Here is a 57,671-nt window from a genome sequence, read left to right on the forward strand (position 1 = left end):
ATCGCTTCACTGCCCTCACCCCAGGCGCTTGCGTCATCCACGGGGTGGGGGAATTACCCTATTTTATCTTCGTTGCCCGCAACAGTTTCTCCAGCGGATAGACCGCCGCAATCACCAGTTCATCCTGGGTTTTCGCCGCACTATCCAGTTGCGCCTGAATGGAGGCGTACTCTTTATCGTCCAGCGTTCCCTGCCGTACCACCAGATCGGTCAAGCGCAGCCCCAGACTCGCCAGCTTATCAACCTGCTGCACAATGGGTTTCATCGCTGCCAGCTGATAGTTGCCGTCGGTCAGCGCCAACGCATCGCCACTGTTGTTCTGCCAGCGGGTAAAGACGTGGCGCAGCGCATCAGCGCTCTCAGTGTCTTCGGCATCGCTGATCAGCCGCTCCGCCCACTGATTCAGGCTGCGTACAGTATCGCTCTCCGCCGGTAGCGCATCGGCCAGCCGGTTAAGCGGTTCGAATTGATGATAATTGTTCGCCTGGAACTTCAGGTGCTGGCGGGTGTAGTAGTGCGCTGGCTCCAGCGCCTCGGCGAGGATCTGCAGCGCCAGCGTATGGCCGCTGTTCGCCAGCCGGGTGAACTGCTCCAGTTGCTGGGCATGTTGCTGCAAGCCGACGGAGACCGTTGACCAGCTATCCATCGCCTGCAGGCGCTGATACATATTGTCGCTGTCTTTGACGTCCTCGGCCGACCAGAGCCGCTCCGCCACCGCAAAAGCCCGCGGCCACAGCTTGATGTCGATCACCGGCGCGGCGACGTTCTCCGCCCACAGCGCCGCCTCACCGCCGAGCAGATTCTTCTGTTGCTGCGCGTCGGGCAGCGTCGGCTGAATGCCCTCCGGCACAGCGTCCAGCCGCTTGCCGTCAACCGGATAGCGCGTGTTGCCGAGGAGGAAGTAGCCGCCGAGCGTGTCGTCGTTAATGGTCAGCACCGGGCGGGTTTCCCCCATCCAGGTATCGACGCGGAATGTCACCTGATTGTCGCCCAGCCATTCGATATCCTGCACCGCGCGGCGTGATTTACCTTTAAAATCAATAAATCCGCGCCAGCCGCTATCGCCTTTTACCAGCGTAAAGCTGCCCTCTACCGCGCTGCCCTTCAGGCGCGACATCGAAAACTGCCAGCTCTGAGCGCTGTCGCTATCAGTTATCGTATCCACACCGTTGAGCCCCTGCGGAATAATTTCATTACGATAGTGATAAGCGGTGTACTGCGGCTGATCGAGATAAAAACCGGTGGAGAGAATGCCGCGATAGCCGTGTTTAGCGACGTCGCCCAATGCGTCCTGCCCCTGCCACGACTGGATCAGAATGCTCTTCGGCAAATCAGGATGGTAAATCTCATCCCAGCCGACCATCTGCCGGTGATGTTTTTCGAGTAGCGTCTCCAGCCGCCGGTTGAAGTACGCCTGCAGCGCGTGGCTGTCCGCCAGCCCCTTCTCTTTGAGGAATTTCTGGATGGCCGGATTGGCGCGCCACTGGCTGTCATCCACTTCATCGCCGCCAATATGCAGATACGGATCGGGGAAGATAGCCGTCAGTTCGCTGACCATCGCCTCGGCAAAGGCGTAGGTCGCTTCTTTCGTCGGATCGAGTACCGGTTTCAGCACGCCCCAGTGGCGCTCCATCGCGTAAGGCCCCGGCGCGCTCATCAGTTCCGGATAAGCCACGGCGATCGCCGAGGCGTGTCCCGGCATATCGATTTCCGGCACCACGCGAATGCCGCGTTCGGCGGCGTAGCGCACGATATCTTTCATCTGCGCCTGGGTATAAAACAGGCCGTCGCTGGCCTGCTGCTGCAGCTTCGGATAGCGGCTGGAGGCGAAACGCCAGCCCTGATCGTCGGTCAGATGCCAGTGCAGCACGTTAAGCTTTGCTGCCGCCATGCCATCAATCTGCCTTTTGAGCGCCGACAGCGGCATAAAGTGGCGGGCGGAATCCAGCAGCAGTCCGCGCCACGGAAAGCGCGGCGCATCATCAATAGTGACGTAAGGAATAGTGGTGCCGTCAGGGCCGTTTTGCACCAGCTGCAGCAACGTTTCCATGCCGCGCAGCGCGCCAAAACGCGTATTCGCTTTCAGGGTAGCGCCCTCAGCGTTAACCTCGAGCTGATAGCTTTCGTCGCTATCCGGCTGCGGCAGGAAAGGCACTTTCTTACTGACGATAACGTTAATGGTTGGGCTTTTCGCCGGCGCCGTCTGCGGCTGTAGCGTCCAGCCCGTTTGCCGCGCAAGGCGTTCTCGCCAGCGGTTAGCCGCCTCGCCCAGATCGTCGCCGCTGACGTTGAGCGTTAGCTGATTATTTAGCGCCAGCGCCCCCTGCGCCTGCGGGCGCTCCACATGGGCGGGCCACGGCATCAGCGGCAGATCGCCGGCCGGGGCGGCAAGCGCCATGCTGCTCAGTACTATTCCGCTGGTTAGCAGACTGTAACGCACGGTGTTAAGCATCAATGTTCCTTTTTATGACGGGCCAAAAAAAAGCAAAACATTGGGTTAACATGCGCACAAAATTGCGTCAACACATGGCGATGACGGACTTCACAACTTGATGAGATTTAAGAGAAATACCGGTAAGCCCCTCTGCCGAACGGCAAAGGGGCGAAACCATTACTGCCAGCCGTAGCGACGGCTGTAGAACCCTTTGACGGTTTGGGTCAACACCATGTAGCCCGCCAGGATCACCACCAGCCACGGGAAGTAGCTCAGCGGCAGCGCCTGCAGCTGCAGGTAGCCCGCCAGCGGCGAGAACGGCAGCGCAATGCCCACGGCCATCACCACCAGCGTCATGGCGAACAGTGGCCACGCGGCGCGGCTCTGAACGAACGGAATACGCCGGGTGCGGATCATGTGCACAATCAGCGTCTGCGACAGCAGCCCTTCAATAAACCAGCCGGACTGGAACAGAGTCTGCATCTCCACGGTATTGGCGTGGAACACCCACCACATCAGGCCGAAGGTGAGGATATCGAAAATCGAGCTGATCGGTCCGAAGAAGACCATAAAGCGCCCGAGATCGGCCGGGTTCCAGCGCTGCGGTTTACGGATCTGCTCATCATCGACGTTATCGAACGGGATCGCCACCTGGGAGACATCGTACAGCAGGTTCTGAATCAACAGGTGCAGCGGCAGCATCGGCAGAAACGGCAGGAAGGCGCTGGCCACCAGCACGCTAAAGACGTTGCCGAAGTTGGAGCTGGCGGTCATTTTGATGTACTTGAGCATGTTGGCGAAAGTGCGGCGGCCTTCGATCACCCCCTCCTCCAGCACCATCAGGCTTTTTTCCAGCAGAATGATATCCGCCGCCTCGCGGGCGATATCCACCGCGCCATCAACCGAGATGCCAATATCCGCCGCGCGTAACGCTGGGGCGTCGTTGATGCCGTCGCCCATAAAGCCCACCACGTGACCTTCGCGTTTCAGCAGCGTCACGATGCGCTCTTTATGCAGCGGCGCCAGGCGCGCGAACAGCGTAGTGCGTTTCGCCAGCGCTGCCAGGTCGTCGTCGCTCATGGCTTCAATCTGGCTGCCAATCACCACTTCGCCCGCATCCAGCCCCACTTCATGGCACACCTTCGCCGCCACCAGTTCGCTATCGCCGGTGAGGATTTTCACCGTGATGCCGCTGGCCTTCAGCGCCTTCAGCGCCGGGGCGGTGGTCTCTTTCGGCGGATCGAGGAAGGCGATATAGCCTTCGAGGATCAGGTCGGATTCATCGGCGCGCTGGTAGTCGCCTTCGCGCGCCGGCAGGTATTTGGTCGCCACCGCCACCACCCGCAGTCCCTGACGGTTCAGGGTATCGGTCACCCGGCGGATGCGGCGCAGCATGGTGTCGTCCAGCGGTACGATTTCGCCGTTATAGCGCACCTGAGTAGAGACGTTGAGGATCTCCTGCAGCGCCCCTTTACAGATCAGCTGATGCGCGTCGTCCTGCTCTTTCACCACCACCGACATGCGGCGGCGTTCGAAGTCGAACGGGATCTCATCCACCTTTTGCCAGCGCTCTGCAAGGCCGCGGGCGGCCTCTAGCTCCACCCCTTCCAGCACCGCGGTATCGAGCAGGTTTTTCAGCCCGGTCTGGTAATGGCTGTTGAGCCAGGCGGTATGCAGCACTCTCTCGCTGGACTTCCCGGAGACATCGGTGTGGTTCTCCAGCACGATCTTGTCCTGAGTCAGGGTGCCGGTTTTATCGGTGCAGAGAATATCCATCGCACCAAAGTTCTGAATGGCGTCGAGGTGTTTGACGATCACTTTTTGTTTCGACAGCTTCACCGCCCCGCGCGCCAGCGTCGAGGTGACGATCATCGGCAGCATCTCCGGCGTCAGGCCGACCGCCACCGACAGCGCGAACAGCGCCGCTTCCCACCAGTCGCCTTTGGTGTAGCCATTAATCAACAGCACCACCGGGGCCATCACCAGCATAAAGCGGATCAGCAGCATGCTGACCCGGCTGATGCCCTTCTGGAAGGCGTTCGGTTCGCTCTCCTGCTCGCTGACGCGCCCGGCCAGCTGGCCGAACCAGGTGTTGCCGCCGGTGGCGTAGACGATGGCCTGCGCCGAGCCGCTCACCACGTTGGTCCCCATAAAGCACAGGGTGTCGCATTCCAGCGGGTTCTGCTGCAGCGGGTCGCGACTGCGCGCGACTTTCTCCACCGGCAGCGATTCGCCGGTCAGCGAGGCCTGAGCGACAAACAGATCGCGTGCCTGAATAATGCGCAGGTCCGCCGGGATCATATCTCCCGCCGACAGCTTGACGATATCTCCTGGCACCAGTTGGTCGATGGGCAGTTCAAGCCAGCGGCTCTCTCCCTGCTCGTTCACCACCCGCAGCACCGTGGCGGTATTGCTGACCATCGCCTTTAGCGCATCCGCCGCTTTGGTCGAGCGCGCTTCCTGGATGAAGTTAAGCAGCGTCGAGATGCCGACCATCAGCGCGATAACGCCCGCGGCGAACAGATCTTCGGTGGAATAGGAGACGATGCCGAGCACCGTCAGCAGCAGGTTGAACGGGTTGCGATAGCAGGTCCACAGATGCACCCACCACGGCGAGGGCTTCTGCGCCGGGATCTGGTTGTCACCATGTTTGAGGATCTTTGCCGCCACTTCGCCTTCATTGAGCCCTTCAGGGTGGCTGTCAAAGGCGCGCCAGATCTCCTGGTCATCCATCGCCGCAACGTCCAGGCAGCGCTTGCCGAGCGAGTCCGGGATCGGCACGCTGGTCAGGTTACGGGCATCAGGCAGCGGATCGCGCTGGACCAAACGGCGTGGCAGATGGCGGCTAAGCTGCGCGAACAGCTGCCGGGTATAATTCTTCAACATAAACAGTCCCTCCGCGCTCGCGCGAGCGAACGCAGCGTTGCCAACAGGCGTAGCAAAGCCTACCTGTCAGGCATGTAATTTTTATGGCAGGGACATCAAGGACGTCACTGCTTTACGCTTTCCGGTAAAGCAGTGTTAAACAGGCTTACCGGAAAGAAAGGTTGCTCCATCGAGGATGAGGAGTGGGATCGGGGTCCATAAATTCTCCGGTAAGTGAATATAAACGGCGCGGATTATAGCGCGCTCGTTGAGACATGTGTGGCATTTATGGCGATGATAAGCCCGCGCAACTAAACCGAACGTAAACCAGACTTTGCTCATTGCGGTTTGGTTGAGTAGCATTAGGCTCACTTCTACCAACCCTGACGAGAATTCCGCATGCAGAACCGGCTGACCATCAAAGATATCGCGCGTTTAAGCGGCGTAGGAAAATCGACGGTATCCCGCGTCCTCAACAACGAGAGCGGGGTCAGCGAACGGACCCGCGAGCGCGTCGAAGCGGTGATGCAGCAGCACGGTTTCTCCCCCTCCCGCTCCGCCCGCGCCATGCGTGGCCAGAGCGATAAAGTGGTGGCGATTATCGTCACCCGTCTGGATTCTCTGTCGGAAAACCTTGCCGTGCAGACCATGCTGCCCGCCTTTTATGAGCAGGGTTACGATCCGATTATGATGGAGAGCCAGTTCTCTCCTGGACTGGTGGAAGAGCATCTCGGCATGCTCGCCCGGCGTAATATTGACGGCGTGGTGCTGTTCGGATTTACCGGCATTGATGAGGCGATGCTCGCCCCCTGGCGCGATACGCTGGTGCTGATGGCCCGCGACGCCCCCGGTTTCGCCTCGGTGTGCTATGACGACGAAGGCGCCATCACGCTGCTGATGCAGCGGCTCTACGATCGCGGACATCGCCACATCAGTTTTCTTGGCGTACCGCACAGCGACGTCACCACCGGCGAACGCCGCCATCTCGCCTACCTCGCTTTCTGTAAAAAGCATCGCCTGACGCCCACCGCCGCTCTGCCGGGCTTGGGCATGAAGCAGGGGTATGACACCGTCGCCAGCGTGCTGACGGCCGAAACCAGCGCCCTGGTCTGCGCGACGGATACCCTCGCCCTCGGCGCCAGCAAGTACCTCCAGCAGCAGGGCCGCGCTGCGCTGCAGCTCGCCAGCGTCGGCAGCACGCCGCTGATGAAGTTTCTCCACCCGGAAATCTTGACCGTCGATCCCGGCTATGCCGAGTCCGGACGCCGGGCCGCCCGGCAGTTGATCGAGCAGATCGCCGGTAGCGTCGATCCCCGCCAGATCGTGATTCCCGCCGCCCTGAATTAATCTCGTTCGGACGATTTATGTGATCGTCGCCGGGTTTCGGGAACGTTCCCATTTTGCAAATCAAACGAAACGGTTAGGATGCCCTCAAGGTAAAAAACGGCATCTCTCCCCTCTGTTTTTGAGGCTTCATCATGAGCAAAGTAAACCAGCAGGACATCGATAAACTGATCGAACTGGTGGGCGGGCGCGGCAACATCGCCACCGTCAGCCACTGTATTACCCGTTTGCGCTTTGTGCTGAACGACCCGGCCATCGCCAAACCAAAAGAGATTGAACAGCTGCGCATGGTGAAGGGATGCTTCACTAACGCCGGGCAGTTCCAGGTGGTCATCGGCACCGAGGTGGGCGATTACTACAAGGCCCTGCTGGCTACCACCGGCCAGACCTCCGCCGATAAAGAGCAGGTCAAGCAGGCCGCGCGGCAAAATATGAAGTGGCATGAGCAGTTGATCTCGCACTTTGCCGAGATCTTCTTCCCGCTGCTGCCGGCGCTAATCAGCGGCGGTCTGATCCTCGGTTTCCGTAACGTCATCGGCGACTTACCCATGAGCAACGGCCAGACGCTGGCTCAGATGCACCCGTCGCTGAAAACCATCTATGACTTCCTGTGGCTGATTGGCGAAGCGATCTTCTTCTATCTGCCGGTGGGGATCTGCTGGTCAGCAGTGAAGAAGATGGGCGGCACGCCGATCCTCGGGATCGTCCTTGGAGTCACCCTGGTTTCCCCGCAGCTGATGAACGCCTATCTCCTCGGCCAGCAGGTGCCGGAGGTGTGGAATTTCGGCCTGTTTACGATTGCCAAAGTCGGCTACCAGGCGCAGGTGATCCCGGCCCTGCTGGCGGGCCTGACGCTCGGCTTTATCGAGACGCGCCTCAAGCGCATCGTGCCTGACTACCTCTACCTGGTCATTGTCCCGGTCTGCTCGCTGATCCTCGCGGTGTTCCTGGCGCACGCCATCATTGGTCCGTTCGGCCGCCTGATCGGCGACGGCGTGGCCTTCGCGGTACGCCACCTGTTAACCGGCAGCTTTGCGCCGATCGGCGCCGCGTTGTTCGGCTTCCTCTACGCGCCGCTGGTGATTACCGGTGTCCACCAGACCACCCTCGCTATCGATATGCAGATGATCCAGAGCATGGGCGGCACCCCGGTGTGGCCGCTGATTGCGCTGTCCAACATTGCCCAGGCATCGGCGGTGGTCGGCATTATTATTGCCAGCCGTAAACAGAATGAACGCGAAATCTCGGTGCCGGCGGCAATCTCTGCTTACCTCGGGGTTACCGAACCAGCGATGTACGGTATCAACCTGAAGTACCGCTTCCCGATGCTGTGCGCGATGATCGGCTCCGGCCTCGCCGGCCTGCTGTGCGGCCTGAACGGCGTGCTGGCGAACGGCATCGGCGTCGGCGGCCTGCCGGGCATCCTCTCCATCCAGCCAACCTACTGGCAGGTGTACGCCATGGCGATGGCTATTGCGGTGGTGGTGCCGATTATCCTGACCACCGTGGTGTATCAGCGCAAGTACCGTCAGGGCACCTTGCAGATTGTCTAACTTCTTCTTTCGGGGCGCCTTTGGCGCCCCTCGTTGCAGCAGGAAAGCACTATGAATCATCTTCCCCACTGGTGGCAAAACGGCGTTATTTATCAAATCTATCCGAAGAGTTTTCAGGATACCACCGGCAGCGGTACTGGCGATCTGCGCGGCGTCACTTCCCGCCTCGACTATCTGCAGAAGCTTGGGGTCGACGCCATCTGGCTGACGCCGTTCTATGTCTCACCGCAGGTGGATAACGGCTACGATGTGGCGAACTACACCGCTATCGATCCCTCCTACGGCACGATGGCCGACTTTGACGCCCTGGTGGCGGAGGCGAAGGCCCGTGGTATCCGCATCGTGCTGGATATGGTACTGAACCATACCTCGACCGAGCATGAATGGTTCCGTCAGTCGCTGAATAAGGAGAGTCCCTACCGGCAGTTCTATATCTGGCGCGACGGCGAACCGGACGCGCTGCCGAACAACTGGCGCTCCAAATTTGGCGGCAACGCCTGGCAGTGGCACGCCGACAGCGGGCAGTATTATCTGCACCTGTTCGCCATTGAACAGGCGGATCTCAACTGGGAGAACCCGGCGGTACGCGCTGAGCTGAAAAAGGTCTGCGAATTCTGGGCCGACCGCGGCGTCGACGGTCTGCGCCTCGACGTCGTCAACCTGATCTCGAAAGACCAGACCTTCCCCTGCGATGCGGAGGGTGATGGCCGCCGCTTCTACACTGACGGCCCGCGGGTGCATGAATTCCTGCAGGAGATGAGCCGCGATGTCTTTACTCCCCGTAACCTGATGACCGTCGGCGAGATGTCCTCCACCTCGCTGGAGCACTGCCAGCAGTACGCCGCGCTGGACGGCCGCGAGCTGTCGATGACCTTTAACTTCCACCATTTAAAGGTCGATTATCCCGGCGGTGAAAAATGGACCCTCGCCCGCCCGGACTATGTGGCGCTGAAAGCGCTGTTCCGCCACTGGCAGCAGGGGATGCACAATCGGGCGTGGAACGCGCTGTTCTGGTGTAACCACGATCAGCCGCGCATCGTGTCGCGCTTTGGCGACGAAGGCGAGTACCGGGTGCCGGCGGCGAAGATGCTGGCGATGGTGCTGCACGGCATGCAGGGCACGCCCTATATCTATCAGGGCGAAGAGATCGGCATGACCAACCCGCACTTCAGCAACATCAGCGACTATCGCGACGTCGAAAGCCACAATATGTTTATCGAACGCGCAGCGCAGGGGCAAAGCCCGGACGAACTGCTGGCAATCCTCGCCAGTAAGTCGCGCGACAACAGCCGCACGCCGATGCCCTGGCACGCCGGCGAGAACGGCGGCTTTAGCGACGGTGAGCCGTGGATCGGCCTTGGCGATAATTACCAAGAGATCAACGTTGAGGCGGCGCTGGCGGACCCCGATTCGGTGTTTTATGCCTATCAGCAGCTGATTACGCTGCGTAAAACCCTGCCGCTGCTGACCTGGGGCGATTACCAGGATCTCCTGCCGGAACATCCATCGCTGTGGTGCTATCGCCGTCAGTGGCAGGGGCAGACTCTGGTGGTCGCCGCCAACCTGAGCCGTGAGTTCCAGCCATGGCAGCCGCCAGAAATGTCCGGCGACTGGCGGGTACTGATTGGTAACTATGCGGAAACGTCCAACCGCCCGGCGGCAATGACGCTGCGGCCATTCGAAGCGGTATGGTGGTTGCAGGAGTAAAGCTTTTCCCCGGTGGCGCTACGCTCACCGGGGCTACCGGTTCGTGGGGCTGGAGATTACGCGCGGTCAGCGTCAGGAAGGATAACGCTCGCTTGCGGCTGCGTCGAAGCGTGCTCTTCTTTTGCCTTCAGCCGATCCCAGGCGCGGAAAAACGGATAATAGACCACCAGCGAAATGGCTAAATTCACTACCTGCAGCACCGTGCCGGAGATATGACCACCAGTCGCCAGATAGCCGCTGATGAAAATTGGCGTGGTGAACGGCAGTGCAATCCCCGCAGGCGGTGCCACCAGCCCGATGGCCATCGCGGTATAGGAAACGATCACCAGCAGCACCGGGGTTAAAATAAACGGCAGGAAAAAGTAGGGGTTCATCACCAGAGGGATACCGAATACCATCGGTTCGCTGATATTAAATAGCGCTCCCGGCGCGGCGATTTTCCCCAGCTGTTTCATCTGCTGACTTCGGCTACGCAGCAGCATAAAAATCACCAGCCCCAGCAGCGCGCCGGTACCACCGGGGGCAATCCACAGGTCGTAAAATTGCTGGGTAATGATATGCGGGATCGGCTGGCCGTTCTGAAAGGCCGTCAGGTTCTCTGACATATTCGACAGCCACACCGGCTGGATAAACACCAGCACAATCGCGTCGCCGTGCAGGCCCAGCGTCCACAAAATACCAATCACAATCACCGAAATAATCATCCCCGGCAGCGTACCGCCGACGTGATGCATCGGAATACCGATCAGGGTGGCGATCATGCTGTTGATGTCGCCGAACGGCGAGGCCTCAACCGCCAGGCGCAGCGCCAGCACCACCGCCAGCACGCAGAAGCCGGGGATCAGCGCCAGGAACGATTTCGCCACCGCTGGCGGCACACCGTCCGGCATGCGGATAACGAGATTGCGGCTGGCGACCAAACGGTAAATCTCCGTCGACAGCAGCGAAATGACGATGGCGACGAACAGCCCCTGACTGCCGACCATACTCACCGGGATCACCCCTTTAATCACCTCCGCCGCACCGTGTACCGGGGTAAACAGCGTATTCTGCGGAATCGTCATCATGAAGGCCACCAGCGACATGGCCCCGGCGCTCAGCGGATCGAGGGTACGGTACTTCTCCGCCAGCCGGTAGGCGATGCCGAAGCTGGAAATGAGCGCCATGATGTCGTAGGTCGCTTTCACCGGGTACAGCATTTTATCGCGCCAGACGTCGCCAAACAGGCCGCTCATCATGTCGGCATAGCCGGGGATCGGCAGGTAGGCGAAAATCAGGAAAAACGAGCCAATCAGCATAAACGGCATATTCAGAATGATGCCATCGCGTACCGACAGGACGTGCTTTTGCCCGGCGATTTTCAGCGCCGCCGGCATGACGTAACGTTCAATCCAGCTTGTATTCGACATGGTGTGCTCCCGAGGGAAATAGCGGTCAGTTAAATTGCGTCAGCCATTGACGGTTTATTGTTAACACTTCATCCAGCAGCGCCTGGGCATCGGTGACGTTCCCGACCAGCGGGTTGGTCACCAGCGCCAGCAGCGCGCTTTCGCGGCAGCCATGTACCGCGGCTTCAATCGTCAGCCGCTCAAAGGCTTTCACCTGCTGGGTCAGGCCGTTCATCGCCGGCGGCAGCGGACCGAACGCCAGCGGCCGCGCCCCTTGTGCATCAATAATGCTGTTGGTTTCCACTACCGCATCATCATCCAGGCCGTGAATCGCGCCGTTGTTGCGGGTGTTTACCACCATCTCCGTGCCCAGGTTATTGTGTATCGCGTTGATAAGCTCAACGGCCACTTCCGAGTAGTAAGCGCCGCCGCGAAAGCTCAGTTGCTCTGGTTTTTCTTCCAGCTGCGGGTCGGCATATAACTCAAACAGCGCCTGCTCGACCTTCATCACCTGCTCGGCGCGGGTGCCTTTGGTTTTCGCTGCGGCGATCTCTTCCGCCAGCATCGCCGGCGTCAGCCAGAAATAGCGATGATAAGGGCACGGAATCGCCTTCAGCGCGCGTAAGAATTCCGCTGGCCACGGCAGTTCTTTAATGTTGTTCATCGACAGCGCCTTGCCGTCGCACAGCATGTCGATTACCTTGCCGGTCACATCCTCACGCCCCTGCATCACCTTATGCACCCAGACCATATGGTTGAGCCCGGCAAAGCGCAGTTTCACTTCGGACGCCTGCGCGCCCAACATGCCGACGATCATGTGCTGCATGTTGATCGGCACGTTGCACAGGCCGATGATCTTCGCCTTGCTATAGCGACTAACTGCCTCAGTGACGATCCCCGCCGGGTTAGTAAAGTTGAGGATGAAAGCTTCCGGCGACAGCTGTTCCACTTTGCGCGCCACCTCAAGGATCACCGGGATCGTCCGCAGTGCCTTCGCGAATCCGCCAACGCCGGTAGTCTCCTGGCCCAACAGGTGATATTTGAGCCCCAACCGCTCATCGGCGGCGCGCGCCGCTAGCTGTCCGACACGCAGCTGAGTCAGTACAAAGCTGGCACCGCGAATCGCCTCATCAAGCGTAAAGTGGACGCTGACCGCCACCTGCTCCAGCCCTTTATGTTTCAACATCCGCCGGGTCAGCGCGGCAATGATCTCAACCTTTTCCCGGCCGGATTCGACATCCACCAGCGCCAGTTCTGTCACTGGAAGCTGCTCATAACGAACGATAATCCCTTCAATAAGCTCCGGCGTGTAGCTGCTACCGCCACCGATAACGGCGATTTTCAGTGCTTGCATAGTGACCTCTATTGGCATTTTTCGGCATGCAGAGCGCCGCGCGCGATCGCCAGGACCGCACGTGATGATGATAAAAAATAGGGTGAGAAAATTAGTGTTCGAGTAGCGCCAGCGCTTTATCCAGCACCGCGGCGCCGCGCATCATGCCGTAGTCGGCCATATCGATCACCGCAACGGCTTTGCCCTGCGGCGCTGCCAGCGCGGTCAGACGTCCGGCTTCGTATTTGACCTGCGGCCCAAGCAGGATAACGTCGGCGTTCGGCAATTCGCGTTCAAATTCCGCCACTGCCACCGCGTAGATTTCCAGCGCCAGCGCGCGTTGCTGGGCCTCCGCTTTCATTTTATTCACCAGCATGCTGGTCGACATGCCTGCGGCACAACAGAGTACGATTCGTGGCATTGCGCTTCCCCTTGGCGTGTTTATCGCTTCAGCCCTCACGGCTAGTGCGACTATATTGTTAATATTGTGTGATAGTGAAGGCTATATGAAAATAATTTTCACCGATGTGATCGAGGCTCAATTTTTGCGCATCTTTTCCGCATCGGCATAACCATTCACAGTCACGACCATAGGAAATGCCGAGCGCGGGTGCTATAAAGAGAGGCAGTCGATAATTGAAAAATATTTTCATTGCCGGGTTCTGCCAAAGGGAACATCAGGATGGATATCGTAGGTCAGTTGCAGGAAGGATTAGTCCGCTTTAGCGCTCAGGAGTCGCGCGTTGCCGCCTTTATTCTGGAAAATCTTAGTTTTACCGCCAGCGCCTCCATTGACGAGCTGGCCGCCAGCGCCGGAGTCAGTCCGGCGACCATCACCCGCTTCGCCCGCTCGGTAGGCTGCGATGATATTCGCGATTTACGTAAACAGCTGGCCCAGGCCAGCGAACGGCGCGCCAGCTGGCTAACGCCGGATAGCGCCGCCCTGCCCGTCGCCTGGCGCGATAAACTGAGCAGCCTCGGCGATACGCTAACCCGCCAGCTCGGCCATACCACGGAAGCGGCGGTGGAAAAGTGTAAATCGCGCCTGCTTAGCGCCCGCGCGGTGCACTGCTTCGCCCTTGGCACGCAGGATGTGACACTGGCCGCCCTGCTCCAGCATCAGCTGCTGCCCTCCGGCATCGCGATTAACCTCTGCCAGGATACGGCGCTGATGCGGATGACCGCCAGCACCCTCAATGACGATCACCTGCTGCTGGTGCTGGCCACGGCTGAGGCCAGCACCGTGTTGCAGAGCGCAACCCTGCAGGCGCGTACGCAAGGAGTGACCATTGTTGCCCTGACGCCGGAACAACACGCGCTTACCGATATGGCCAGCATCATCCTTCCTCTCCCCGCCAACCCGTTGCAGGCCCGCTACGCCCTGCTGCTGCTGGTCGATCTGCTTAACGATACGTTGATTGCCTGAAAATTCTGCCCGCTCCATGCGTGAGCGGGCCCCATTTTTGCTTGTATTTTAAGCACCTAAATTTACATTTCGTGCCAGCGCCCATCATCCGTACTCTCACCTTTTTACCTTGTTCTGGGTCAATAAAATCGCAAACATCTTTGATGCAAATCACTACATATAGAACTTAAAATGCGTCCCGGCCCTACATGTTGTATTAATCGTCTATTATGTCACCATATCTTGTCGATGTCTGGCGGTGATGAGATGTGGATAAAACGGGCCGGATCTGAAGGCAAACGGCACTAGCCGTAGTGTGGCGCGTCTTTGGAATAACCTCCGCCTCTGTGGATAACCTGTTCTATATATGGAGTGATCATGACACCGCATGTGATGAAACGTGATGGCTGTAAAGTGCCGTTCAAGTCAGAGCGCATTCAGGAAGCAATTCTACGTGCAGCTAAAGCAGCGGGAGTCGATGACGCAGACTATTGCGCCACCGTCGCAGAAGTCGTTAGCCAGCAAATGCAGGGCCGCGCCCAGGTCGACATCAACGAGATCCAGACTGCGGTAGAAAACCAGCTGATGTCCGGCCCCTATAAGCAGCTGGCGCGCGCCTACATTGAGTATCGCCATGACCGCGATAGCCAGCGCGAGAAGCGCGGCCGCCTCAATCAGGAGATCCGCGGCCTCGTCGAGCAGACCAACTCCGCGCTGCTCAATGAAAATGCCAACAAGGACAGTAAAGTCATCCCGACCCAGCGCGACCTGCTGGCCGGTATCGTCGCCAAGCACTATGCGCGGCAACACCTGCTGCCCCACGATGTGGTGATGGCCCACGAGCGCGGCGTGATCCACTATCACGACCTCGATTATTCGCCCTTCTTCCCGATGTTCAACTGCATGCTGATCGATCTGAAAGGGATGCTGACCCAGGGCTTTAAGATGGGCAACGCGGAGATCGAGCCGCCGAAGTCTATCTCTACCGCCACCGCGGTGACGGCGCAGATCATCGCCCAGGTCGCCAGCCATATTTATGGCGGCACTACCATCAACCGTATCGATGAAGTGCTGGCGCCGTTCGTCACCGAAAGCTTCAAAAAGCATCGTAAAATCGCCGAAGAGTGGCAGATCCCGGACGCCGAAGGCTATGCCCGCGCCCGTACCGAAAAAGAGTGCTACGACGCCTTCCAGTCGCTGGAATATGAGGTCAACACGCTGCATACCGCCAACGGTCAGACGCCGTTTGTCACCTTTGGTTTCGGCCTCGGCACCAGTTGGGAATCGCGGTTGATCCAGCAGTCGATTCTGCGTAACCGCATTGCCGGCCTCGGTAAAAATCGCAAAACCGCGGTGTTCCCGAAACTGGTCTTCGCCATTCGCGACGGTCTTAACCACAAGTTCGGTGACCCGAACTACGACATCAAACAGCTGGCACTGGAATGCGCCAGCAAGCGCATGTACCCGGATATCCTCAACTACGATCAGGTGGTGAAAGTCACCGGGTCATTTAAAACGCCGATGGGCTGCCGCAGCTTCCTCGGGGTGTGGGAAAACGAGAACGGCGAGCAGGTGCATGACGGCCGCAACAATCTCGGCGTGATTAGCCTCAACCTGCCGCGTATCGCCCTGGAAGCGAAAGGCGACGAAGCCGCCTTCTGGGCGCTGCTGGACGAGCGCCTGCAGCTGGCGCGCAAAGCGCTGATGACCCGTATTGCCCGTCTGGAAGGAGTGAAGGCCCGCGTGGCACCGATCCTGTATATGGAAGGGGCCTGCGGCGTGCGGCTGAAAGCCGACGATGATGTCTCCGAGATCTTCAAAAACGGCCGCGCGTCCATCTCACTGGGCTATATCGGTATCCATGAGACCATCAATGCGCTGTACGGCAATCAACATATGTACGACAGCAAGGCGCTGCGTGAGAAAGGTGTAGCCATCGTCCAGCGCCTGCGCGACGCCGTCGATTTGTGGAAGGAAGAGACCGGCTACGGCTTTAGCCTGTACAGCACGCCGAGCGAAAACCTGTGCGACCGCTTCTGCCGTCTCGACACCGCCGAGTTTGGCGTGGTGGAGGGCGTGACCGATAAAGGTTACTACACCAACAGCTTCCACCTTGACGTCGAGAAGAAGGTCAACCCGTACGACAAGATCGATTTCGAAGCGCCGTACCCGCCGCTGGCCAACGGCGGCTTCATTTGCTACGGCGAGTACCCGAACATCCAGCACAACCTGAAGGCGCTGGAAGACGTGTGGGATTACAGCTATGAACACGTGCCGTACTACGGCACCAATACGCCGATCGATGAATGCTACGAGTGCGGTTTCACCGGCGAGTTCGAGTGCACCAGCAAGGGCTTTACCTGCCCGAAATGCGGTAACCACGACGCTGCCCGCGTGTCGGTTACTCGTCGGGTATGCGGTTATCTCGGCAGCCCGGACGCGCGTCCGTTCAACGCCGGCAAGCAGGAAGAAGTGAAGCGCCGCGTTAAGCACCTGGGCAATGGGCAGATCGGTTAAAGACCAATGCGCTTTTCCCGGATAGCGGCGCGCAGCGCCTTATCCGGGCTACTGTTTTGCACCGTCCGGTAGCCCGGGTAAGGCGGAACGCCGCGACCCGGGAAATGGCCGCATTCCTTCGTTTTCGCAAAGCAATTAGCGTCAGAGCAAGGCGGCAAACGAGGGAATTCCCGGGAGCGTACATTCAGTACGTGACTGGGGTGAGCGAGCGCAGCCAACGCGGCTATGGCGTTAATTGAGAAGCGAAAAATGAATTACCATCAGTACTACCCGGTAGATATTGTCAACGGCCCCGGCACCCGTTGCACCCTGTTTGTTTCCGGCTGCGTCCACGAGTGCCCCGGCTGCTACAACAAAAGCACCTGGCGGGTGAACTCCGGTATGCCGTTTACCACCGAGATGGCCGACCGCATCATTGCCGACCTCAACGATACGCGTATCAAGCGCCAGGGGATTTCACTCTCCGGCGGCGATCCGCTGCATCCGCAAAACATCGCGGAGATCCTCAAACTGGTTCAGCGCGTGCGCGCCGAATGCCCCGGCAAAGATATCTGGGTCTGGACCGGCTATAAACTGGATGAGCTGAATGAGGCGCAGATGCAGGTGGTGAACCTGATCAACGTGCTGGTCGACGGTAAGTTTGTGCAGGATTTAAAAGACCCGGCGCTGATCTGGCGCGGTAGCAGCAACCAGGTGGTACATCATTTGCGTTAATCCCCTCCGTCAGCCTCTCAAAACCGGCTGACGCACTCCATCGCCACCGTTTTAAACTCATCGAAGCTGCGGGTCGCGGCGAGGCGGCTCATGGCGCGCTCGCGCAGGAAGGTGACGAAGATATCGTAGATGGCCATCGCCTCTTCATACTCGCGCTTACTGATGGCGAGCAGAAAAATGATATGGGCGGTTTCGTCGCCCCAGGCGATGCCCTGCGGGGCGATAACGGTATAGACCACCGTCTTTTTGGCCAGCAGTCCCAGGGAGTGCGGCAGCGCAATGCCATCTCCGAGCATGGTGCTGACAATCGCCTCACGCTCGACCACCGAAGCATGAAACTCGGCGTCAACAAAGCCTTCCTGCTGCAGCTGCTGGCACAGCTCAGCGAACAGCGTTTGCTGATCCATCGGCTTATCGACCACCCGGAAGTGGGCGGCATCGAAGTACTTATTCAGCATCCATGGACGGGTACGGTCCACCAGCACCAGCTTGCCGATCTGATCCAGCTGATAGTCGGTGGGAAACGGCGCGATGGTCACCACCGGTTTGTCTTTTTCGCTGATGCGCACCGTGGAGATAACAAAATCCGCCTCAATCGCTTCCCGCTGTTCGTATTCGCGCTGGGAAATCGTAGCGGCGATCTCCAGCTGCGGATATTTGCGCTGCAGGATCGCTTCGATCATCCGCACCATCGCATTGCTGGTATCGCACACCAGCAACACCTGCGGTTGACGCTGGTAGCCGATGTTGTAATGGCGCTCCAGCCCGACGCCGATATGCAGCACCAGGAAGCCAATTTCGTTTTCGCTGATGGTATAAGGCGTGTACTTCCCCCAGCTGGAAACCGCGGCGAGGGTCATATCCCAGGCCATCGGGTAGTGCTGTTTGATGTTATCCAGCAGCGGATTGGGGATCATTATCTGATAGCGCACGCGGGTGATCATGGTCTTAATGTGGGTCAGCAGATCGGCGTGCAGCTGGGCGTCGTCCAGCAGGTTGTAGTTATACTGGCTGTTGATGTAGCGCAGAATGTAATTCACCAGCGCTTCGTCGTCGTCGGCGCTGATGGTTTCCGGGTCGACGTCCTGCACCTGACGGGCGGCGAGATGCACGCACAGCCACTCTTCTTCGGCGGGCGAGAAGGGCTTTCCGGCCAGCCGCTGTAGCTCTCCCGCCAAATCGCGCGCGGCGTCGCGGACGTTTTGCGCCACATCTTCGGCGCTGAAATCGGCCAGCGGATAGCCTTCGCTGACGCGGCGCACCACCACTGCGCCGTACAGGCAGATAAAGCGCTCACCGACATCAGTGAGGCGAATATGGTGCCGGGTGAGCGTCTCCTGCAGCATCGGCTCCAGCAGCGCAGGCACTTCCGCCTCCAGCGCCTCGGCGCCGATCAGCGGATTGATACCGCCCTGTTGGGCCAGCTCCCACAGCAGATCGGTCAGGCAGGCGCGAATCGACACTTCGCTGCCGAACAGCTTCATGCCGTGGCGCGGGCGGGTTTCAAGGGTGAGCTGATAGCGCTGAAAGCGCTCGCGCACCTCGACCATATCATTTTGCAGCGTCGCGCGACTGACGAACCACTCATCCGCCAGGTCTTCCAGTTTGATAGAGAACGCCGACGTCAGGAAGCGCACCAGCAGAAACGTAATGCGATCCTGGGCGGTTCGCGGCACGTGCTGCGTCTTAGGCGCGGTCGCCTCCAGCGCCTGAAAGCTCGCCGGGTTATCAATTTTCAGTTGATAACCGCTGCCGCGGTTGAGGATAAACTGCGCGCCATACTGCGCCAGTAGCGCATTCAGGGCGGTAATATCGGCGCGCACGGTACGGGTGGAAACCGACAGCCGCTGCGCCAGCTCATCCTGCGGCAGCGTTTCATTCCGCAGCAGGGTGAAGAGTTGCGCTAAGCGTTGGTTGGGAAATCGCATGTCAGTTCCTTGTGGTTACGGCTCAGGGTTGGGCGGATATCACCATCTGCGATGGGCTACCGACCGGCGTGTAGTCGGAGGCAAAGGTTAATTTGCCATCCTTCGGCGCCACGCTAAAACGGGTAATATTATCGCTACGCTGGTTCATGACGTACAGCCACTGCCCCTGATTATCCAGGGTCAGCGTACGGGGGTAATCCCCACGCGTCCAGATATCTTCCTGGTGGCTCAGGCGGCCATCCGCCAGCACGCTAAAGTGGGCGATGCTGTTGTGCAGGCGGTTGGCGACGTACAGCTGCTTGCCGTCGTTGCTCAGCGCCAGGCCGGCGGCAAAGCTGGTACCCTTATACTCTTTCGGCAGCGCGGAGACGGTTTTGCCTTCGCGCAGCAGGCCGCTTTGCTTATCCAGATGGTAGAAAGTCAGCGTCGACGCTTCTTCGTTGATCAGCCACAGGCCGTCGCCCTTTGGCGTAAAGACGAAGTGGCGTGGGCCGGCGCCCGGCGACGAAGCAGCGATGAACGGCGGATCGTTCGGCGTCAGCTTACCGCTGGCGCTATCCAGCCGGTACTGATAGATCCGATCCAGCCCCAGATCGGTGGAGTAAACAAATTTCCCGCTGGGATCGGCGGCGATCATATGGGCGTGCGGGCCATTGTGATCGCTGATGGCGAAGCTGCCCTCGACGGCCGCCGCCGGGCGTTCGGCGCCTGCCGGGCCTTCATCCTGATGCTTGTCCACTGCCTCGCCCAGGCTACCATCTTCTTTCACCGGTAGCACCGCGATACTCCCGCTGACGTAGTTGGCCACCAGCAGATGTTTACCATCCGGTGTCAGGGAGAGATACACCGGCCCGGCGCCGCCGGAGGCAACCTGGCTGAGTGCGGTCAACTCACCATTCTTCTCAATGCGCCACGCCTGCACGACGCCTTTTTCGACTTCACTGGCGGCATACAGCGTTTTGCCATCGCGCGACACGGTCAGCTGCGCGACGTTTGGCAACGCGCTCACCAGCGCCTTGTCATGCAGCGCACCGGTGTTGGCATCGACGGTAAAGCGGTATAGACCTTCGCCATTGGGATTATAGGTACCTACCCAGGCATAGTGGGTTTGCGCGGCGCCCGCGGCGGCGGCAAACAGGGACAGTGAAGCGACAAGCAGATGACGAGCGACAGGCATAGCAACTCCTTGATGGTTCAGTGGGGGATGTTTCCCCTCACCCCTTTTGGGGAGAGGGTGAGGCACTACTTCACTAACTGTTTGGTCATCTCCAGCAGCTGGCGCACATCGGCCGGACGGGTGTTGCCGCTGGCTTTATCGATAATCGAGCTGTAAATATGCGGGATGATTTTGCTCACCCCGGCATCGAGGGCGATTTTCAGGATCTCGCTGTAGTTGTCCAGATCGATACCGCCGGTCGGCTCCAGCCAGAAATCGTGTTCAGCGCAAGCTTTGGCGACGGCTTCGAACTCGGCGCGGTGCTTCAGGCCGCCCATCGGGAAGTATTTGATGGAGCTGCCGCCCATGTCTTTCAGCAGCGCGATGGCGGTTTCCAGCGGCACAATGCCATCCGCCGCGCCGCTGCTCAGCGGGCCAGTTGAGATCTTCACCATTCCCGGCGTGCCGGTGGGCGAGACCAGACCATTCACCACGGTCTCGTTCTGCCCGAGCTGCGCGCGGCTGGTGGCCACGCCGGTGAACACCTGGTTGACGTGCTGCGGCTGCACCTGGCGCGAAATCTCGCTCACCATCGCCGACTGGTTTGGATCGCCTGCGCCCAGCCCGACGGAGAGCGCGTTATCGATCAGCGTCGCGTAGTCACGCATATCGGCCACCGCGCTGGCGACATCCGGATAGTTTTTGGAGAGCACACCGACCAGGACGTGGCCTTCCGCCGCGTCGTAGATTTCGCGGGCGTTGTCTTTGCTGCCCGCCAGGACGTTCAGACACACGCGATCACGGTAAAAGTTTGGGGTCAGTTTCATGCTTGTTTCTCCTTGTTCAGCACTTCCGCGATGCGGCGGGCGACCACCGCCAGCTGCTCCGCGTTCACGCTGCGGACATCGGCTTCGATAATGCCTTCGTTAGCTTTGTAGCCGCGGAAGTAGATGGCGTATTCGCCCTGCTTCAGCGCGTTAACCAGATCGCCGGTCTTCACGCCGGTCACCGCTTCGTTGAATTTGATTTCGGCGCGGGCGATATCGCGACCCGCGCTATCCCACACCACCCGGGCGGTCACGCCGTTAAGCGTGTTGAGCTGTTCGATAAACGGCGTCATCTTCGCCACCATCTGCTCGCCGCTCTCTTTGCTCGCCGTCAGGTAGTGTTCAATGGCGCAGGTCAGGCCGAGAATGCCCTCTTTACCCACTTTCATCGCCCGGCCAATCCCCATCGACTGGCGCTTAACCCACTCGACGTACTGGGTTTTGCCGATCACCAGCCCGCTGGTCGGCCCTTCAATCGCTTTCGCGCCGCTGTAGATCACCAGGTCGGCGCCCATGCGGTAGTAGCATTGCAGATCTTCTTCCGCCGCCGCATCGACGATCAGCGGCAAGCCATGCTGGCGCGCCACTTCCGCAGCCTGCGCGACGTTGAGCATGCTTTTCTGTACGCAGTGGTGGGATTTGATGTACAGGATCGCCGCGGTGCGCGGGGTGATTGCCGCCGCCAGCTGTTGGGCAGAACATTCGTTGGCGTAGCCCGCTTCCACCAGCTTACCGCCGCCCAGCGCCACCATGGTGCCGACCGGCGCGCCGAAGTTGACGTTGTGGCCCTTCGGCATGACGATTTCGTTATTCTCTATCGGCGTGACGTGCAGGTTCTCCAGCAGCCAGTCGCTGTCTTTCACCAGCACCGCCGCCACCGACTGGGCAATACCCGCGGAGGCGCAGGAAACAACGGTCGCCCCTTCCACGTCCAGCAGCCTGGCAATGTACTCGCCGGTTTTATTCACCAGGTCTTTCATTTCAAAGTACTGGTTCATACCGGCCATCGCGGCTTCCACCACTTCCGGGCGCGGCGTGGAAACGCCCAACGCCGTCATGCGGCCCGAAGTATTAATCACCTGTTTTAAATGGTATTTCTCAAAAATCGAAGGCATGTTCCGCGCTCCCTTGTTCGGTCAGATAGCCTTTGCCCGCGCGGATCGCGGCCAGCGGCACCAGAATGTTGTCAGCCTGGAGGCTCTCTTTTTCGGCATCCACCAGCAGCGTGGGCCGGTGCTCCAGGCGAAATAGCGTTAAATCGGCGTCGAAGCCCACTTCCAGCCGCCCTTTACGCGACAGGCGCAGCCCCTCGGCGGCGCTGACGGTCACGCAGGCAATCACCTGCGGCAGGGTCATGCCGATGGCGAGGAATTTCGACATCACCAGCGCCAGCGAACGCACCGGGCCGTCGATCCGGTTGCGGCAGTAAATGTCGGAGCTGATGGTGTGCGGCAGAATGCCCAGCGCAATCGCCCGCCGCGCCACTTCAAAGCTGAAGCTGGCGGTGCCGTGCCCAACGTCGAGGTGCACGCCGCGCTGCAGAGCGCGAGTAATCGAGCTACGCAGTTCGCCGGCGGGATTCAGAATGCGGTTCGGCTTGCCGTTATAGCAGTGGGTAATGATGTCGCCGCTGCTCAGCAGGTCGGCGATTTCATCAAGGTTCGGCGGGTTATTGCCGATGTGCACCATCAGCGGAAGATCGCCGTTTTGCTGCTGAATGGTCTTGGCGCGCGCCAGCGGCGTAATGCCGTTTTCGCCCACCACGCTGCTACTCATCCGCGCTTTCAGGCCGACGATAAAATCAGGATGACGCTGCACCGCCTGCTTCACCGCCTCGGCGTCGATATTGGCCATATTGGCCAGTTCGTTCTGCGCAATCAGCCCGACGCGGGAGATATTGAGCAGCGCATAAACTTCCGTCGCCGCTTTGCGGGTCAGCTGATAGAAATCGTCAACGTCGTCGGCACCGGTGCTGCCGGCATCAATCACGGTGGTGACGCCGGTGGCGATACCCACGCTATCCGGCTCATCGTGATAAATCGGCGAATTCGGGTAGCAGTGAACGTGGGAGTCAATCCAGCCGGCGCTAACGTAGCTGTTGCCGTACAGATCGATGGCTTTGCGGGAGGGCGCGCTAATCTCGCCCAGCGCCGCGATTTTCCCGTCCTGGATGGCGATATCAGTCAGGGTATCGTCGACGAGGCGCGCACGGCGCAGGAGTAAATCAAACATAGCTATCTCCTGATGAAAAGAGTGTACGGATGGCGAGGTCATCGGCCTACCAATCACGCTGACGTGTAGGCCTGATAAGCGCAGCGCCATCAGGCGGCTAGCTAATCGCCACCGGGAAGATGGAGCCGAGGATCATCGCGCCGAGGATGGCGCCGCCGGTGATCGGTTTCTGCCAGATGTAGAACAGCAGCGCGCCAACCAGCGAGCCAATCCCGATAGGAATCGAGGCGGTCATCGCGCTGAGGATGATCAAGGGGCCAAGGAAGCGGCCAGAGGCGTTACCGGCCCCCATCATTACGTCGGCACCGTAGGTGGAATCGCTCTGGTTGATGGTGAACTTACGCGCCAGAATGATGATGTAACCCACTGCCAGACCAAGGACCAGGCCGGTGACCAGCGACGCGGCGAAGTTCGCCACCGGGAAGACAAAGCCCGCGCCGAGCAGCAGCGCCGGAACGCCGAGGCCAATACCGGTTTGAATGGCGCCACCGATATCGAGGATCCCCACCAGCGACCCTTCGATAATGCGGGCGAACAGGAAGCTGGCACCAAATGCCGCCACCGCGCCGTACGCGCCAGTATCAATCCCTGCCTTCAGCATGGCCACGAAGGCCACTTCGTTGAAGGCACCGATGCCGTACAGGTAATACATGTGCGTCCCGGCGAAGACACCGGAGGAGAGCAGGCCAACAAAGATCGGGAACGACCAGTCGGCATACCAAAAACCTTTATTCTGTTCCATTATCAGGCTCCCGTTACTTGCCGCTGAGTGAGTTGTGGATCATGTCCAGCCAGTTCGGCACGGTCAGATGGAAGGATTCAATCATCTTCATGTCGAAACCGCGGAAGAAGCCGCTGAGGACAAACAGCGCGACAATGGCGATCATCATCACTTTGGTTACCCGGTTCCAGCCGCTCTCCTCTACCCCTTTACCGATCAGAATACCCAGTACCAGACCCGGTACGGCGTTCCCCATAATCAGCTGCGCCGCGCCGCCGAAAATCGTCGCCCAGAAGCCTGATTTCTTACCGGCATCGATAGCCGCCAGCCAGAAGATCACCGGCATCACGGTATTCACCAGCAGATTTGCCGCCGGCACCAGCACCTTAACCGCGGTGACCTGCAGCGCTTCCGGCACGGAAGAGGCGGTCAGGTTAAGGAAGGCGACGACGATCATGCCGATGATGCCGCAGGCAATCGCCATTCTTTTCGGATCGTGCAGGGTTTCGCCAACGTTACGATTTTTTAGCATCAGCGCCGCCGCGCCCCAGTTAGGGATAATGCGGTGGTCGACGTCCTGGGTGAAGGAGCCTGCTGCAACGGAAGAGGCCCAGGCGTTAAAGAAGAAGCCAAGGCCAAAGGAGAAGTGAGAGGCCGGATCGCCTTCACAGGAGTTAAGCTCGCCCAGGGTACGAAACGCCCCCATCCCCTGCGTGGTGGGGGCGTGAAACATGCGTGCCGCTCCGGCGCCCACGCCGACGCCGACCAGGCCGCCGATAATGAGCGATTTTATTAAAATTATCAGGAACATAGTTAGACCCTTTGCTAACAATCAGGTTTGCGTGACGAAAGCCACTTTATCGAGATCGATGGCGGTCACGTTGACGGTGACGTCCAGCTCCACGCTGTAAGTCCGTCGTTCACGGCGCAAAAAGAAGAACAGAAAGGCCTCTTTTCGTACCGCTTCGCGCGCATGAACAACCGTCACGTCCTGTGGCTCAATACGCAGCAGAATGTGCGATGACGTTTTCATCACCGCAGCCTGCACATGGTTCAGGGCATCGGCGAAGGCCCGTGATTTGCTTTCGCCTTTGCCGGCAACCCTCACCGTGGTGGTGAATTGCTCTTTCATACTTATGCGCCGTATTTCTTTTTCCAGGCTTCAACCAGGCGCTCGCCCAGCTCTTCTTTATCCATAAAGCCGAAGCCCAGCACGTTGCAGCCTTCGTTGATGGCGGTGACGCCCTCTTCAACGGAACGCATGCCATATTTCGCCTTGTAGCCGTATTTGGTCTGCGCGGTGATGGCCCCCGCACCGCCGCTGCCGCAGAAGGAGATGCCGAAGGTGGCGTTTTCCGCTTTCATCATGTCGCCCAGTTTCATATCGGCAGCAACGCCAGGGACGACCACAGCACGTGCGCCCGCTTTCTCAGCGCCTGCAGCGACTTTTTGGCCTTTGCCGAGGCGGTCGCCAATAACAACGGTGATTTGTTCCATGTTTTGCTCCTTACAGGTTTTCTTTTGCGACTTCGAAATGGACGGACAGCAGCCAGGCCTCTTCATCAGGCAAGTTGCCGAACTGCGCGACCACTTCGCGGGCCAGCGTCATTGAATCTGGTGAAATCTCTTCGAACAGGCTGGCATCCACTTCCGGTAGCGGTTCACCGCTGATTGACCGGTGGGCCATCGCCCGCACGTGGGAAGTCAGCATTTGCTCCTGAACGTCGTTAGGGACGATGCCGTGACGGCTTAACAGGGCAAAAACCTGCTGCAGCATCTTGTCAGCCAGGCGTTCGGTCTGCGCTGCCTGCTCCCCTACGTCGTGTATTACCGCTCCGTTATTCACTTCTGATACCCCGCTGATGTCTCTGGGAATCAAAGTAGCGCCGGGGGGAAGGAGTTTGTAGCGAGTTGTTTTCCACTTCGAAGTGGAAAGGGAGACGGCAGGCGTGATCGACCCCACATATTCACAGGGAAAAGGCAAAAACGACGGCTATGGCGTGAGACGTATCACAATAATGAGCGTGGATAAGGCGCCTGCGGCAGCGGAAAGGCCGGAAAAAGAGAGTGGGAAAATGTGATATCGGTAGGCTTTCAGGCGGGAGGCATCGGCTGATACCTCCCGAAAACGACGATTAGCGATACTTCTGATGGTAGGTGTTGCGGGTGGTTTTAAACTCCTCCGCGGCGGCCTGCGCCTCTTTCACCTTGCCTTCGTTCGCCAGCTTCAGCGCACCGTCGATCTGGCCGATCAGAATATCCAGACCATGACGGTAATCTTTCATCTCAGCGCTGTCGGCCGCTTTGCCTTCCAGCTTCGGCGGGGTCTCTTTCTGGGCATCGACCGCGGCGGTACGCATTTTATTCAGCGCCGCTTTCAGCTCGCCGGCGTCGGAGGTCTTCTGTACCACTTGCAGGTTTTCTGCCAGAGTGTCCATGTCTTCGCCCAGGTCGGCGAAGGCCGACGCTGAACCGAGCGCAAAAGCAGAGACAGCCAGCATCGCTAACAGTTTTTTACGCATTGCTCACTTCCTTTTTATTATTTAAGCAAACAGGTGTTATTGCCCGGCGATTTTCATCTCCGGCAGCAGCACAGAACCGCACTGAATGTTGCTGCGCGTTTCAATATCATCGCCAATGGTCACGATATTACGCCACATTTCTTTCAGATTTCCTGCAATGGTGATCTCACTGACAGGATATTGAATTTCGCCGTTTTCTACCCAGAAGCCAGATGCGCCGCGTGAGTAGTCGCCAGTGACGCCACTGACACCCTGCCCCATCAGTTCGGTAACCACAAGACCGGTGCCCATCTCTTTAAGCATCTTTGCAAAACTCAGGCCGCGGCCATTGATGCGCCAGTTGTGGATGCCCCCGGCGTGGCCGGTGCTTTTCATCCCCAGCTTGCGCGCTGAGTAGTTGGTCAGCAGCCACTGGGTCAGCACCCCGTCTTTGATGATGTCACGACGCTCGGTGCGCACGCCTTCGCTGTCGAACGGCGTGGAGGCCAGCCCTTTCAGCAGGTGCGGATGTTCTTCGATGGTCAGCCACTCAGGCAAAATTTGTGTGCCCAGCGAATCGAGCAGGAAGGTGGATTTGCGGTATACCGAACCACCGGCAATCGCGCCCACCAGGTGACCAAACAGCCCGGTAGCCACTTCGTTGGCGAAAATCACTGGCGCCTTCATGGTCGACAGCTTACGCGGCGCCAGACGCGACAGGGTGCGGCGAGCGCACTCTTCCCCAACCCATTCCGGTGACTGCAGATCCTCTATCGCCCGGCCAATGGTGTAGGCGTAGTCGCGCTCCATATCGCCGTCATCTTCCGCGATGACGCAGCTGGAGAGCGAATGGCGAGTCGAGCAGTAACTTTGCAGCATGCCGTGACTGTTACCGAACACTTTGATGCCGTAGTGGCTGTTAAAGCTGCCGCCTTCGGTGTTAGTGATGCGCTTATCTGCCTTCAGGGCCACTTGCTCCGCGCGAGCGGCCAGTTCGATGGCTTCGTCCGGGGAGACTTCCGCCGGGTGGAACAGGTCCAGGTCCGGGGCGTCAAAGGCCAGCAGCTCTTTATCGGCCACACCGGCAAACGGATCCGGGGAGGTGTAGCGCGCAATATCCAGCGCCGCCTGTACGGTGCGGGCGATGGCGTCCGGACTCAGATCGGTCGAGGAGGCGCTGCCTTTACGGTTTTGATGATAGACGGTGATGCCAAGCGCGCCGTCGCTATTGAATTCTACGTTCTCCACTTCGCCATAGCGGGTGCTGACGCCGATGCCCGTCGTTTTGCTGACGGAGACTTCCGCACCGTCAGATTTACCTGCCGCCAGTTCCAGTGCCGTGGTAACGGCTTCTTCCAGCGTCTTACGCTGCTGTGCAACTTGAGAGATGACTTTCATTGCTAATGCCATAATGTAAGAAGGAGTTAACTGAAGTCTAACAGAGAACCGTTTTTCAGTGCGCGCCTTAACTGGTAACATTAGCCTCTTTTTTTAAGGAGCCTGAAGATGACAAAGCAGCCCGATGACTGGCTCGACGACGTGCCCGGTGATGACGTTGAAGATGAAGATGATGAAATCATCTGGGTCAGTAAGAGTGAAATTAAGCGCGACGCGGAAGAACTGAAGCGTCTTGGCGCTGAACTCGTTGACCTGGGGAAAAACGCGCTGGATAAAATTCCGCTGGATACTGACCTGCGTGACGCCATCGAACTCGCCCAGCGTATCAAAAAAGAGGGTCGCCGCCGCCAGCTGCAGCTTATCGGTAAGATGCTGCGCAACCGCGATGTCGATCCGATTCGTCAGGCGCTGGACAAGCTGAAAAACCGCCACAACCAGCAGGTTGCGCTGTTCCACAAGCTGGAGCAGATCCGCGATCGACTGATTGACGATGGGGATGACGCCGTCGCTGAAGTGCTGAACCTGTGGCCAGATGCTGACCGTCAGCAGTTGCGTTCGCTGATCCGCAATGCGAAGAAAGAGAAAGAAGGCAACAAGCCGCCGAAATCGGCGCGCCTGATCTTCCAGTATCTGCGCGAACTGGCGGAAAACGAAGGCTAAGTCCCGCTGTTTTTGCCCGCAATAGTCTCCCGGATGGCGGCGCGCTGCGCCTTATCCGGGCTACAAATCCCTATATATCAAACGGTTACTCTGTTTTGTAGGTCCGCGAAAACGCAGCGCCGCCGGGCAATCTGTACCAGACTCCGTACCCGTCGTTGTGCCGGATGGCGGCTAACGCCTTATCCGGCCTACGGAACCCTATATATCAAACGGTTACTCTGTTTTGTAGGTCCGCGAAAACGCAGCGCCGCCGGGCAACCTGTACCAGACTCCGTTCCCGTCATTGTGCCGGATGGCGGCTAACACCTTATCCGGCCTACGGAATCCTATATATCAAACGGTTACTCAACACCGTAGGCCCGCGCAAGCGCAGCGCCGCCGGGCAAGCTGTACCATGCTCCGTTCCCGTCGTTGTGCCGGATGGCGGCTACGCCTTATCTGGCCTACGGAGCTCTATATATCAACCGGTTACTCTGTTTCGTAGGCCCGCGCAAGCGCAGCGCCGCCGGGCAATCTGTACCAGACTCCGTTCCCGTCATTGTGCCGGATGGCGGCTAACGCCTTATCCGGCCTACCTTCACCCCAGTTCTAAGGCTTGCGCCAGCAGGGGGATTCCCTTCGCATAGCCTGGCTCCCTCATCCGCACGACGATACGTTTGTTTTTTGCCTTGTTGCCAAGCTGAATCGTTAAAGCTAAAAACAATGTAGATCACATATCCTGGTGATAAATACGCATTACTTAGCAAAATAATACGACATCCATCTCATTTAACATCATAAAAACGGCCACTTTCTCACCAGGTGAGGCGCTTCACATTTTAATCACCCCCATGCCGGTAGATTCACACGTCAATGACACAATCGATTCAGCAAAAAGGGAATAAAAATGAAAAAGACATTGGTTCTGACGACGATCGCCCTGCTGGTTTCTGGCTCAGCCGCGGCAAAAACATGGGTGCTGACGAACGCTGAAGAGGGCATGGATAAAGGAAACTGGCAGATCAGCAGCGATCAGCTGAAGGTAAAAGACCATGCGTTCAGCATTGAGCAAAAAGTCCTGCACGGCGGTAAGCAGGAAGGCAGCAAAATCCTCACCATTCACAGTAAAGACGGCCTGACCATCACCCTGAGCCCGACACGCGGCATGAACTTACTGCGTATTGAGGGTTTCGGCAGCCGGATGGGCTGGGATTCGCCGGTTAAAGAGGTCGTCAACCCGGCGTTTATCAACCTGGAAAGCCGCAATGGACTCGGCTGGCTGGAAGGATTCAACGAGATGATGGTCCGCTGCGGCTATGAATGGACCGGCCATCCGGTGACCGCGGACGGGCAGATTTATACCCTGCACGGCAAGGCGGGCAACACTCCGGCCTCGCGGGTAGAAGTCGAGGTGGCTGACAGCGCGCCGTATGAAATCCGCATCCGCGGCCTGGTGAAAGAGAGCACCTTCAAAAAAGCCGATCTGCAGACCCTGACCGAACTGCGCTACGTGCCGGGCAGCAACAGCTTCAGCCTGCATGATGTCTTAACCAACCATGCTGACTATCCGCATGATTATCAGATTATCTACCACAGCAACTTCGGCACCCCGATTCTGGAAGAAGGCGCGCGCTTCCTCGCCCCGATGTCCAGCATCAGCCCGTTCAATGATTACGCGAAGAGCGGGTTAAAAACCTGGCAGACCTATCAGGGACCGACCAAAGATTTTGACGAGATGGTATTTAATATTCAGCCGCTGGCCGATGAAAATCACCAGACCCTGGCCGCGGTGGTCAACAAAGCGGGCGATAAAGGGGCCTCCATTCAGTTTGATACCCGTCAGCTGCCGGTCCTGACGCTATGGAAAAACACCGACACCATCAAACAGGGCTACGTCACCGGTATCGAACCGGGCACCAGCTACGCCTATCCGGTCACCATTGAACGCGAACAAAAACGCGTGAAGCAGCTGCAGCCGGGCGCCAGCGCGCAGTTTGATCTGACCTACACCCTGCTGCACGACAGCGCTCAGGTGGCCGCCGTTGAGCAGAAAATCGCGCAGATTCAGGGCGACAATAAAGTCGCGGAGAACGAGACGCCGATCGCCAAAGAGTAAGGTTGTAACCAGTGAATTCCCGGAGCGGGGCGACGCCCCGTTCCGGACTACTCCCGCCCCATCACCTCGCGCCCGAGATCCCGGGCAAACTGCTGGTACTGTCGCTCATCGATCGGCTGCGGGTAGCTCAGCACCAGCAACTCATGATCCGCGATGCCCTGATGATAGCTCGGGTGATGATGCGCCCACGCATTGGCATGAAACCCCATCGACTGATAAAAGCGCAGCCGTTTATGAGCGATTGCAGTGGTCAGCGGATCGATTTCCAGAATGGTCAGCGGCGCGCGCGTCAGGATCTGCGCCAGCAGCTGTTTACCATAGCCGCGGGAGCGCAGCGTATCGTCGATCGCCAGATGTTCGATATAACCGTAGCCGGCAAACTGCCAGCAGCCGCTGAGGCCAACAAAGACGCCTTCATCGAACCACGCTTCCAGCGCGTAGCGCGGGTGGCTCAGCGCCTGAAGTTTGGCGTCGCTTTCGCGCTGCTCGTGCCACGGAAAGGCGCGCGCGTAGAGCGCGTCCAGCGTGGCGAAATGGGGCGAGTCGGTAGAACGTAATCTTTCGCAGATCAGCATGGCACAATCCCTGGTGGCGAAAACAAAACTGCCCTCGCGCGGAGGGCAGTGATCGGAGGCGTTCGCGCTTATTCTGCCGCGGCCGCTTTTTGCGCCAGCTTATCCAGCAGCTTTTGATGAATGCCGCCGAAGCCGCCGTTGCTCATCACCAGGATATGGTCGCCCGGGTGGGCGGTTTTGACCACCATGTCCGCCAGGGTATCGACGTCGGCGCTCCAGTGGGCTGGCTGGACGCAGGCTTCCGCCACTTCAGCCACCTGCCACGGAATATGCTGCGGCTGCAGGAGAAACACTTCATCAGCGCGACCAAGCGACGGCGCCAGATCGTCCTTGCAAACGCCCATTTTCATGGTGTTAGAGCGCGGCTCCAGCACGGCGAGAATACGCGCGGTGCCGCCCACTTTGCCGCGCAGCGCCTGCAGCGTGGCGAGGATCGCCGTCGGATGATGGGCGAAATCGTCATACACGGTGACGCCGTTGGCTTCACCGCGCAGCTCCAGGCGACGGCGGGCGTTGATAAAGCTGCCCAGCGCGTTCGCGGCATCCGCCGGCAGCACGCCGACGTGACGCGCCGCGGCAATCGCCATCAGGCCGTTATGCATATTATGCTCGCCGACCAGCGCCCACTTCACCTCGCCGACTTTTTCGCCGTCGAGCAGCACTTCCCACTGAGAGGCGTCGGCGTTCAGTTTCTTCGCCTGCCAGTGGCCCTGCTCGCCCACCAGCTCCTGCTCGCTCCAGCAGCCCATCGCCATCACCTGCTTCAGGTTGATGTCGTTCTCCGGCAGGATAATTTTGCCTTTGCCCGGCACGATGCGCACCAGATGGTGGAACTGTTTCTGAATCGCCTTCAGGTCGTCAAAGATGTCCGCGTGATCGAACTCAAGGTTGTTGAGGATCAGCGTCCGCGGGCAGTAGTGAACAAACTTGGAGCGCTTGTCGAAGAAGGCACAGTCGTATTCATCCGCTTCAATGACGAAGAACGGGCTGTCGCCCAGACGCGCAGAGACCTCGAAATTACCCGGTACGCCACCGATCACGAAGCCCGGTTTATAGCCGCAGGCTTCGAGGATCCAGGTTGCCATCCCGGCAGTGGTGGTTTTGCCGTGGGTCCCGGCGACGGCCAGCACCCAGCGATCGCGCAGCACGAAGTCGTGCAGCCACTGCGGGCCGGACATATACGGAATATTGTTTTCCAGCACCGCTTCAACGCACGGGTTGCCGCGAGTCATGGCGTTACCGATGATCACCAGATCTGGCCGGGGATCCAGCTGGCTGGGGTCATAACCCTGAATTAAATCAATCCCCTGGTTTTCCAGCAGGGTGCTCATCGGCGGATAGACGTTAGCATCCGACCCTGTTACCTCATGACCGAGGGAGCGCGCCAGCATGGCCAGGCCCCCCATAAACGTGCCACAGATTCCTAAAATATGAATGCGCATTCGTCATTTCCTTCTCTTATCCGGGGCACATTTTACCCATATCCCGGGCCCTGGCGAAATGCATTTCAGGCGAATCTGTATTTTGCTGGCGCGATTCACCAGTGCGCACTTTTTTGATTCTTTGTTAAGATTGTTGCGTTCGTTTTACTCAACATAAAAATGCAGGGAACGAGTTATGAAAACGTTAGGTGAGTTTATTGTTGAAAAGCAGCACGAGTTCTCCCACGCCACCGGTGAGCTGACTGCTTTGTTGTCAGCAATAAAGTTGGGCGCCAAGATCATCCACCGCGATATCAACAAGGCCGGTCTGGTCGATATCCTGGGTGCCAGCGGTGCTGAAAACGTTCAGGGCGAGGTTCAGCAAAAACTCGATCTGTTCGCTAATGAAAAATTAAAAGCCGCACTGCGAGCACGCGATATTGTTGCCGGGATCGCCTCCGAAGAAGAAGATGAAATTGTTGTCTTCGAAGGGTGTGAACACGCCAAATACGTGGTGCTGATGGACCCTCTGGATGGCTCCTCTAACATCGACGTTAACGTCTCTGTCGGAACGATCTTCTCTATCTACCGCCGCGTCACGCCTGTCGGCACGCCGGTGACAGAAGAAGACTTCCTGCAGCCGGGTAACAGGCAGGTGGCCGCGGGCTATGTGGTCTACGGCTCTTCGACGATGCTGGTATATACCACCGGCTGCGGCGTCCACGCCTTCACCTACGACCCGTCCCTCGGCGTCTTCTGTCTGTGTCAGGAACGCATGCGCTTCCCGGAGAAGGGCAATACCTACTCCATCAACGAAGGCAACTACATCAAATTCCCGCAGGGCGTGAAGAAGTACATTAAGTACTGCCAGGAAGAGGACAAAGAGACTCAGCGTCCTTATACCTCACGCTATATCGGCTCGCTGGTGGCGGACTTCCACCGTAACCTGCTGAAGGGCGGCATCTACCTGTATCCGAGCACCGCCAGCCACCCGGACGGCAAGCTGCGCCTGCTGTATGAATGCAACCCGATGGCCTTCCTCGCCGAACAGGCTGGCGGTAAGGCCAGCGACGGTAAAGAGCGTATTCTGGATATTATCCCGGAAAGCCTGCACCAGCGCCGCTCGTTCTTCGTCGGTAACAACCACATGGTAGAAGACGTCGAGAACTTCATTAAAGAGTTCCCGGACGCCTGATCCCTGCCCTCCCTTCCCGCCTTGCGGGAAGGGAGTTCCCTGTTAGCGACTCCCCGCTCCGCTCACCCGCGTCACCGCCGCATTCTGCCGATTTTCCCACAGCACGGTCAGCCCACGCTGCAGCGCGATAAAGATAAACAGCAAAATACCGATAGCGATTTTCGTCCACCATGAGCTGAGGGTGCCGTCGAAGTTGATGTAGGTCTGAATTAACCCCTGAATCGCCACCCCGAACAGCGTTCCCAGCACGGTGCCAACACCGCCGCTGAGCAGTGTGCCGCCGATCACCACCGAGGCAATGGCGTCCAGCTCCACGCCGACGCCCGCCAGCGCATAGCCTGCCTGGGTATAAATGGAAAAGACGATCCCGGCCAGCGTCGCCAGCCCGGTGGAAAGCATATAGATACGGATCGTGGCGCTGCGAGTCGAAATCCCCATTAAATTCGCCGACGTGGCGTTGCCGCCGATGGCATACACCTGGTTGCCAAAGCGAGTGCGATGGGCCACAAAAATACCGGCCACCACCACCAGCAGCATCAGTAGCCCCATGGCGCTGAGACGACCGCCGCCGGGGATGGTCCATGCCAGCCCAGACAAGGTGTCGTAGACCGGATGGTTAATCGGAATCGACTCCTCCGACACCAGATAGCTGACGCCGCGCAGAAAGAACATGCCGGCGAGCGTGATGATAAAAGCCGGGATCTTTAGCGCGTCGATAAGCAGCCCCATAAACGCACCGAAGGCACAGCCCATCACCAGCACCAGTGGAAACGCCACCAGCGGTGATATTCCCCAAAAGCCAATCGCTTTGGCGAGGAAGACGCCGGTAAAGGCGATCACCGACCCCACCGACAGATCGATCCCGCCGGAGAGGATCACAAATGTCATGCCGACGGCGATGATCCCAAGGAAGGCATTATCCGTCAGGATATTGCAGATCACCCGCGTTGAGGCAAAGCCGGGGAATTGCGTCAGGCAGTAGAGGTAGCCCAGCACAAACACCGCAAGGGTGATCATCAACGGTAAATTACGTTTTATCATGGCCGCGTACCCCTTTCAGTAAACCGATAAAGCGCGGCGACTGGACAATCAGTACGCACAGCACCACCACCGCTTTCACCACCTGGTTGAGCTCCGGCGGAAAGCCAGAAAGCAAAATGCCGGTATTCATTCCCTGGATAATCAGCGCCCCCACCACCGACAGCAGCAGGTTGAAGCGCCCGCCCATCAGCGAGGCGCCGCCGATGACCACCGCCAGAATGGCGTCCAGTTCGAGCCACAACCCGGCGTTATTCGCATCCGCGCCGCGAATATCCGCCGCCACGATAATCCCGGCAATCGCTGCGCAGACGCCGCTCAGGACATAGGCCAGCATCACCACAATACGAGTATTCACGCCGGCGTTTTTCGCCGCGCGAATGTTGATCCCCACCGCTTCGATAAACATACCCAGCGCCGTTTTACGGGTAAACAGCCAGAACAGCAGCAGCGTGGCGGCGGCGATGATCACCGGCGTCGGAAACAGCAGAAACGATCCGCTGCCGAGCCATGCCAGGGCCGGGGAATCAAAGGTGACGATCTGCCCCGAGGTGATTAACTGCGCCACCCCGCGTCCGGCCACCATCAGGATCAGCGTCGCCACAAAAGGTTGGATCTTAAGGATCGCCACGAGGATACCGTTCCACAGCCCGGCCAGCGCACCGGCCCCCAGCGAGGCCAGCACCACCACCGGCAGGCTGTGCCCGGCGACGGTCATTGAGGCGGCCGTCGCGCCGGCAATCGCCATCACCGCCCCCACCGACAGATCGATACCGCCGGTGGCGATCACCAGCGTCATGCCGATGGCCAGCAGCGCCACCGGCGCGGCGCGGTTAAGAATATCGATCGGGCTGCCAAACAGGCGGCCATCCTGGAGCACCACCTGATAAAAATGGGGCGCGACCAGGCTGTCGACCAACAGAACCAGCAGCAAGGCAATGATCTGCGGGGTGCCCTTCGGCCAGCTGAAGCGTCGCTTCTCAGGGCCGGTTTGCGAAAGAGATCGAGGCATCATGAGTTACTCCTTATGCCGCAATAGCGTTCATGATCGCCGGTACAGAGAGCTCGGCGAGCGGGATCTCCGCTACCTGTCGGCGATCCCGCATGATAATGACCCGATCGGCGTAACCCACCAGCTCCTCCAGTTCAGAGGAGATGACCAGCAGCGCCAGACCATCGGCGCAGAGGGTTTCAATCAGGCGAATAATTTCCGCATGGGCGCCGACGTCGATGCCGCGGGTCGGCTCATCGAGGATCAGGAACTGCGGTTTGGTCAGTAACCAGCGGGAGAGCAGCACCTTCTGCTGGTTGCCGCCAGAGAGAAACTCGATCGGCTGCTCCGCGCTCGGGGTACGGATCCCCAGTTGGCGAATAAAGCGCTCGGCGATCTCGTTCTGCTCACGCCGGGGGATCGGCCGCAGCCAGCCGCGCTGCGCCTGCAGGGCGAGGACGATATTTTCCCGCACCGAAGCGGCGGCGATAATGCCGTCGGTTTTGCGATCTTCAGGACAGAAGCCGATCCCGAGGCAGGAAGCCTGATGCGGAGAGCGCAGGGTCTGCGGTTTGCCTTTGATCCACGCCTTCCCGCTGTCCGCCGTTTTAATGCCGAAGATCACCTCGGCGGTTTCCGTGCGTCCGGAACCCAGCAGGCCGGCGAGACCCACAATTTCGCCCGGACGGACCTGCAGGTCGAACGGCGCGATGGTGCCTTTTTTACCGTAGCCTTCAAACGCCGCCACCGGCTTATCGCTCAGCAGGGTACGACCCGCCCGCTGCAGGGCATTGTGGTCCAGTTCACGACCCAGCATCATTTTCACCAGCTCAATCTGCGGCAGTTCTCGGGTCTCGCGGCAGCCGACGAAACTGCCGTTACGCAGCACGGTGATGCGATCGCTGACCGCATAGACCTGGTCGAGAAAATGGGTGACGAAGATCAGGCTGACGCCGTTATCCCTGAGCTGGCGCATCAGAGTGAACAGCATCTCCACCTCCTGGGTATCGAGGCTGGCGGTGGGCTCGTCGAGGATCAGCACTTTGGCCGACAGGTCGATGGCCCGACAGATAGCGACGATCTGCTGCATCGCCACCGAAAAGCGGTTCAGCGGTTCGCGCACGTCGAGGGAAAAGCCGTAGGAGGCCATCAGCGCCGTCGCCCGGGCCTCCATCTCTTTGCGTCGCAGCAGGCCAAACCGCCGTGGCTCACGGCCGATGAACAGGTTATCCGCCACCGACATATTGGGCAGCAGGTTCACTTCCTGGTAGACGGTGCCAATCCCCAACTGCTGGGCATGGGCGGTATTTTTGGGCGAAATAGCCTGACCTTCCAGCCAGATGGTGCCGCGATCGGCATGGTAAACACCGGTAAGCGCTTTGATCAGCGTCGATTTTCCGGCGCCGTTTTCGCCCAACAGGGCCATGATTTCGCCGCGCCGCAGGCTAAAGTTGACGTTATCCAGCGCCTTAACGCCGGGGAAGAATTTACTGAGTCCTTCGGTGCGAAGGATCTCCTGGTGTGCCTCGGCGCTCATAATCGATGTCACCTTCAAATGATGTCAGGTTACCCCGGGTCGCACTGGACTTCCCGGGGTTACTGGAACGCTGCTTTTCACCCTCTCCCACTGGGGAGAGGGATGGAATGAGGGGCTCCCCACTCAGTAGCCCATATTTTTCTTCTTCTCTAACTCTTCTTTCGCCGTATCCGGCAGATACAGCGTCGATTTGGTAATGGTCAGCTTCTCAGGCAGGGTGCCGTCTTTTTTGTATTTCTCCAGCGCATCAAACGCCGGGCCGGCCATGTTTGGCGTCAGTTCGACGCTGGCGTTGGCTTCACCAGCGATCATGGCTTTATAGATATCCGGCACGCCGTCGATGGAGCCCGTGAGGATATCTTTGCCCGGCTTCAGGCCAGCCTCTTTAATGGCCTGGATGGCGCCGATCACCATGTCATCGTTATGGGCGAAGACCATGCAGATGTTTTTGCCGTTATTCTCAGCTTTGATAAAGCTCTCCATAACCTCTTTCCCTTTGCTGCGGGTGAAGTCGCCGGACTGAGAGCGGATAATTTTGATATTCGACGCTTTGGCAATCGCGTCGGCGAACCCTTTCTTACGATCGATAGCCACGCTGGCCCCAACGGTGCCCTGCAGTTCAACGACGTTACACGGCTTACCGTCGACGGTTTTCACCAGCCAGTCGCCAATCAGCTGGCCTTCCAGCACGTTGTTGGCGGTCACGGTGGTCATGTAGAGATCTTTATCTTTAACATCAATGGAACGGTCGAGAAGGAAGACCGGGATCTTGGCCTCTTTCGCCTCTTTCAGCACCGGTTCCCAGCCGGTGGCCACCACCGGTGCAATGAAGATCGCGTCTACCCCCTGAGCGATAAAGGAGCGCACGGCTTTGATCTGGTTTTCCTGTTTTTGCTGACCATCTGCGATCTTCAGGGTGATACCGCGCTTGGCGGCCTCCTCTTTCGCGACGCTGGTTTCCGCCGCACGCCAGCCGGATTCAGAACCGACCTGCGAAAAACCTACGGTTAGCGGGGCAGCTATCGCCATAGACGACATAGCTGCGGAAACTGCTGTGACAAGAAGTAAGCGCTTCCACATAAGGGTATCCTCGTAGGGTTATTGTTGGTTAAAGTCTCACCTGCGAACAAACTATAGACAATCGGTGATGTAACTGAATGCGTTACATCACACTTCAAAAAAGTAAATGAAATGTTAATGCTCGCCTCTTTGCCCAGCGGAGAGCCGATAAGGCTTCGCGAGGAGCGCGGCTGTTGCGGTTTATGACGTTTTTTTAAGCGGTTTGATAAATCAATCACATGCAATGAAAACGTTTACATAAATTTATTCATGATGTAGCTATGTTTATGGATTTTCATGTCATTTTTGCGCGCAAAATTCAGAGCACTCCGCGGCGATATGGGGAAAAAGAAGCGAAGACTTTCGATGTGAGTTGGCTATAATACCGAGCACTTGTTTGCCATACATTTTAAAGGAAACAGACATGAGCTTACTCAACGTACCTGCGGGCAAAGATCTGCCGGAAGACATCTACGTCGTGATCGAAATCCCGGCGAACGCAGACCCCATCAAATACGAAGTCGACAAAGAGAGCGGTGCACTGTTCGTTGACCGTTTCATGTCCACGGCGATGTTCTATCCGTGCAACTACGGTTACATCAACCACACCCTGTCCCTGGACGGCGACCCGGTTGACGTGCTGGTCCCGACGCCGTACCCGCTGGAACCAGGTTCAGTTATCCGCTGCCGTCCGGTTGGCGTTCTGAAGATGACCGACGAATCCGGTGAAGATGCGAAACTGGTTGCCGTACCGCACACCAAGCTGAGCAAAGAATACGATCACATCAACGATGTGAACGACCTGCCGGAACTGCTGAAAGCCCAGATCACTCACTTCTTTGAGCACTACAAAGATCTGGAAAAAGGCAAGTGGGTTAAAGTCGACGGTTGGGACAACGCGGAAGCAGCGAAAGCTGAAATCGTTGCCTCTTTCGAGCGCGCTAAGCAGAAGTAATTCTGTCTCAGGCAGGGTCATGCCCTGCCTGATTGCGGCACGGATAGCCGCGATAACACCATGGAGGGTGTCCCGTGAAAAGCGTTCGCTATTTCACTCTGAACTATACCGGTTTCACCACCGCCGCCTGTGAAAAACAGGGGTATCTGCGCTTTATCGCTGGCGAACATGTCTTTTATACCGATAAACGCTATTTTAAAGACCCCGCGCTTTTTGACCGCCTGAAGATCAATCAGCCTCTGCATCTTGGCGCCCGCCGCCTGGACAACGGCAGTTACTGGATCCACTGGCTCAGCGATGGCGAAACGCTCCTTGAGCCCAGTCAACGCGTAAAGCGCTGGGCCCGTCCGTTACTGCTTATCAGCTTGCTGACGCTCATCGTCTCCCTTATCCCGCTCTTGATGAGCACCTCAGAATGGGGAAGATTCGGCTGCGGCATTATCGCGATACTGGCCTTCATCGCGCTGTTAACAGGACTCTGCGAGCGACTGTTCCACCCGGCGCTAAAACGGCACCCCGCCATGCGCGATCTGCTGGCGAAGATGGCAATGGCCCGCCGCCGCGACTTTTCGTTTTGCCAGCGGCTACCTGCAACGGCGCGGGCCGTCCGCCAGTCGGCGATGCCTGTTACGCAAGCCCTGCCGAAACGCTATGCCGTTAAGACAGAAATTATCACCGATACCCACTTTAAGAAGTGGTATGCGGGCAACCCAACCCGGGAATATCACGGCCTCGGGATACAATGCGGCTCCGTACCGCTGGCTTTCTGGTGGCAGGCAGGCTGCGCCAATTTCGCGCTGCATCCCGTTCTCTATCGACGTCAGCCACCGTTTATCGCCAGTGGCGATCGCCTCGTCGCCGTGTACGAGCGCGACAGCCGTGCGATCCACGCGCTATACAATGCCAGCGACGGCGCGGCTTATATAAAAAACCATCCACTCTATCCAGGCCGCCGACAACTGGCGCTGCTCTATTACCTGTTTTACGGCCTCACGCTGGTGATGTATCTGCTATTTCTCGCTGTTGAACTCATCAGTGCCCGTCAGTCAGGCCGGAGCGTCTGGTGGCAGGTTCAGGATTCACTGGACATGCTGTCCCTATTGTTACTCTGCTTTGGCGGGATACTGGCGGTACTGGAGCTGATTGGCCCAACGGCCTGGTTATTGTCACACCGGGTGGCTGACTGGCTGAAGATGCGCTCGGCGATGCGGCGTTACCTCCGGCATATCGCCCCCCATACCACGCTTGAGGAGGTCATGTAATGTTCAGCACCCCAACACGACGATTATTATTTCTCGCGCTGACGACGCTGGCTTCCGCGATGTGGCTGGCAAAGGATCGTCTGCCACTCTGGTAGGTGCGGGGCATAAAAAACAACGCCACCCGAAGGTGGCGCTGTCGTGGTTAGTACTGGTCGCGATCCAACCAGTTGCCGTTCGCTATCAACGTGCATCCCTCAACGGAACGTTGATACACATACATCCATGCGCTGCCGTAAGGCGTCTGAATGAGGTGGCGCGCATACTCGCCCCCCTTCGTGCGTAGCGCATCCAGTTCGGCTAGCGTCGATGCATCAATACGATAAACTTCACCATGTACTGTGCCTTCGCCGGGCACCGCGCCTGGATAGTGGCCCAGGCTGTACAGCTGATAATCGTTGACACTATGAGCGCCCAGCCACTGAGCGTTGGTCATCCAGTGGCTGTTGCCTTGTTTGCGTCGTAAACTGCCGTAAACAAATATTCGCATTGCTAAAACTCAAACTGATAGAGCAAATCGAGCGCCTGGTCAATGCCAGACACCGCTTCCACATATAGCCTAGGCATCAGGCGATAACGTAAAGTCAGCGTCGCCAGGGAATCGAAAATACCGACCCCATATTTTACCTGCAGACCCGGCAGTACATAGCCGCTGACCACCACCTGGGAAGAGTCGCCTACCCCTTCGGTGTCCAACGCCAAATTGCTTACGCCAAACGTCTCGCCGATTTTACCCACAACCTGACCACTTTGTGCAACCCCCATTCCAATAAGCATTGAGGTCATCGCGGCACTATCGCTCTGTCCGCTGCTCAAACCCTGGCCGCGCAGCAGATAAGATAGCGCTTCCTGCTGGGACATCACCGGGTCAGAGAAGATCTCCGCTTTCGGCTGATCGGCGGAGCCGGTGACGCGAACGCCGGCGATCACATCGTCTTCGGTAGCATCCGGGTTACGAATCGCTTCGATATTCAGCAGCGGCTGATCCGGCGGACCGGAGAACAGCAGCTCCCCTTTGCGAACAATCAGATCCTGACCATAGGCGTGGAAGCGGCCGTCCGGAATATTGATCTGCCCGTTGAGACCCAACCCTTGTTTATCCTGTGCCACTTTCAAATCACCGGTCAGACGCGCTTTCAGACCAAAGGCTTCCAGACGCACGTTGTTGCCGACGTGAATCGTCAGGTTGCTGTTGATCGGGATACCGGCGCTCTGCTGGTTAATCGGCTTGAGGTTTTTATCCAGCATCACTTCATCAGAAGACACGCCAACCGCGCTCTCCGGCACCTCGTTGACCACGATCCGCGCCCAGGGCACATCCACCTTGCCATCAAGGCTGAACAGGCTCGGCGTGGCGGTAAACACCACGTCCGGCGACACATCGAGACGTACCATTGGCGGCACCGTGATCCGCACCCGGCTGCCCTTCGCCGCAATCTGTGCCCGCCAGTTATCGATCTGCGTCCAGTCGGCGTTGCCGCTGAGAGCGATTTGCCCCTGGCGGGTGTTCACCGTCCCCTGCAGGGTCGAGCGCGTGCCGTTGAAGTTCATCGCCAGCTGGCTCGGCTGCATATCAAACGGCATGAAGTTGCCATCGATATCCACCCCGCTCAGTTGCATCTGGCCGAACAGCTGCGGGCTTTTCACGTTGCCGCCCAGACGCAGACGGGCGTTGAGCCTCCCCTCAGCTTTTTCGCCGCGTGCGAAAATCGGGTTGATCATCGCCAGCGAGAAGTTGCTGATATTGACGTTGCCGCCGAGATTACGCCGCCCCTGCGGGTCGGTGACCTGCACCTGCCCATCCAGTTGACCATTGTTGGTCAGGCGGATAAGCCAGCCCAGCTCGGCGCGATTGTTATGCAGGTCGGCGCTGAGATTCAGCGTATCGAACGCCACCGGCAGCGGCGCGTCATTGACCACCTGGGTCACCTTGACGTTGCGCCCGCTGAGGGTCACTTTGCCCTGCGGCAGCCCCTCTTTGGTGGTGTCCCAGCTCACATCGGCATTACCGGTAAAGACGCCGCTGGCCTGGGTCGCCTCCGGCATAAACGGCTTGAGCATCGCCAGATCGAAGCGGTTGAGATTCACTCGCGCACGCCCGCTGGCGCCCGCGTCGATGGTCTCAGGGACGCAGAGCTCGGCGTTCGGGTTGCTCCAGCAGTGTGGCCCGATGCTGATTTTCTGCTCCTGGTTGCGGTAGTCCAGCGCAATGCTGCGCGTCAGCGCTACCGGCCCCACCGGCGTCTGGAAGCGGGTATCGCTCAGGGAGCCTCTCCAGCGTTCGGCCTGACGATCGAAGCTACCTGCCAGCGTCAGCTGGCCGGAAACCGGATCGCCCTGCACCCGCAGCCGCAGCTCATGCTGCTTCTCAGTACCTTTGGCATTGAGCTGCACCAGACTGATATTGACCCCCGGCTGGCTAATGCGATCTACCCGCACATCCAGGTTACCGCCAATCTGATCGGTGGATTTCACGTCCCCTTTGACGTTGACCTGGGCGATGGTCAGTTCCTGCCAGCGCAGCGCCCGGGCGGTGATGTCAGCCAGCAGCTGCGGCGCATCGACAGTGCCGCGCACTTTCACCAGCCCCTTCGCCGTTCCGCCGAGCCCCGGCAGCGCATTATCCAGATGCGGGGCATCGATGGTGGCGTCGAGATTAAGATCCTTCACCCCCAGCTCGCCTTTGATATCGGCACTGTTCGGGCCTAACGCCAGGTGCAGGCCCGGGATTTTCCACTGCAGATAGCTGTTACCCTGCAGCGAGCCCGAAACATCCACTTTGTTCTGCTTCACGTTGCCGGTAATTTTCAGCTCCGGCACCGACATCTGCCAGCTGCCGCCGTACAGGCTGCCCTGGGTCTTGATCATGCCGTTGAGCTTCGACGGCCAGTCCGGCACCTCTTTGGCGGTGTTGATCCCGTCAAGGGTCAGCTCGCCGCGCCAGCTGATCGCCTGCTGCCAGTCGAGCAGCGCCTTCAGCTCGGTTTTCCCTTCCAGGGCGTTGACCGTCAGCTTGTCGAGATTAATCTGCCGCTCATTGCCTTTGGCGTTGAGGGTGATTTTCGCCGGCGGCAGCGACTGACCTTTCACCGCCGTGGAGAAGGCCAGCGCGTAGTCGGTCATTTTGCCGCTGAACTTCAGCTGAACATCGTCGGCCTGGAACTGCTTCTCGCCGCTGAATGGCCAGGCGAGCTGCTTACTCTTCAGCTCCATATTGAGCGGCAGCCCGGCCTCCGCCAGCTGCGCATCCGCGCGCAGCGTGGCCGCGACCGGCCCGCTTAAGTCCACCCCGACCTTGAGCGTTTTACGTACTTCGCCGCCCACCTTCAGCTGCACCTTCTCCCCTTTCATCGGGTCAACGTTCAGCGTTCCGGCGAGGGTAATGTCCACCGGCCAGTTATCCTGCAGCTGCGCGCTGCCCGAGGCGCTGACCTTGCCCTGATCGGAGTCGATATCAAGGGCGTCGAGCTTCATCTGGCCGTCGATACTGCTGACTTTCAGCAGCAGGTTATACACGGTGATGTCGGTATCGCCGGTCAGGCGCAGCTGCTCCCCGCGGAACGCCTGAATATTGAGGTTCAGCGGCAGGTGCACATCGGTCATTGCCGGCAGTACCGGCTGCGAGAAGAGGTCGGTCATCGTCTCGCCGAGCGGTTTTTCCTGCGGCTGCGGGTTGTCGATTTTCGGCTCGACCACCTGCTCCTGCGCCACTTTCGCCACCTTCGGCAGGGCAATCAGCAGCCCCTGCAGCGAGGTCGGCGTCAGGGTCAGGTTTTTCTCCTGCCAGTTCAGGCCGGTGGAAAAATCGCGCACGGACACTGCGGTATCGTCGATTTTAACGTTGACGTTATGCAGCGCGACGCGGCTGAGGGTGATCGGATAAGGGGTGGAGAGATTCAGCGGCCCGCTGTCTTCTTCCTCGACCGGCGCGGCGGGCGGCATCTTCTTGGTATCGACGGCGACGTAAATATCGCGCAGCGCGATGTCGTTCACGCACAGGCTGCTGTCCCACAGGCAGCGCAACCGGACGCTGAGGTGAAACTGGCCAGCGGTGACCGCCACGCCGGGCTGCTCGTAGCGAACATTATCGAGGGTTAAATCACGCCAGCCACCGGTGACGTTGCCGATATCCAGCCCTGGTACCCAGCGATCCGCCGCTTTGAACACCAGATGCAAGCCGGTGGTCGTCCCCACCAGGAACCCGACGGTGCCCAGCAGGAGCACCAACACGATTAAGACGCCGAGGCTTATCTTCTTCCATAAACTCATAATTCAGGCCCCAGACCGATGTAAAACTGTAAACCATGCTCTTCTTTGTCGCCGATCGGCCGGGCGATATCCAGCTTGATCGGCCCCACCGGCGACTGCCAGCGCACGCCCACCCCGGCGCCGGTTTTGAAATCGCTCTCGCGAATATCGCTGACCGCTTCGCCGCTATCGACAAACACGGCCCCCCACCATTTACCACTGACGTTGTACTGATACTCCAGCGAGCCGGTCGCCAGCTTTGAGGCCCCGATTAGCTTGCCGTCATCGTCCTTCGGCGAGATGGATTTGTATTTATAGCCGCGAATACTGCGATCGCCCCCGGCGAAAAAGCGCAGGTCCGGCGGCACCTTGTCAAAGTTGTCCGCTTCGATCCAGCCCAGGTTGCCGCGCACCACAAAGCGGTGGCGGTCATAGAGGGTACGGATCCAGACGTCCTGGGCCTGCATCACGATGAAGTTGATGTCCGAGCCCCACATGGTGTTGGAGTAGTCCACGGAGTAGCGCTGTGAATCGCCCCAGGTGGGCATCAGACCACCGCGGGATCGGGTGCGGTTCACCGAGACCCCAGGGTAAATCAGCATGGTGGTGTTGGTGACGTTCGCCTGGGTAAAGTGGTCCAGGCTCCAGCGCAGGTTGATCGCCCGCTGCCAGCCGCTCGACATCTCCCAGAAACGCGATACACCAAGCGTGGTGGAGTCGGCCTGGGTGTCATTAAGATCGGTGCGCTTAAAGCCGCCCTGCATCAGATAGTACTGCTCCAGCGGGCTCTTCAGCAGCGGGACTTTGTAGGTAAAGTCGAACTGCTGCTCCGGGGCAGAGAGACTGATGCTGGAGGTCAGGCTGTGGCCATACGAGTTCATCCACGGTTTTTTCCACGTGGCTTTCACGCGCGGCCCGACATCGGTTGAAAAGCCAACCCCGGTTTCCACGGTGTTCTCTTTGCGTGGCGAAACAACGCCCTGCAGAGGCAGCACCTTGGTTTTCCGTGATTTCGCAAAATCAGGCGCCACCACCACCGAACTGAACCAGCCGGTCGCCGCCAGGCGGCGGTTTAGCTCGGCCAGATCCTGCGAGGTGTAGTAGTCGCCCTCTTTAAACGGCACGAGGTTTTGCAGGTATTCATCGCGAATTTGCGATCCGGAGAAGGTGACGTGACCAAAGCGATAGCGCTCGCCGCTGTCGTAATCGATATCCCAGAACGCCTGGTGGCGGTCAAGGGAGACCCCGAGCTGGCTTTTGTTGAACTCGCTGTCAAAGTAGCCTTTGCGCAGGGCGACGCGGGTCAACGAGCTCTTGAAACCGTCATAATCGCCATGGTTCAGCACCGTCCCGATGGCCGGACGCGTTTTTAGCAGCGCCAGATAGTCGCTATCGGTACGGGCGCCGCCGCGCAGAATCACCTCGGTTCCGCCAATGCGCACCGGTTCACCCGGGGTCACTTTGGCGATCAGCACCTGACGCCCCCTTTGCGGCGGCGGACGTAAATCAAATTCAATCGTCGGCTCGTAATAACCCAGCGCTTTCAGACCTTCGCGAATGGCGTCATCGACGCGCGCGCGAAAGCGACGATCCGGCGTGACTTCATCACTCTGGATCGTGGAAAGCTGGGCGCGAACGTTTCTCTCCAGCTCCCCGGATAATCCCTCAACCTGCAAACGCACATTCGCTGCGCTGGCGATCCCGCTGACCAGCAAAAGGCTGGTGACACATAACTGGCGGATTTTTAGCACATTTTCTCCTGAATATCCCTGTTTCCCCCCACAGGAAACACTGGCGCCGCTCCACGGCTTAACAAAACCCTAACAACCAGGGTTGAAAAAGTGGCAATAACCCAAATAATTCTTATGTATTAATCTAGACGTATTACGCGTGTTTATTGTGTTAAAAGACACGCTTCGTTACAACCTTAACGACGATTTCTGTATTGAGAGGCCAACCGTGAGTCTATTTGATAAAACGCATCTTGTCGCCCAGGCGGATGCGCTGCCTGGACGCAATACCCCCATGCCAGTGGCGACGCTCCACGCAGTTAACGGCCACTCGATGACCAACGTCCCGGCGGGGATGGAAGTGGCGCTGTTCGCCATGGGCTGCTTCTGGGGAGTTGAACGCCTGTTCTGGCAATTGCCGGGGGTTTACAGCACCGCCGCAGGCTACACCGGTGGCTATACGCCGAATCCGACCTATCGCGAAGTGTGCAGCGGCCAGACCGGCCACGCGGAAGCGGTGCGCGTGGTTTACGATCCGCAGGTGATTAGCTATGAGCAGTTATTGCAGGTGTTCTGGGAAAATCACGATCCGGCGCAAGGCATGCGACAGGGGAACGACCACGGTACCCAGTACCGTTCGGCGATTTACCCGCTGACGCCGGAACAAACGGCAGCGGCAAAGGCCAGTCTCGCCCGCTTCCAGGCGGCGATGAATGATGCGCACGATACCCGCCACATCACTACCGAGATCGCTACCGCCAAACCGTTCTACTATGCCGAGGACGATCATCAGCAGTATCTGTATAAAAACCCGCACGGCTATTGCGGCATCGGCGGCATCGGCGTGTGCCTGCCGCCTCAGGCGTAATTCTGATTTCTGCCTCTACAGCGAGGCGGTTAATGAACGCTCTGGCGGCTTTACATTCCCTTACGCTATACTACTCAGTGTGACAGCCGGTCCAGCGCCTTCGGACCGGTTTTTTATGTATTCCACATTTAAGTTATCAACTTCCCTTCCGAGGATCTGACCTCTACGGTCAGAAAAGATATGTTAAACAGTATTTTAGTAATACTCTGTCTGATAGCCGTCAGTGCTTTTTTTTCGATATCGGAAATCTCACTGGCCGCCTCACGTAAAATCAAACTGAAACTGCTGGCCGATGAAGGCAACGTCAACGCACAGCGCGTGCTGAAGATGCAGGAGAACCCAGGTACCTTCTTTACCGTCGTGCAGATTGGCCTCAACGCCGTTGCTATTCTTGGTGGTATCGTGGGCGACGCAGCCTTCTCCCCGGCTTTTTATAGCCTGCTCAGCGGGTATATGTCGCCGGAGCTCTCCGAGCAGCTGAGCTTCATCATCTCTTTTACCCTGGTCACCAGCTTGTTCATCCTGTTTGCTGACCTGACTCCGAAACGCATCGGTATGATTGCGCCCGAAACCGTGGCCCTGCGCATCATCAACCCGATGCGCTTCTGCCTGTTAGTCTTCCGCCCGCTGGTGTGGTTGTTTAACGGCATGGCCAACATGATCTTCCGCATCTTCAAACTGCCGATGGTGCGTAAAGACGATATTACTTCCGACGATATCTATGCCGTCGTCGAAGCCGGCGCGCTGGCCGGGGTGCTGCGCAAGCAGGAGCACGAGCTGATTGAGAACGTGTTCGAGCTGGAGTCCCGTACCGTTCCTTCCTCCATGACCCCGCGCGAAAACGTCATTTGGTTTGATTTACACGAAGACGAGCAGAGCCTGAAGAATAAAGTGGCCGAACATCCGCACTCGAAATTCCTCGTCTGTAATGAAGATATCGACCACATTATCGGTTACGTCGATTCAAAAGATCTGCTCAACCGCGTGCTGGCAAACCAGAGCCTGGTGCTGACCGGCGGCGTGCAGATCCGTAACACGCTGATCGTGCCGGACACCCTGACCCTGTCGGAAGCGCTGGAAAGCTTCAAAGCCGCCGGGGAAGACTTCGCGGTGATCATGAATGAATATGCGCTGGTCGTCGGCATTATCACGCTGAACGACGTGATGACCACCCTGATGGGCGACCTCGTCGGCCAGGGGCTGGAAGAGCAGATCGTCGCCCGTGATGAAAACTCGTGGCTGATCGATGGCGGCACGCCGATTGATGACGTGATGCGTGTGCTGGATATCGACGAGTTCCCGCAGTCCGGGAATTACGAGACCATCGGCGGCTTTATGATGTTTATGCTGCGTAAAATCCCCAAACGTACCGACGCGGTGAAGTTCTCCGGGTATAAGTTTGAGGTCGTGGATATCGATAACTACCGTATCGACCAGCTGCTGGTGACCCGCATCGATAACAAGCCAACGGTGCTGGTGCCGAAGCAGGCGGAAGCGGCGGAAAGCCAGAACGCCTGAGCGTAACCCTTCCTCTATTTTCAGGGCGGATAACCATCCGCCCTTTTTTTATGTCCCGAATGTGAAGCGGCTCACGACCCTCTGCCGATAGCAGATTACTCCTGCTCGATAGCGGAACGTTCATGACTCCTCGTCGCGCAAAAAGGTAACGTTGCTCGCGTCTACACGATCATATTCCTGAATAAAGGAAGCGAGGGTTACCATGATAATGTCAAATAAAAATTACTTTATCAGCTGTCTGTTTTTCCTGTTCTTCTTTATAGGCTGGGGATGCTGCTACCCCTATTTATCACTGTGGTTAACGGAGACCATCGGCATCAATTATACGGACGTCGGTCTGGTCTATTCCTTTACCGCTATTGTCGCCGTCTGCGTTCAGCCGTTATTCGGCTTCATCTCCGATAAACTGGTATATCGTAAAAATCTGATGTGGATGCTGGCGATTATAATCACGTTATTCGCCCCTTACTGGATCTATGTCTTTGCTCCCCTGTTAAAAATAAATGTGTTCCTCGGCGCGCTGGCTGGCGGCCTTTATATTGGCATGGCCTACGGCGCAGGCTGCGGGGTTTGCGAAGCCTACATTGATAAAGTCAGCCGCGCCTCCGGTTTCGAATTTGGCCGGGCGCGGATGTTCGGCGGCATCGGCGCCGCGATCGGCACCTTTGCGGCAGGAAAACTCTACGGCATTGATCAGAATATGATTTTCTGGTTGGCCAGCGGCGCAGGCGTCTGCCTGCTGGTCATTGTCTGGAAAATGCAGATCAGCGCCCACCCGCAGCAGGGGTTGCTGTCTGGCAAAGCCTCGCCGGTTACCCTCCGCGATGCCGTCTCGCTGTTAAAAATTAAAAAATTCTGGTTCTTCGCCCTCTATGTCATTGGCGTCGGGGCGGTCTATGAAACCTATGACCAGCAGTTCGCTATCTATTACAGCCATTTCTTTGAGAGTAAAGCCCGGGGTGCAGAAGTCTTCGGTTATTTAACCACGGGTCAGATTTTCCTTGATGCCATCGTGATGTTCTTTGCGCCATGGTTTGTGAATAAAATCGGCCCGAAAAATGCGCTGTTATACTGCGGGCTGATTATGAGCTTGCGCATTATCGGCTCCGCATGGGCTATTGGCCCGGTATCCATCAGCCTGATTAAACTCCTCCACGGCTTTGAAAGCTCGGTGCTCCTCGTCGCGGCGCTAAAATATATTACCGCTAACTTTAACCCTCTGCTGTCAGCGACCGTTTACTTAATTGGCTTCCAGTTTTCGAAAAGCTTTAGCTCTATTTTTCTCTCGACCGGTATCGGCCATATGTACCAGAGCATGGGCTTTACCAGCAGTTATATCGTACTCGGCGGTATCGCTCTGTGCTTCACGCTCATTTCTTTTATTACGCTGGATAAAGCGCGTGTCTTCGCTTCACAACCGGTGCCCGCGAATTAATGTCAGGAGGTAGTGTGTATGTCTCATTTATTTTATGGCGTGGCGTATTATGATGAATATATGCCGGAAGATCGGCTGGCTAAGGATATCGCCTTAATGCGCGAAACCGGCATTAACGTGGTGCGTATTGCCGAGTCCACCTGGAGTACGCTGGAGCCTGAAGAGGGCCAGTACAATTTCTACCATATCGACCGGGTGCTGGAGGCGATGCATGAGGCCGGCATTGCGGTCATCGTCGGGACGCCGACCTATGCGGTACCGGCCTGGCTGGCGGCGAAACATCCCGATATTCTGGTCACCACCGTCGCGGGGCAGCAAAAATATGGCCCGCGGCAGATCATGGATATCGTCAATCCGACCTTTCGCCGCTATGCCGAAAAAATTATCCGCACGCTGATGGCCCATGTGCAGCACCATCCGGCGATTATCGGCTGGCAACTGGATAACGAAACCAAGCATTACGACAATATTGGCCGCTATATGCAGGAGGGCTTCGTGCGCAGCCTGCAGGAGAAATATCCTGACCTCCGGCAGCTGAATCGCGATTTCGGCCTGGATTACTGGAGCAACCGCATTGACCGCTGGCAGGATTTTCCGCCGGTGGAAAACACCATCAACGCCAGCCTCGCCTGCGCCTTCTCCCGCTATCAGCGTCAGCAGGTCACCGAGTATCTGGCCTGGCAGGCGGCCATCGTTCGGGAATACGCCCAGCCGCACCAGTTCGTCACCCACAACTTCGATTTCGAATGGCGCGGTTACTCTTACGGCGTGCAGCCGCGGGTCGACCATTTTGCGACGGCGCAGGCGCTGGATATCGCCGGTGTCGATATCTATCACCCGAGTCAGGCGCACCTGACCGGGCGGGAAATCGCCTTTGGCGGCGCCATCACCCGCTCGCTTAAGCCGGGCCAGAACTACTTCGTGCTGGAAACCCAGGCACAGGGCTTCGCCCAGTGGACCCCCTTCCCGGGCCAGCTGCGCCTGCAGGCATTCAGCCATATCGCCTCCGGCGCCGCCATGGTCTCCTACTGGCACTGGCATTCGATTCATAACGCCTTCGAAACCTACTGGAAGGGGCTGCTCAGTCACGACTTCTCGCGCAACCCAACCTGGCAGGAAGCCACCACCATCGGCGCCGATTTCGCCCGCCTGTCGCCGCAGCTGGCGGAGCTGAAGGCCGAAAATGACGTCGCGTTGCTAATAAGCAATGAGGCGATGGACGCCCTCAATCACTTCCGTCCCGGCGATGCCGAGGGCAACATTTATAACGATATCTTCCGCCGCTTCCACGATGCGCTGTATGACCACAATATCAGCCTCGACATCATCCACGATGTGAACGAGGAAACCTCGCGCTACCGGGTGCTGCTCGTTCCCGGTCTGTACGCCGCCGATGATGGCCTGCTAACGCGGATTAACGACTATATCGCCCGGGGCGGCAGAGCGCTGATCGGCTTTAAATCAGGCTTTAGCGATGAAAATGTCAAGGTGCGCAACAGCGCGCAGCCGGGGATTTTGCGCCAGAGCTGCGGCGTCAGCTACAGCCAGTTCACCCTGCCGGAAGCGGCGACGGTAAGCTCTTGCTGCGCAGAGATTGATTGCCGCAATGATAATCAGGCTGAGCTGTGGATGGAGTTGCTGACGCCCGATGGCGGAACCCGCACACTGTTGCGCTATCAGCATCCGGCATGGGGCGAATACGCCGCCGCAACGGCGGCAGATTACGGTCAGGGACGCGCCCTGTACGTTGGCTTCCTGCCGCAGAAGCGCCTGATTAGCCAGCTGTTTGATGTCCTGACGGCGGATCTCACGCTGAACTCGCGAACTTCCGCCTATCGCTATCCGTTAGTGGTTAAAAAGATGCGTAACCGAGCCGGAAATACTATCCACTTCCTGTTCAATTACTCCGGCGAGGCGCTGGATGTTGTCAGCGAGACCGCGGGTACCGCGCTGCTGAGCGGGGAGGCTGTAGACGTCGGCCAGCCGTTGCGCCTCAGGGCCTGGGAATTTACTATCATCGAAAGCTAACGACGCGGCGGCGCTCAGGTGGGAGAGAGAATGGAACTGGATATCAATGAGCTACTCAATTTCTCGCCATTGATGAAAACCTTTACCTTCAATGCCTGGGTCGTCGCAGGCTTCACGCCGATTACCCGCGGCTCCACGCTGGACTACTACATTAATCGCCCGCAGGGGATGAAAGGTTACATCATTAATCTGACCCTGCGCGGCCAGGCGCGGGCGAAAGCGGGCGATGGCTTCCTGCTGTGCCGGGAAAACGATCTGTTGCTGTTTCCTCCCGGCGTGCCCCATCATTACGGCAGGGACGAACACAGCGAGTACTGGGACCATCTGTGGATCTACTTTATCCCCCGCCCCTACTGGATAGACTGGCTAAAGTGGGACCAAACCACCCACGGTATCGGCAAAACAACCATTAACGATCCTGACCAGCTCCAGCAGCTGCGCGATCTTTTCTACGAAGTAATACGCCACCACTCTGCGTCCGTACCGCTGTCAGAAGCGCTGGCAATGAACGCGCTGGAGAGATTAATTCTCCGCTGTTTTCAGCAGCAGCCCATTAGCAACCGCCATGCCCACGACCCACGGATTAACGCCATCTGCGACTATCTTAACGCCCATATTGCGCAGGAGGTAAAAATCGAGACCCTGGCGGCGATGGTGTTTATCTCCCCTTCACGTCTGGCGCACCTTTTCAAAAATGAACTGGGGCAAACGGTCTATGCGTGGCGGGAAACGCAGCGCATCAACCGCGCCAGGTGGCTTATTCAGAGCACCTCGCTCCCACTTAACAAAATTGCTTTATCGGTGGGTTACAGCGATCCGGTCTATTTCACCCGCCTTTTTCGTAAACATAACGGCATCCCACCGGGCGAATATCGCAAACGCTATGCGGAAATGAAGGGCTAAAAACATCAACGGCTCCCATCGGGAGCCGTCTTTTACCTACTACGTACTGCTACGTTTCAGGTTATGCCATCTCAGTTTGCAGACGCAACACCTGACGATTGACTTCGGACATCACTGACAGATGCAGCTTGTCCTTTACCTTCGGGATAAGGATTTTGCCCTTATCAAATTCAAATGCGCCAACGTCCTTGATGTACAACCGTCCACGAAACAGGATCTTCACGTACTTCGCCACTTGCAGCGGATTGTAGCGTTGGAAAATTTTCATTCTTCTCTCCTGCCAGGGTTACGCTCCTGTGGTGCCACAGTTAGCCCACGTATCGGGAGCGCAAATTTTAATGCCCTAAAACTATAGTCCAGAATCTCAGAGGGACCCAGTGTGTATAAGTTTATTTACCGTTTGATGACAATAATTCAGAATTTTCGTTTCGGACATACGATGAAGTAAGTATAAGTCGCCGTTTTTCTACTGATTTGTGCGTCAACACACAAACTGGCATCCTCATTGCGGGTAATCGCCGCCAATCGCACTTATGATTAAACGAGACCAAGTGGTCGGATCACCTGCATAAAAATGATTAAGGATTGCGCATGACCCTACGTAGCATACTGGCCGCCTCGTTACTGCTTCTCCCGCTGCTGGCCACAGCGCATAACTTCGTCGACGGCCAGCGTGTGGCGCCGGTCGGCGTCGCGGATCGGGGAGAACTCATTCTGGATAATGATCAGTTTAGCTATAAAAACTGGAATAGCTCGCAGCTGGTGGGCAAAGTGCGAGTCATCCAGCACATCGCCGGACGCTCGTCAGCAAAAGAGAAAAATGCCAACCTGATCGAAGCGATTAAAGCGGCAGGCTTCCCGCACGATCGCTACCAGACCACCACTATCGTCAACACCGACGATGCCATTCCGGGCACCGGCATGTTCGTGCGCAGCAGCATTGAGAGTAATAAAAAGCTCTTCCCGTGGTCGCAGTTTATTGTCGACAGCAATGGGCTGGCGCGTAAAGCCTGGCAGCTGGACGAGAAGAGCTCGGCGATCGTGGTGCTGGATAAGGATGGGCGCGTGCAGTGGGCCAAAGACGGTGCGCTGACCCAGCAGGAGGTGCAGCAGGTGATCGACCTGCTGCATAAGCTGCTTAATAAATAGAGACCCGGAAGCCGGGGTTGAGGAAGGATTCACGCGGCGTGTAATCGAGGGTTTTGCCCTGCCAGTCGTGAACATGCGCCCCGGCGGCCACCGCGACCGCGTGGCCGGCGGCGGTGTCCCAGGTGCTGGTCGGCCCGAAGCGCGGATAGAGCTGGGCCTGGCCTTCCGCCACCAGGCAGAACTTCAGCGAAGATCCGATAGAAGTGGTTTGATGCTCGCCCAGTTGCTCAAGGTACTCCTGCAGCTCCGGATCGTTACCGTGAGAGCGGCTGATTACCACCAGCGGCGGACGGGCATCGCGGACCTGGATCTGCTTGCGCACGCCGCACTCTTCTTTCCATGCTTTACCTTTTTCCGCGCTGTACATCACCTTCATCACCGGCGCATAGACGACGCCCAGCGTCGGCTTGCCGTTTTCAATCAGCGCGATATTGACGGTGAATTCGCCGTTACGCTTAATAAATTCTTTGGTGCCGTCCAGCGGATCGACCAGCCAGTAGCGCTGCCAGTGCTGGCGTACCTCCCACGCTGGCGGGTCCTCTTCGGAGAGAACCGGGGTGTCAGGATCCAGCGCTTGCAGACCGCTGATGATGACGTTGTGCGCTGCGATATCCGCCGCCGTGACCGGAGAATCATCTTTCTTGCTGGCCACGTTAATCGGCTGGTTTCCATCGTAGACTTCCATGATGGCATCGCCCGCGTTCCGTGCAAGCTGACATACTTGTTCTAACATTCTCCACCTCGTCTGGTTACAGTGGCGTTAACTCGTTGTTTTATTTATATCGCATCACCGCGAGTTCCGCTATCTGTGATAACGATGGCGGTTTCTCTGCCCGCTTTTCTGGCAAGATTCACATTTCTGTAAGCAACAGAATATAAATACATTTTCTTCTGTGCTATCGCTCATAAAAAAGGACGCCTCTGATGATTAAGTTTAGCGCAACGCTCCTGGCCACGCTGATCGCCGCCAGCGTCAACGCCGCGACGGTCGACCTGCGGATCATGGAAACCACCGATCTGCACAGCAATATGATGGACTTTGACTATTACAAAGATGCCGCCACGGAGAAATTCGGTCTGGTGCGCACCGCCAGCCTGATCGAACAGGCGCGGGCAGAAGCGAAAAATAGCGTGCTGGTGGATAACGGCGATGTTATTCAGGGTAGTCCACTGGGCGACTATATGGCGGCAAAAGGACTCAAAGAGGGTGATGTGCATCCGGTGTATAAGGCGATGAACACCCTGAATTACGCCGTCGGCAACCTGGGCAACCATGAATTCAACTACGGTCTCGACTTCCTGCACAAGGCGCTGGCCGGGGCGAAATTCCCCTACGTGAACGCCAATATCATCGATGCCAAAACCGGCAAACCGATGTTCACCCCGTACCTGATTCAGGATACCCGGGTCGTGGACAGCGACGGTCAATCCCACACCCTGCGCATCGGCTATATCGGCTTTGTGCCACCGCAGATCATGACCTGGGATAAAGCCAATCTTAGCGGCAAGGTGAAGGTCAACGATATTACCGAAACCGCGCGCAAATACATCCCGGAGATGCGGTCGAAAGGCGCTGACGTGGTGGTGGTGGTCGCGCACTCCGGCCTCTCCGCCGACCCGTATCAGGCGATGGCCGAGAACTCGGTCTACTACTTAAGCCAGGTGCCCGGCGTTGACGCCATTATGTTCGGCCACGCCCACGCGGTGTTCCCAGGCAAAGACTTCGCCACGATTAAAGGCGCGGATATCGCCAAAGGGACGCTGAACGGCGTACCGGCAGTGATGCCAGGGATGTGGGGCGACCATCTCGGGGTCGTCGATCTGGTGCTGAACAACGACAGCGGCAAATGGCAGGTCACTCAGAGTAAAGCGGAAGCGCGGCCAATCTATGACGCGGTGGCGAAGAAATCGCTGGCGGCGGAAGATGGCAAGCTGGCGGCGGTGCTGAAAGCCGATCATGACGCCACCCGCGAATTCGTCAGTAAGCCTATCGGCAAGTCCGCCGACAACATGTACAGCTACCTGGCGCTGGTGCAGGACGACCCAACGGTGCAGGTGGTCAACATGGCGCAAAAGGCCTACGTCGAACACTACATTCAGGGCGATCCGGACCTGGCGAATCTGCCGGTGCTCTCTGCCGCCGCGCCGTTTAAAGTCGGCGGGCGTAAAAACGATCCGGCGAGCTTTGTCGAAGTGGAGAAAGGCCAGCTCACCTTCCGCAATGCCGCCGACCTCTATCTCTACCCCAACACCCTGGTGGTGATGAAGGTCAGCGGGAAAGAGGTCAAGGAGTGGCTGGAATGCTCCGCCGGACAGTTTAACCAGATCGATCCCGCCAGCAGCAAGCCCCAGTCGCTGATCAACTGGGACGGCTTCCGCACCTATAACTTCGACGTGATTGACGGGGTGGACTACCAGATTGACGTCACCCAGCCGGCCCGCTACGACGGCGAATGTCAGATGATTCACCCGCACTCAGAGCGTATTAAGCACCTGACCTTCAACGGTAAACCGGTCGATCCGCAGGCCACTTTCCTGGTCGCGACCAATAACTATCGCGCTTACGGCGGCAAATTCGCCGGCACCGGTGAGAGTCATATCGCCTTTGCCTCACCGGATGAAAACCGTTCAGTGCTGGCGGCGTGGATAGGCGCGCAATCGAAAAAGGATGGCGCGATCCATCCGGCGGCGGATAACAACTGGCGTCTGGCGCCGATCCACAGCAACACGCCGCTGGATATTCGTTTTGAGACCTCGCCAGGCGACAAAGCCGCGGCGTTTATCAAAGAGAAAGCACAGTATCCAATGCGCCAGGTGGCCACCGATGATATCGGCTTCGCCATTTATCAGCTGGATTTGAGCAAGTAATGCCTGTTCCCCGGTGGCGCTGCGCTTACCGGGGCTACAAACCGGAGCTGACGGGTGGCCCGGATAAGGCGCCAGCCGCTATCCGGGAATATCCACCGGTGGCGCTGCGCTTACCG

Annotated in this window: 49 protein-coding genes and 2 pseudogenes (1 of these 51 only partly in view); 21 read left to right on the forward strand and 30 right to left on the reverse strand. The window is 58.1% G+C overall.

Annotation, left to right across the window (positions count from 1 at the left end):
• Position 1, forward strand: partial view of a 2-iminobutanoate/2-iminopropanoate deaminase gene (ridA, locus tag CWM57_RS13705; RefSeq protein ID WP_061155965.1) — a 1-nt sliver only. Its footprint begins 386 nt before the window's first position; just 1 of its 387 coding nucleotides falls inside the window; the start codon falls outside the window, past its left edge; its stop codon straddles the left edge of the window (only 1 of its three bases is visible, at position 1).
• 57 nt (positions 2–58) lie between these two features.
• Here the strand turns inward: ridA and CWM57_RS13710 are convergent, their stop codons facing one another.
• The 3 genes from CWM57_RS13710 to mgtL form a co-directional block, all read right to left on the reverse strand.
• Positions 59–2,452 carry a beta-N-acetylhexosaminidase gene (locus tag CWM57_RS13710; RefSeq protein WP_100676148.1) on the reverse strand — a complete coding sequence of 798 codons (2,394 nt, stop codon included), beginning with the start codon at positions 2,450–2,452 and terminating at the stop codon, positions 59–61.
• Positions 2,453–2,611: 159 nt separating this feature from the next.
• On the reverse strand, positions 2,612–5,320 hold the full coding sequence (mgtA, locus tag CWM57_RS13715) for a magnesium-translocating P-type ATPase (protein ID WP_074387242.1): 2,709 nt from the start codon (positions 5,318–5,320) through the stop codon (positions 2,612–2,614).
• Positions 5,321–5,465: 145 nt separating this feature from the next.
• Entirely contained in the window at positions 5,466–5,585 is a 120-nt protein-coding gene (gene mgtL, locus CWM57_RS28435) for a mgtA regulatory leader peptide MgtL (RefSeq protein WP_353074613.1), read from the reverse strand.
• Between the two features lie 113 nt (positions 5,586–5,698).
• On the opposite strand from mgtL, the gene treR reads away from it, so the two are divergent.
• From treR to treC, 3 genes are all read left to right on the forward strand, one after another.
• Positions 5,699–6,646, forward strand: a complete 948-nt coding sequence (gene treR, locus CWM57_RS13725) for a trehalose operon repressor TreR (protein WP_048331331.1) — start codon at positions 5,699–5,701, stop codon at positions 6,644–6,646.
• Positions 6,647–6,777: 131 nt separating this feature from the next.
• A complete protein-coding gene (gene treB, locus CWM57_RS13730; protein WP_008807131.1) occupies positions 6,778–8,196 on the forward strand; it encodes a PTS trehalose transporter subunit IIBC in 1,419 nt (472 codons plus the stop codon).
• A gap of 51 nt (positions 8,197–8,247) precedes the next feature.
• A complete protein-coding gene (treC, locus tag CWM57_RS13735) occupies positions 8,248–9,903 on the forward strand; it encodes an alpha,alpha-phosphotrehalase (protein ID WP_074387244.1) in 1,656 nt (551 codons plus the stop codon).
• Positions 9,904–9,959: 56 nt separating this feature from the next.
• Here treC and celB read toward each other — a convergent pair whose 3' ends face one another.
• The 3 genes from celB to CWM57_RS13750 all read right to left on the reverse strand — a co-directional run bounded on the left by celB (position 9,960) and on the right by CWM57_RS13750 (position 13,045).
• Entirely contained in the window at positions 9,960–11,312 is a 1,353-nt protein-coding gene (gene celB, locus CWM57_RS13740) for a PTS cellobiose transporter subunit IIC (RefSeq protein ID WP_074387245.1), read from the reverse strand.
• A 25-nt stretch (positions 11,313–11,337) separates the two neighbouring features.
• Positions 11,338–12,645: a 6-phospho-beta-glucosidase gene (locus CWM57_RS13745; protein WP_100631251.1), complete on the reverse strand. Its 1,308-nt coding sequence runs from the start codon at positions 12,643–12,645 to the stop codon at positions 11,338–11,340.
• A gap of 91 nt (positions 12,646–12,736) precedes the next feature.
• Positions 12,737–13,045: a PTS sugar transporter subunit IIB gene (locus CWM57_RS13750; protein ID WP_012737232.1), complete on the reverse strand. Its 309-nt coding sequence runs from the start codon at positions 13,043–13,045 to the stop codon at positions 12,737–12,739.
• Positions 13,046–13,130: 85 nt separating this feature from the next.
• On the opposite strand from CWM57_RS13750, the pseudogene CWM57_RS13755 reads away from it, so the two are divergent.
• The 4 genes and pseudogenes from CWM57_RS13755 to nrdG all read left to right on the forward strand — a co-directional run bounded on the left by CWM57_RS13755 (position 13,131) and on the right by nrdG (position 17,260).
• Positions 13,131–13,319: pseudogene (locus CWM57_RS13755) on the forward strand (hypothetical protein).
• Positions 13,307–14,050: a MurR/RpiR family transcriptional regulator gene (locus CWM57_RS13760; protein ID WP_100676147.1), complete on the forward strand. Its 744-nt coding sequence runs from the start codon at positions 13,307–13,309 to the stop codon at positions 14,048–14,050. Before CWM57_RS13755 ends, CWM57_RS13760 begins: the two are co-directional and overlap by 13 nt.
• 357 nt (positions 14,051–14,407) lie before the next feature.
• Complete coding sequence (gene nrdD, locus CWM57_RS13765) at positions 14,408–16,546, forward strand: anaerobic ribonucleoside-triphosphate reductase (RefSeq protein WP_100631250.1); 2,139 nt, start codon at positions 14,408–14,410, stop codon at positions 16,544–16,546.
• A 249-nt stretch (positions 16,547–16,795) separates the two neighbouring features.
• Positions 16,796–17,260: an anaerobic ribonucleoside-triphosphate reductase-activating protein gene (gene nrdG, locus CWM57_RS13770; RefSeq protein WP_061155975.1), complete on the forward strand. Its 465-nt coding sequence runs from the start codon at positions 16,796–16,798 to the stop codon at positions 17,258–17,260.
• 17 nt (positions 17,261–17,277) lie between these two features.
• On the opposite strand, the gene CWM57_RS13775 is transcribed toward nrdG, so the two are convergent.
• The 10 genes from CWM57_RS13775 to CWM57_RS13820 form a co-directional block, all read right to left on the reverse strand.
• A complete protein-coding gene (locus CWM57_RS13775; RefSeq protein ID WP_100676146.1) occupies positions 17,278–19,188 on the reverse strand; it encodes a BglG family transcription antiterminator in 1,911 nt (636 codons plus the stop codon).
• 22 nt (positions 19,189–19,210) lie between these two features.
• Entirely contained in the window at positions 19,211–20,365 is a 1,155-nt protein-coding gene (locus CWM57_RS13780) for a lactonase family protein (protein ID WP_100676145.1), read from the reverse strand.
• A 65-nt stretch (positions 20,366–20,430) separates the two neighbouring features.
• Positions 20,431–21,171 carry a 2-dehydro-3-deoxy-phosphogluconate aldolase gene (gene dagF, locus CWM57_RS13785; RefSeq protein WP_100676144.1) on the reverse strand — a complete coding sequence of 247 codons (741 nt, stop codon included), beginning with the start codon at positions 21,169–21,171 and terminating at the stop codon, positions 20,431–20,433.
• On the reverse strand, positions 21,168–22,286 hold the full coding sequence (locus tag CWM57_RS13790; RefSeq protein ID WP_100631247.1) for a DgaE family pyridoxal phosphate-dependent ammonia lyase: 1,119 nt from the start codon (positions 22,284–22,286) through the stop codon (positions 21,168–21,170). Before CWM57_RS13790 ends, dagF begins: the two co-directional genes overlap by 4 nt.
• Positions 22,270–23,403: an amidohydrolase/deacetylase family metallohydrolase gene (locus CWM57_RS13795; protein WP_100676143.1), complete on the reverse strand. Its 1,134-nt coding sequence runs from the start codon at positions 23,401–23,403 to the stop codon at positions 22,270–22,272. Before CWM57_RS13795 ends, CWM57_RS13790 begins: the two co-directional genes overlap by 17 nt.
• 97 nt (positions 23,404–23,500) lie before the next feature.
• Positions 23,501–24,145, reverse strand: a complete 645-nt coding sequence (locus CWM57_RS13800; RefSeq protein ID WP_061155982.1) for a DUF4310 family protein — start codon at positions 24,143–24,145, stop codon at positions 23,501–23,503.
• Positions 24,146–24,158: 13 nt separating this feature from the next.
• Positions 24,159–24,935, reverse strand: coding sequence for a DUF4311 domain-containing protein (locus tag CWM57_RS13805; protein ID WP_061155983.1), 777 nt, complete (start codon positions 24,933–24,935; stop codon positions 24,159–24,161).
• A 21-nt stretch (positions 24,936–24,956) separates the two neighbouring features.
• Positions 24,957–25,256, reverse strand: a complete 300-nt coding sequence (locus CWM57_RS13810; RefSeq protein WP_061155984.1) for a DUF4312 family protein — start codon at positions 25,254–25,256, stop codon at positions 24,957–24,959.
• Between the two features lie 2 nt (positions 25,257–25,258).
• Positions 25,259–25,621 (reverse strand): SFCGS family glycine-rich protein, encoded by a 363-nt coding sequence (locus CWM57_RS13815; RefSeq protein WP_004206501.1) that lies wholly within the window; start codon positions 25,619–25,621, stop codon positions 25,259–25,261.
• Between the two features lie 10 nt (positions 25,622–25,631).
• A complete protein-coding gene (locus CWM57_RS13820; protein WP_004206500.1) occupies positions 25,632–25,970 on the reverse strand; it encodes a PRD domain-containing protein in 339 nt (112 codons plus the stop codon).
• Positions 25,971–26,073: 103 nt separating this feature from the next.
• Here CWM57_RS13820 and CWM57_RS27705 point away from each other — a divergent pair, with 103 nt between their 5' ends.
• Positions 26,074–26,205 (forward strand): hypothetical protein, encoded by a 132-nt coding sequence (locus tag CWM57_RS27705; protein WP_165784204.1) that lies wholly within the window; start codon positions 26,074–26,076, stop codon positions 26,203–26,205.
• Between the two features lie 54 nt (positions 26,206–26,259).
• Here the strand turns inward: CWM57_RS27705 and cybC are convergent, their stop codons facing one another.
• Both cybC and pmbA read right to left on the reverse strand, forming a co-directional pair.
• Positions 26,260–26,646, reverse strand: coding sequence for a cytochrome b562 (gene cybC / locus CWM57_RS13825; protein ID WP_100676142.1), 387 nt, complete (start codon positions 26,644–26,646; stop codon positions 26,260–26,262).
• A 36-nt stretch (positions 26,647–26,682) separates the two neighbouring features.
• A complete protein-coding gene (gene pmbA / locus CWM57_RS13830; protein WP_061155986.1) occupies positions 26,683–28,035 on the reverse strand; it encodes a metalloprotease PmbA in 1,353 nt (450 codons plus the stop codon).
• A 96-nt stretch (positions 28,036–28,131) separates the two neighbouring features.
• Between pmbA and yjgA the strand changes: the two genes are divergently transcribed.
• On the forward strand, positions 28,132–28,683 hold the full coding sequence (gene yjgA, locus CWM57_RS13835; protein WP_074387255.1) for a ribosome biogenesis factor YjgA: 552 nt from the start codon (positions 28,132–28,134) through the stop codon (positions 28,681–28,683).
• A gap of 588 nt (positions 28,684–29,271) precedes the next feature.
• On the opposite strand, the pseudogene CWM57_RS27710 reads toward yjgA, so the two are convergent.
• Positions 29,272–29,386: pseudogene (locus CWM57_RS27710) on the reverse strand (hypothetical protein).
• 183 nt (positions 29,387–29,569) lie between these two features.
• Between CWM57_RS27710 and CWM57_RS13840 the strand changes: the two are divergent.
• Positions 29,570–30,778 (forward strand): aldose 1-epimerase family protein, encoded by a 1,209-nt coding sequence (locus CWM57_RS13840; protein WP_023323523.1) that lies wholly within the window; start codon positions 29,570–29,572, stop codon positions 30,776–30,778.
• Positions 30,779–30,825: 47 nt separating this feature from the next.
• Here the strand turns inward: CWM57_RS13840 and CWM57_RS13845 are convergent, their stop codons facing one another.
• Together CWM57_RS13845 and mpl are read right to left on the reverse strand one after the other, a co-directional pair.
• Positions 30,826–31,353 (reverse strand): GNAT family N-acetyltransferase, encoded by a 528-nt coding sequence (locus CWM57_RS13845; protein WP_074387256.1) that lies wholly within the window; start codon positions 31,351–31,353, stop codon positions 30,826–30,828.
• Positions 31,354–31,421: 68 nt separating this feature from the next.
• Positions 31,422–32,795: a UDP-N-acetylmuramate:L-alanyl-gamma-D-glutamyl-meso-diaminopimelate ligase gene (gene mpl, locus CWM57_RS13850; protein WP_061155989.1), complete on the reverse strand. Its 1,374-nt coding sequence runs from the start codon at positions 32,793–32,795 to the stop codon at positions 31,422–31,424.
• A 175-nt stretch (positions 32,796–32,970) separates the two neighbouring features.
• Between mpl and fbp the strand changes: the two genes are divergently transcribed.
• On the forward strand, positions 32,971–33,969 hold the full coding sequence (gene fbp / locus CWM57_RS13855; RefSeq protein ID WP_061155990.1) for a class 1 fructose-bisphosphatase: 999 nt from the start codon (positions 32,971–32,973) through the stop codon (positions 33,967–33,969).
• A gap of 42 nt (positions 33,970–34,011) precedes the next feature.
• On the opposite strand, the gene yjfF is transcribed toward fbp, so the two are convergent.
• The 4 genes from yjfF to ytfQ all read right to left on the reverse strand — a co-directional run bounded on the left by yjfF (position 34,012) and on the right by ytfQ (position 38,615).
• Entirely contained in the window at positions 34,012–35,010 is a 999-nt protein-coding gene (gene yjfF, locus CWM57_RS13860; RefSeq protein ID WP_002886825.1) for a galactofuranose ABC transporter, permease protein YjfF, read from the reverse strand.
• Positions 34,997–36,022, reverse strand: coding sequence for a galactofuranose ABC transporter, ATP-binding protein YtfT (gene ytfT / locus CWM57_RS13865; protein WP_023323521.1), 1,026 nt, complete (start codon positions 36,020–36,022; stop codon positions 34,997–34,999). The genes yjfF and ytfT overlap by 14 nt, the downstream gene beginning before the upstream one ends.
• Positions 36,023–36,032: 10 nt before the next feature.
• The gene (gene ytfR / locus CWM57_RS13870) at positions 36,033–37,535 is read right to left on the reverse strand and encodes a galactofuranose ABC transporter, ATP-binding protein YtfR (RefSeq protein WP_008807146.1); all 1,503 of its coding nucleotides are present in this window, start codon (positions 37,533–37,535) and stop codon (positions 36,033–36,035) included.
• A gap of 123 nt (positions 37,536–37,658) precedes the next feature.
• The gene (gene ytfQ / locus CWM57_RS13875; protein ID WP_008807147.1) at positions 37,659–38,615 is read right to left on the reverse strand and encodes a galactofuranose ABC transporter, galactofuranose-binding protein YtfQ; all 957 of its coding nucleotides are present in this window, start codon (positions 38,613–38,615) and stop codon (positions 37,659–37,661) included.
• A gap of 403 nt (positions 38,616–39,018) precedes the next feature.
• On the opposite strand from ytfQ, the gene ppa reads away from it, so the two are divergent.
• Both ppa and CWM57_RS13885 read left to right on the forward strand, forming a co-directional pair.
• Positions 39,019–39,549 carry an inorganic diphosphatase gene (gene ppa / locus CWM57_RS13880; protein ID WP_061155991.1) on the forward strand — a complete coding sequence of 177 codons (531 nt, stop codon included), beginning with the start codon at positions 39,019–39,021 and terminating at the stop codon, positions 39,547–39,549.
• Between the two features lie 74 nt (positions 39,550–39,623).
• Complete coding sequence (locus tag CWM57_RS13885; protein WP_100631243.1) at positions 39,624–40,811, forward strand: hypothetical protein; 1,188 nt, start codon at positions 39,624–39,626, stop codon at positions 40,809–40,811.
• Positions 40,812–40,953: 142 nt separating this feature from the next.
• Here the strand turns inward: CWM57_RS13885 and CWM57_RS13890 are convergent, their stop codons facing one another.
• Genes CWM57_RS13890 through tamA form a run of 3 tightly spaced genes read right to left on the reverse strand, consistent with a single transcriptional unit; the run spans position 40,954 to position 46,807 of the window.
• Positions 40,954–41,298: a gamma-glutamylcyclotransferase gene (locus CWM57_RS13890; protein WP_008807149.1), complete on the reverse strand. Its 345-nt coding sequence runs from the start codon at positions 41,296–41,298 to the stop codon at positions 40,954–40,956.
• A 2-nt stretch (positions 41,299–41,300) separates the two neighbouring features.
• Positions 41,301–45,077, reverse strand: a complete 3,777-nt coding sequence (tamB, locus tag CWM57_RS13895) for an autotransporter assembly complex protein TamB (protein WP_074387258.1) — start codon at positions 45,075–45,077, stop codon at positions 41,301–41,303.
• The gene (gene tamA / locus CWM57_RS13900) at positions 45,074–46,807 is read right to left on the reverse strand and encodes an autotransporter assembly complex protein TamA (protein ID WP_074387259.1); all 1,734 of its coding nucleotides are present in this window, start codon (positions 46,805–46,807) and stop codon (positions 45,074–45,076) included. The genes tamB and tamA overlap by 4 nt, the downstream gene beginning before the upstream one ends.
• A gap of 208 nt (positions 46,808–47,015) precedes the next feature.
• Here tamA and msrA point away from each other — a divergent pair, with 208 nt between their 5' ends.
• The 5 genes from msrA to araC all read left to right on the forward strand — a co-directional run bounded on the left by msrA (position 47,016) and on the right by araC (position 53,538).
• Positions 47,016–47,654, forward strand: a complete 639-nt coding sequence (gene msrA, locus CWM57_RS13905) for a peptide-methionine (S)-S-oxide reductase MsrA (protein ID WP_074387260.1) — start codon at positions 47,016–47,018, stop codon at positions 47,652–47,654.
• A 180-nt stretch (positions 47,655–47,834) separates the two neighbouring features.
• Positions 47,835–49,172 (forward strand): hemolysin family protein, encoded by a 1,338-nt coding sequence (locus tag CWM57_RS13910; RefSeq protein WP_061156001.1) that lies wholly within the window; start codon positions 47,835–47,837, stop codon positions 49,170–49,172.
• 202 nt (positions 49,173–49,374) lie between these two features.
• On the forward strand, positions 49,375–50,607 hold the full coding sequence (locus CWM57_RS13915) for an oligosaccharide MFS transporter (RefSeq protein WP_012543096.1): 1,233 nt from the start codon (positions 49,375–49,377) through the stop codon (positions 50,605–50,607).
• Positions 50,608–50,625: 18 nt separating this feature from the next.
• Complete coding sequence (locus CWM57_RS13920) at positions 50,626–52,635, forward strand: beta-galactosidase (protein WP_100631240.1); 2,010 nt, start codon at positions 50,626–50,628, stop codon at positions 52,633–52,635.
• Positions 52,636–52,665: 30 nt separating this feature from the next.
• On the forward strand, positions 52,666–53,538 hold the full coding sequence (araC, locus tag CWM57_RS13925; RefSeq protein WP_004178353.1) for an arabinose operon transcriptional regulator AraC: 873 nt from the start codon (positions 52,666–52,668) through the stop codon (positions 53,536–53,538).
• Between the two features lie 61 nt (positions 53,539–53,599).
• On the opposite strand, the gene CWM57_RS13930 is transcribed toward araC, so the two are convergent.
• A complete protein-coding gene (locus tag CWM57_RS13930; RefSeq protein WP_002886707.1) occupies positions 53,600–53,806 on the reverse strand; it encodes a DUF1107 domain-containing protein in 207 nt (68 codons plus the stop codon).
• 323 nt (positions 53,807–54,129) lie between these two features.
• On the opposite strand from CWM57_RS13930, the gene CWM57_RS13935 reads away from it, so the two are divergent.
• A complete protein-coding gene (locus CWM57_RS13935; protein WP_074387261.1) occupies positions 54,130–54,687 on the forward strand; it encodes a YtfJ family protein in 558 nt (185 codons plus the stop codon).
• On the opposite strand, the gene cysQ is transcribed toward CWM57_RS13935, so the two are convergent.
• Positions 54,677–55,420: a 3'(2'),5'-bisphosphate nucleotidase CysQ gene (cysQ, locus tag CWM57_RS13940; RefSeq protein WP_074387262.1), complete on the reverse strand. Its 744-nt coding sequence runs from the start codon at positions 55,418–55,420 to the stop codon at positions 54,677–54,679. The two genes, CWM57_RS13935 and cysQ, sit on opposite strands and share 11 nt — an antisense overlap.
• 191 nt (positions 55,421–55,611) lie before the next feature.
• On the opposite strand from cysQ, the gene cpdB reads away from it, so the two are divergent.
• Positions 55,612–57,555, forward strand: a complete 1,944-nt coding sequence (gene cpdB, locus CWM57_RS13945) for a 2',3'-cyclic-nucleotide 2'-phosphodiesterase (RefSeq protein WP_100676141.1) — start codon at positions 55,612–55,614, stop codon at positions 57,553–57,555.
• Positions 57,556–57,671: the final 116 nt, after the last annotated feature.

Origin of the sequence: Klebsiella sp. G-Nf4, from assembly GCF_002810615.1 — a bacterium.
In the GTDB taxonomy this organism is placed as follows: domain Bacteria; phylum Pseudomonadota; class Gammaproteobacteria; order Enterobacterales; family Enterobacteriaceae; genus Klebsiella; species Klebsiella variicola.

Excerpts from the sequence above, each read along its gene's own strand:
- treC (WP_074387244.1), top strand. The coding sequence starts at position 8,248 with ATGAATCATCTTCCCCACTGGTGGCAAAACGGCGTTATTTATCAAATC.
- CWM57_RS13815 (WP_004206501.1), bottom strand. The coding sequence starts at position 25,621 with ATGGAACAAATCACCGTTGTTATTGGCGACCGCCTCGGCAAAGGCCAA.
- CWM57_RS13750 (WP_012737232.1), bottom strand. The coding sequence starts at position 13,045 with ATGCCACGAATCGTACTCTGTTGTGCCGCAGGCATGTCGACCAGCATG.
- araC (WP_004178353.1), top strand. The coding sequence starts at position 52,666 with ATGGAACTGGATATCAATGAGCTACTCAATTTCTCGCCATTGATGAAA.
- yjgA (WP_074387255.1), top strand. The coding sequence starts at position 28,132 with ATGACAAAGCAGCCCGATGACTGGCTCGACGACGTGCCCGGTGATGAC.
- celB (WP_074387245.1), bottom strand. The coding sequence starts at position 11,312 with ATGTCGAATACAAGCTGGATTGAACGTTACGTCATGCCGGCGGCGCTG.
- pmbA (WP_061155986.1), bottom strand. The coding sequence starts at position 28,035 with ATGGCATTAGCAATGAAAGTCATCTCTCAAGTTGCACAGCAGCGTAAG.
- CWM57_RS13915 (WP_012543096.1), top strand. The coding sequence starts at position 49,375 with ATGATAATGTCAAATAAAAATTACTTTATCAGCTGTCTGTTTTTCCTG.
- CWM57_RS13800 (WP_061155982.1), bottom strand. The coding sequence starts at position 24,145 with ATGGAACAGAATAAAGGTTTTTGGTATGCCGACTGGTCGTTCCCGATC.
- CWM57_RS13780 (WP_100676145.1), bottom strand. The coding sequence starts at position 20,365 with ATGCCTGTCGCTCGTCATCTGCTTGTCGCTTCACTGTCCCTGTTTGCC.
- CWM57_RS13840 (WP_023323523.1), top strand. The coding sequence starts at position 29,570 with ATGAAAAAGACATTGGTTCTGACGACGATCGCCCTGCTGGTTTCTGGC.
- CWM57_RS13845 (WP_074387256.1), bottom strand. The coding sequence starts at position 31,353 with ATGCTGATCTGCGAAAGATTACGTTCTACCGACTCGCCCCATTTCGCC.
- CWM57_RS13745 (WP_100631251.1), bottom strand. The coding sequence starts at position 12,645 with ATGCAAGCACTGAAAATCGCCGTTATCGGTGGCGGTAGCAGCTACACG.
- CWM57_RS13760 (WP_100676147.1), top strand. The coding sequence starts at position 13,307 with ATGGATATCGTAGGTCAGTTGCAGGAAGGATTAGTCCGCTTTAGCGCT.
- cpdB (WP_100676141.1), top strand. The coding sequence starts at position 55,612 with ATGATTAAGTTTAGCGCAACGCTCCTGGCCACGCTGATCGCCGCCAGC.
- CWM57_RS13890 (WP_008807149.1), bottom strand. The coding sequence starts at position 41,298 with ATGCGAATATTTGTTTACGGCAGTTTACGACGCAAACAAGGCAACAGC.
- nrdG (WP_061155975.1), top strand. The coding sequence starts at position 16,796 with ATGAATTACCATCAGTACTACCCGGTAGATATTGTCAACGGCCCCGGC.
- ytfT (WP_023323521.1), bottom strand. The coding sequence starts at position 36,022 with ATGATGCCTCGATCTCTTTCGCAAACCGGCCCTGAGAAGCGACGCTTC.
- mgtA (WP_074387242.1), bottom strand. The coding sequence starts at position 5,320 with ATGTTGAAGAATTATACCCGGCAGCTGTTCGCGCAGCTTAGCCGCCAT.
- treB (WP_008807131.1), top strand. The coding sequence starts at position 6,778 with ATGAGCAAAGTAAACCAGCAGGACATCGATAAACTGATCGAACTGGTG.
- fbp (WP_061155990.1), top strand. The coding sequence starts at position 32,971 with ATGAAAACGTTAGGTGAGTTTATTGTTGAAAAGCAGCACGAGTTCTCC.
- mgtL (WP_353074613.1), bottom strand. The coding sequence starts at position 5,585 with ATGCCACACATGTCTCAACGAGCGCGCTATAATCCGCGCCGTTTATAT.
- treR (WP_048331331.1), top strand. The coding sequence starts at position 5,699 with ATGCAGAACCGGCTGACCATCAAAGATATCGCGCGTTTAAGCGGCGTA.
- nrdD (WP_100631250.1), top strand. The coding sequence starts at position 14,408 with ATGACACCGCATGTGATGAAACGTGATGGCTGTAAAGTGCCGTTCAAG.
- mpl (WP_061155989.1), bottom strand. The coding sequence starts at position 32,795 with ATGCGCATTCATATTTTAGGAATCTGTGGCACGTTTATGGGGGGCCTG.
- cybC (WP_100676142.1), bottom strand. The coding sequence starts at position 26,646 with ATGCGTAAAAAACTGTTAGCGATGCTGGCTGTCTCTGCTTTTGCGCTC.
- CWM57_RS13810 (WP_061155984.1), bottom strand. The coding sequence starts at position 25,256 with ATGAAAGAGCAATTCACCACCACGGTGAGGGTTGCCGGCAAAGGCGAA.
- yjfF (WP_002886825.1), bottom strand. The coding sequence starts at position 35,010 with ATGATAAAACGTAATTTACCGTTGATGATCACCCTTGCGGTGTTTGTG.
- ytfQ (WP_008807147.1), bottom strand. The coding sequence starts at position 38,615 with ATGTGGAAGCGCTTACTTCTTGTCACAGCAGTTTCCGCAGCTATGTCG.
- CWM57_RS13790 (WP_100631247.1), bottom strand. The coding sequence starts at position 22,286 with ATGCCTTCGATTTTTGAGAAATACCATTTAAAACAGGTGATTAATACT.
- ytfR (WP_008807146.1), bottom strand. The coding sequence starts at position 37,535 with ATGAGCGCCGAGGCACACCAGGAGATCCTTCGCACCGAAGGACTCAGT.
- tamB (WP_074387258.1), bottom strand. The coding sequence starts at position 45,077 with ATGAGTTTATGGAAGAAGATAAGCCTCGGCGTCTTAATCGTGTTGGTG.
- dagF (WP_100676144.1), bottom strand. The coding sequence starts at position 21,171 with ATGAAACTGACCCCAAACTTTTACCGTGATCGCGTGTGTCTGAACGTC.
- CWM57_RS13920 (WP_100631240.1), top strand. The coding sequence starts at position 50,626 with ATGTCTCATTTATTTTATGGCGTGGCGTATTATGATGAATATATGCCG.
- CWM57_RS13935 (WP_074387261.1), top strand. The coding sequence starts at position 54,130 with ATGACCCTACGTAGCATACTGGCCGCCTCGTTACTGCTTCTCCCGCTG.
- ppa (WP_061155991.1), top strand. The coding sequence starts at position 39,019 with ATGAGCTTACTCAACGTACCTGCGGGCAAAGATCTGCCGGAAGACATC.
- CWM57_RS13710 (WP_100676148.1), bottom strand. The coding sequence starts at position 2,452 with ATGCTTAACACCGTGCGTTACAGTCTGCTAACCAGCGGAATAGTACTG.
- CWM57_RS13910 (WP_061156001.1), top strand. The coding sequence starts at position 47,835 with ATGTTAAACAGTATTTTAGTAATACTCTGTCTGATAGCCGTCAGTGCT.
- cysQ (WP_074387262.1), bottom strand. The coding sequence starts at position 55,420 with ATGTTAGAACAAGTATGTCAGCTTGCACGGAACGCGGGCGATGCCATC.
- CWM57_RS13795 (WP_100676143.1), bottom strand. The coding sequence starts at position 23,403 with ATGTTTGATTTACTCCTGCGCCGTGCGCGCCTCGTCGACGATACCCTG.
- CWM57_RS13930 (WP_002886707.1), bottom strand. The coding sequence starts at position 53,806 with ATGAAAATTTTCCAACGCTACAATCCGCTGCAAGTGGCGAAGTACGTG.
- CWM57_RS13805 (WP_061155983.1), bottom strand. The coding sequence starts at position 24,935 with ATGTTCCTGATAATTTTAATAAAATCGCTCATTATCGGCGGCCTGGTC.
- CWM57_RS13775 (WP_100676146.1), bottom strand. The coding sequence starts at position 19,188 with ATGCGATTTCCCAACCAACGCTTAGCGCAACTCTTCACCCTGCTGCGG.